The 56,788-nt window shown below is 62.5% G+C and carries 53 protein-coding genes and 2 pseudogenes (1 of these 55 cut by a window edge); 28 read left to right on the forward strand and 27 right to left on the reverse strand.

Features of this window, described 5'->3' with window-relative positions:
- A pseudogene (locus tag GJ668_RS21205) lies at positions 1 to 118 on the forward strand (IS701 family transposase); the annotation flags it as partial.
- Positions 119 to 150: 32 nt separating this feature from the next.
- Here GJ668_RS21205 and GJ668_RS06105 read toward each other — a convergent pair.
- Positions 151 to 1,566 (reverse strand): transposase, encoded by a 1,416-nt coding sequence (locus tag GJ668_RS06105; protein WP_155449265.1) that lies wholly within the window; start codon positions 1,564 to 1,566, stop codon positions 151 to 153.
- Positions 1,567 to 1,641: 75 nt separating this feature from the next.
- On the opposite strand from GJ668_RS06105, the pseudogene GJ668_RS06110 reads away from it, so the two are divergent.
- Positions 1,642 to 1,971: pseudogene (locus tag GJ668_RS06110) on the forward strand (transposase); the annotation flags it as partial.
- Positions 1,972 to 1,979: 8 nt separating this feature from the next.
- Positions 1,980 to 2,297: a BrnA antitoxin family protein gene (locus tag GJ668_RS06115; protein ID WP_155449266.1), complete on the forward strand. Its 318-nt coding sequence runs from the start codon at positions 1,980 to 1,982 to the stop codon at positions 2,295 to 2,297.
- A gap of 21 nt (positions 2,298 to 2,318) precedes the next feature.
- On the opposite strand, the gene GJ668_RS06120 is transcribed toward GJ668_RS06115, so the two are convergent.
- From GJ668_RS06120 to alr, 5 genes are read right to left on the reverse strand one after another with little or no spacing between them, the layout of a single operon-like run.
- A complete protein-coding gene (locus tag GJ668_RS06120) occupies positions 2,319 to 3,128 on the reverse strand; it encodes an ATP-binding cassette domain-containing protein (protein ID WP_186342918.1) in 810 nt (269 codons plus the stop codon).
- Positions 3,125 to 4,102, reverse strand: coding sequence for a FecCD family ABC transporter permease (locus GJ668_RS06125; RefSeq protein ID WP_155449267.1), 978 nt, complete (start codon positions 4,100 to 4,102; stop codon positions 3,125 to 3,127). Before GJ668_RS06125 ends, GJ668_RS06120 begins: the two co-directional genes overlap by 4 nt.
- Positions 4,103 to 4,106: 4 nt before the next feature.
- Positions 4,107 to 4,967: an ABC transporter substrate-binding protein gene (locus GJ668_RS06130; protein WP_155449268.1), complete on the reverse strand. Its 861-nt coding sequence runs from the start codon at positions 4,965 to 4,967 to the stop codon at positions 4,107 to 4,109.
- A gap of 15 nt (positions 4,968 to 4,982) precedes the next feature.
- Entirely contained in the window at positions 4,983 to 5,543 is a 561-nt protein-coding gene (gene cobU / locus GJ668_RS06135; RefSeq protein WP_155449269.1) for a bifunctional adenosylcobinamide kinase/adenosylcobinamide-phosphate guanylyltransferase, read from the reverse strand.
- A 6-nt stretch (positions 5,544 to 5,549) separates the two neighbouring features.
- Entirely contained in the window at positions 5,550 to 6,647 is a 1,098-nt protein-coding gene (gene alr / locus GJ668_RS06140) for an alanine racemase (RefSeq protein ID WP_155449270.1), read from the reverse strand.
- Between the two features lie 182 nt (positions 6,648 to 6,829).
- On the opposite strand from alr, the gene GJ668_RS06145 reads away from it, so the two are divergent.
- The gene (locus GJ668_RS06145) at positions 6,830 to 8,089 is read left to right on the forward strand and encodes a bifunctional alpha/beta hydrolase/OsmC family protein (RefSeq protein WP_155449271.1); all 1,260 of its coding nucleotides are present in this window, start codon (positions 6,830 to 6,832) and stop codon (positions 8,087 to 8,089) included.
- Positions 8,090 to 8,096: 7 nt separating this feature from the next.
- Here GJ668_RS06145 and GJ668_RS06150 read toward each other — a convergent pair whose 3' ends face one another.
- Complete coding sequence (locus GJ668_RS06150; protein WP_246194658.1) at positions 8,097 to 9,662, reverse strand: glycosyltransferase family 39 protein; 1,566 nt, start codon at positions 9,660 to 9,662, stop codon at positions 8,097 to 8,099.
- Between the two features lie 88 nt (positions 9,663 to 9,750).
- Between GJ668_RS06150 and GJ668_RS06155 the strand changes: the two genes are divergently transcribed.
- From GJ668_RS06155 to trxA, 15 genes are all read left to right on the forward strand, one after another.
- Entirely contained in the window at positions 9,751 to 10,887 is a 1,137-nt protein-coding gene (locus GJ668_RS06155; protein ID WP_155449273.1) for a glycosyltransferase family 2 protein, read from the forward strand.
- A 131-nt stretch (positions 10,888 to 11,018) separates the two neighbouring features.
- On the forward strand, positions 11,019 to 11,336 hold the full coding sequence (locus GJ668_RS06160; protein WP_155449274.1) for an ATPase: 318 nt from the start codon (positions 11,019 to 11,021) through the stop codon (positions 11,334 to 11,336).
- 29 nt (positions 11,337 to 11,365) lie between these two features.
- Entirely contained in the window at positions 11,366 to 12,412 is a 1,047-nt protein-coding gene (locus tag GJ668_RS06165) for a V0D/AC39 family V-type ATPase subunit (RefSeq protein ID WP_155449275.1), read from the forward strand.
- Between the two features lie 168 nt (positions 12,413 to 12,580).
- Complete coding sequence (locus tag GJ668_RS06170; RefSeq protein WP_155449365.1) at positions 12,581 to 14,479, forward strand: V-type ATP synthase subunit I; 1,899 nt, start codon at positions 12,581 to 12,583, stop codon at positions 14,477 to 14,479.
- A gap of 41 nt (positions 14,480 to 14,520) precedes the next feature.
- The gene (locus tag GJ668_RS06175; protein ID WP_155449276.1) at positions 14,521 to 14,967 is read left to right on the forward strand and encodes an ATP synthase subunit C; all 447 of its coding nucleotides are present in this window, start codon (positions 14,521 to 14,523) and stop codon (positions 14,965 to 14,967) included.
- An 8-nt stretch (positions 14,968 to 14,975) separates the two neighbouring features.
- Positions 14,976 to 15,350: a V-type ATP synthase subunit F gene (locus GJ668_RS06180; protein ID WP_155449277.1), complete on the forward strand. Its 375-nt coding sequence runs from the start codon at positions 14,976 to 14,978 to the stop codon at positions 15,348 to 15,350.
- On the forward strand, positions 15,347 to 15,994 hold the full coding sequence (locus tag GJ668_RS06185; RefSeq protein WP_186342919.1) for a V-type ATP synthase subunit E family protein: 648 nt from the start codon (positions 15,347 to 15,349) through the stop codon (positions 15,992 to 15,994). Before GJ668_RS06180 ends, GJ668_RS06185 begins: the two co-directional genes overlap by 4 nt.
- A 16-nt stretch (positions 15,995 to 16,010) precedes the next feature.
- Positions 16,011 to 17,807, forward strand: coding sequence for a V-type ATP synthase subunit A (locus tag GJ668_RS06190; protein WP_155449278.1), 1,797 nt, complete (start codon positions 16,011 to 16,013; stop codon positions 17,805 to 17,807).
- Between the two features lie 117 nt (positions 17,808 to 17,924).
- Positions 17,925 to 18,152: a winged helix-turn-helix domain-containing protein gene (locus tag GJ668_RS21210; protein WP_222930756.1), complete on the forward strand. Its 228-nt coding sequence runs from the start codon at positions 17,925 to 17,927 to the stop codon at positions 18,150 to 18,152.
- Positions 18,145 to 18,801 carry a restriction endonuclease gene (locus GJ668_RS06195; protein ID WP_222930757.1) on the forward strand — a complete coding sequence of 219 codons (657 nt, stop codon included), beginning with the start codon at positions 18,145 to 18,147 and terminating at the stop codon, positions 18,799 to 18,801. Before GJ668_RS21210 ends, GJ668_RS06195 begins: the two co-directional genes overlap by 8 nt.
- 15 nt (positions 18,802 to 18,816) lie before the next feature.
- On the forward strand, positions 18,817 to 19,293 hold the full coding sequence (locus GJ668_RS06200; RefSeq protein ID WP_155449279.1) for a Uma2 family endonuclease: 477 nt from the start codon (positions 18,817 to 18,819) through the stop codon (positions 19,291 to 19,293).
- Positions 19,294 to 19,348: 55 nt separating this feature from the next.
- Positions 19,349 to 19,648 carry a PBPRA1643 family SWIM/SEC-C metal-binding motif protein gene (locus GJ668_RS06205; protein ID WP_281350187.1) on the forward strand — a complete coding sequence of 100 codons (300 nt, stop codon included), beginning with the start codon at positions 19,349 to 19,351 and terminating at the stop codon, positions 19,646 to 19,648.
- A 65-nt stretch (positions 19,649 to 19,713) separates the two neighbouring features.
- Entirely contained in the window at positions 19,714 to 20,169 is a 456-nt protein-coding gene (locus tag GJ668_RS06210) for a DUF29 domain-containing protein (protein WP_155449281.1), read from the forward strand.
- Between the two features lie 34 nt (positions 20,170 to 20,203).
- Complete coding sequence (locus tag GJ668_RS06215) at positions 20,204 to 20,356, forward strand: hypothetical protein (protein WP_155449282.1); 153 nt, start codon at positions 20,204 to 20,206, stop codon at positions 20,354 to 20,356.
- A gap of 98 nt (positions 20,357 to 20,454) precedes the next feature.
- Positions 20,455 to 21,318 carry a thioredoxin gene (gene trxA, locus GJ668_RS06220; RefSeq protein ID WP_155449283.1) on the forward strand — a complete coding sequence of 288 codons (864 nt, stop codon included), beginning with the start codon at positions 20,455 to 20,457 and terminating at the stop codon, positions 21,316 to 21,318.
- A gap of 18 nt (positions 21,319 to 21,336) precedes the next feature.
- Here the strand turns inward: trxA and tilS are convergent, their stop codons facing one another.
- The 3 genes from tilS to GJ668_RS06235 form a co-directional block, all read right to left on the reverse strand.
- Entirely contained in the window at positions 21,337 to 22,818 is a 1,482-nt protein-coding gene (gene tilS, locus GJ668_RS06225) for a tRNA lysidine(34) synthetase TilS (RefSeq protein ID WP_186342920.1), read from the reverse strand.
- Between the two features lie 46 nt (positions 22,819 to 22,864).
- Entirely contained in the window at positions 22,865 to 23,824 is a 960-nt protein-coding gene (locus GJ668_RS06230; protein ID WP_155449285.1) for an acetyl-CoA carboxylase carboxyltransferase subunit alpha, read from the reverse strand.
- Positions 23,825 to 23,972: 148 nt separating this feature from the next.
- The gene (locus GJ668_RS06235; protein ID WP_155449286.1) at positions 23,973 to 24,752 is read right to left on the reverse strand and encodes a metal-dependent hydrolase; all 780 of its coding nucleotides are present in this window, start codon (positions 24,750 to 24,752) and stop codon (positions 23,973 to 23,975) included.
- 136 nt (positions 24,753 to 24,888) lie between these two features.
- Here GJ668_RS06235 and GJ668_RS06240 point away from each other — a divergent pair, with 136 nt between their 5' ends.
- The 4 genes from GJ668_RS06240 (at position 24,889) to GJ668_RS06255 (ending at position 28,480) form a co-directional block, all read left to right on the forward strand.
- Positions 24,889 to 25,779, forward strand: a complete 891-nt coding sequence (locus GJ668_RS06240) for a carbon-nitrogen hydrolase (protein WP_155449287.1) — start codon at positions 24,889 to 24,891, stop codon at positions 25,777 to 25,779.
- 90 nt (positions 25,780 to 25,869) lie between these two features.
- Positions 25,870 to 26,979, forward strand: a complete 1,110-nt coding sequence (locus GJ668_RS06245; RefSeq protein ID WP_155449288.1) for an anthranilate phosphoribosyltransferase — start codon at positions 25,870 to 25,872, stop codon at positions 26,977 to 26,979.
- Complete coding sequence (locus tag GJ668_RS06250; protein ID WP_155449289.1) at positions 26,979 to 27,296, forward strand: Rieske (2Fe-2S) protein; 318 nt, start codon at positions 26,979 to 26,981, stop codon at positions 27,294 to 27,296. The genes GJ668_RS06245 and GJ668_RS06250 overlap by 1 nt, the downstream gene beginning before the upstream one ends.
- A 116-nt stretch (positions 27,297 to 27,412) precedes the next feature.
- Positions 27,413 to 28,480: a YfiR/HmsC family protein gene (locus tag GJ668_RS06255; RefSeq protein WP_155449290.1), complete on the forward strand. Its 1,068-nt coding sequence runs from the start codon at positions 27,413 to 27,415 to the stop codon at positions 28,478 to 28,480.
- Here the strand turns inward: GJ668_RS06255 and GJ668_RS06260 are convergent.
- The 3 genes from GJ668_RS06260 to GJ668_RS06270 form a co-directional block, all read right to left on the reverse strand.
- Positions 28,477 to 30,441 carry a TonB-dependent receptor domain-containing protein gene (locus tag GJ668_RS06260; protein WP_186342921.1) on the reverse strand — a complete coding sequence of 655 codons (1,965 nt, stop codon included), beginning with the start codon at positions 30,439 to 30,441 and terminating at the stop codon, positions 28,477 to 28,479. The two genes, GJ668_RS06255 and GJ668_RS06260, sit on opposite strands and share 4 nt — an antisense overlap.
- A 181-nt stretch (positions 30,442 to 30,622) precedes the next feature.
- Positions 30,623 to 31,222 carry a DUF2726 domain-containing protein gene (locus GJ668_RS06265; protein ID WP_155449292.1) on the reverse strand — a complete coding sequence of 200 codons (600 nt, stop codon included), beginning with the start codon at positions 31,220 to 31,222 and terminating at the stop codon, positions 30,623 to 30,625.
- Between the two features lie 20 nt (positions 31,223 to 31,242).
- Positions 31,243 to 31,674, reverse strand: coding sequence for a hypothetical protein (locus GJ668_RS06270; protein ID WP_155449293.1), 432 nt, complete (start codon positions 31,672 to 31,674; stop codon positions 31,243 to 31,245).
- A 193-nt stretch (positions 31,675 to 31,867) separates the two neighbouring features.
- Between GJ668_RS06270 and GJ668_RS06275 the strand changes: the two genes are divergently transcribed.
- The gene (locus GJ668_RS06275; RefSeq protein WP_186342922.1) at positions 31,868 to 34,156 is read left to right on the forward strand and encodes a coiled-coil domain-containing protein; all 2,289 of its coding nucleotides are present in this window, start codon (positions 31,868 to 31,870) and stop codon (positions 34,154 to 34,156) included.
- 24 nt (positions 34,157 to 34,180) lie between these two features.
- Here GJ668_RS06275 and GJ668_RS06280 read toward each other — a convergent pair whose 3' ends face one another.
- The 3 genes from GJ668_RS06280 to GJ668_RS06290 all read right to left on the reverse strand — a co-directional run bounded on the left by GJ668_RS06280 (position 34,181) and on the right by GJ668_RS06290 (position 36,787).
- On the reverse strand, positions 34,181 to 35,065 hold the full coding sequence (locus GJ668_RS06280; protein WP_155449294.1) for an SPFH domain-containing protein: 885 nt from the start codon (positions 35,063 to 35,065) through the stop codon (positions 34,181 to 34,183).
- A 22-nt stretch (positions 35,066 to 35,087) separates the two neighbouring features.
- Positions 35,088 to 36,068 (reverse strand): SPFH domain-containing protein, encoded by a 981-nt coding sequence (locus tag GJ668_RS06285; protein WP_155449295.1) that lies wholly within the window; start codon positions 36,066 to 36,068, stop codon positions 35,088 to 35,090.
- 68 nt (positions 36,069 to 36,136) lie between these two features.
- The gene (locus GJ668_RS06290; protein WP_155449296.1) at positions 36,137 to 36,787 is read right to left on the reverse strand and encodes a CDGSH iron-sulfur domain-containing protein; all 651 of its coding nucleotides are present in this window, start codon (positions 36,785 to 36,787) and stop codon (positions 36,137 to 36,139) included.
- A 212-nt stretch (positions 36,788 to 36,999) separates the two neighbouring features.
- Here GJ668_RS06290 and GJ668_RS06295 point away from each other — a divergent pair, with 212 nt between their 5' ends.
- The 3 genes from GJ668_RS06295 to GJ668_RS06305 all read left to right on the forward strand — a co-directional run bounded on the left by GJ668_RS06295 (position 37,000) and on the right by GJ668_RS06305 (position 42,006).
- Positions 37,000 to 37,740 (forward strand): response regulator, encoded by a 741-nt coding sequence (locus tag GJ668_RS06295; protein WP_281350188.1) that lies wholly within the window; start codon positions 37,000 to 37,002, stop codon positions 37,738 to 37,740.
- Positions 37,737 to 39,080: an ATP-binding protein gene (locus GJ668_RS06300; protein WP_155449297.1), complete on the forward strand. Its 1,344-nt coding sequence runs from the start codon at positions 37,737 to 37,739 to the stop codon at positions 39,078 to 39,080. Before GJ668_RS06295 ends, GJ668_RS06300 begins: the two co-directional genes overlap by 4 nt.
- Positions 39,081 to 39,360: 280 nt before the next feature.
- On the forward strand, positions 39,361 to 42,006 hold the full coding sequence (locus GJ668_RS06305; protein WP_155449298.1) for a PKD domain-containing protein: 2,646 nt from the start codon (positions 39,361 to 39,363) through the stop codon (positions 42,004 to 42,006).
- Between the two features lie 226 nt (positions 42,007 to 42,232).
- Here the strand turns inward: GJ668_RS06305 and GJ668_RS06310 are convergent, their stop codons facing one another.
- From GJ668_RS06310 to GJ668_RS06320, 3 genes are all read right to left on the reverse strand, one after another.
- Positions 42,233 to 43,279: a cytochrome-c peroxidase gene (locus tag GJ668_RS06310; protein WP_155449299.1), complete on the reverse strand. Its 1,047-nt coding sequence runs from the start codon at positions 43,277 to 43,279 to the stop codon at positions 42,233 to 42,235.
- Between the two features lie 27 nt (positions 43,280 to 43,306).
- A complete protein-coding gene (locus tag GJ668_RS06315; RefSeq protein WP_155449300.1) occupies positions 43,307 to 44,026 on the reverse strand; it encodes a Crp/Fnr family transcriptional regulator in 720 nt (239 codons plus the stop codon).
- Positions 44,027 to 44,125: 99 nt separating this feature from the next.
- Positions 44,126 to 45,139 (reverse strand): class 1 fructose-bisphosphatase, encoded by a 1,014-nt coding sequence (locus GJ668_RS06320; protein ID WP_155449301.1) that lies wholly within the window; start codon positions 45,137 to 45,139, stop codon positions 44,126 to 44,128.
- A gap of 238 nt (positions 45,140 to 45,377) precedes the next feature.
- Here GJ668_RS06320 and GJ668_RS06325 point away from each other — a divergent pair, with 238 nt between their 5' ends.
- Positions 45,378 to 47,534, forward strand: coding sequence for a putative bifunctional diguanylate cyclase/phosphodiesterase (locus GJ668_RS06325; protein ID WP_246194659.1), 2,157 nt, complete (start codon positions 45,378 to 45,380; stop codon positions 47,532 to 47,534).
- A 43-nt stretch (positions 47,535 to 47,577) separates the two neighbouring features.
- Here GJ668_RS06325 and flgL read toward each other — a convergent pair whose 3' ends face one another.
- The 8 genes from flgL to flgE form a co-directional block, all read right to left on the reverse strand.
- Positions 47,578 to 48,855: a flagellar hook-associated protein FlgL gene (gene flgL / locus GJ668_RS06330; RefSeq protein WP_155449302.1), complete on the reverse strand. Its 1,278-nt coding sequence runs from the start codon at positions 48,853 to 48,855 to the stop codon at positions 47,578 to 47,580.
- A gap of 24 nt (positions 48,856 to 48,879) precedes the next feature.
- Positions 48,880 to 51,042 (reverse strand): flagellar hook-associated protein FlgK, encoded by a 2,163-nt coding sequence (flgK, locus tag GJ668_RS06335; protein ID WP_155449303.1) that lies wholly within the window; start codon positions 51,040 to 51,042, stop codon positions 48,880 to 48,882.
- A gap of 78 nt (positions 51,043 to 51,120) precedes the next feature.
- Positions 51,121 to 52,245, reverse strand: coding sequence for a flagellar assembly peptidoglycan hydrolase FlgJ (gene flgJ, locus GJ668_RS06340; RefSeq protein WP_155449304.1), 1,125 nt, complete (start codon positions 52,243 to 52,245; stop codon positions 51,121 to 51,123).
- Between the two features lie 7 nt (positions 52,246 to 52,252).
- Entirely contained in the window at positions 52,253 to 53,374 is a 1,122-nt protein-coding gene (locus tag GJ668_RS06345; RefSeq protein WP_425482476.1) for a flagellar basal body P-ring protein FlgI, read from the reverse strand.
- Between the two features lie 57 nt (positions 53,375 to 53,431).
- On the reverse strand, positions 53,432 to 54,127 hold the full coding sequence (gene flgH, locus GJ668_RS06350; protein WP_155449306.1) for a flagellar basal body L-ring protein FlgH: 696 nt from the start codon (positions 54,125 to 54,127) through the stop codon (positions 53,432 to 53,434).
- Between the two features lie 143 nt (positions 54,128 to 54,270).
- The gene (gene flgG / locus GJ668_RS06355; protein WP_155449307.1) at positions 54,271 to 55,062 is read right to left on the reverse strand and encodes a flagellar basal-body rod protein FlgG; all 792 of its coding nucleotides are present in this window, start codon (positions 55,060 to 55,062) and stop codon (positions 54,271 to 54,273) included.
- 27 nt (positions 55,063 to 55,089) lie between these two features.
- Positions 55,090 to 55,830 (reverse strand): flagellar basal-body rod protein FlgF, encoded by a 741-nt coding sequence (flgF, locus tag GJ668_RS06360; protein WP_155449308.1) that lies wholly within the window; start codon positions 55,828 to 55,830, stop codon positions 55,090 to 55,092.
- A 26-nt stretch (positions 55,831 to 55,856) separates the two neighbouring features.
- Positions 55,857 to 56,788, reverse strand: the 3' portion of a protein-coding gene (gene flgE, locus GJ668_RS06365) for a flagellar hook protein FlgE (protein ID WP_186342931.1). It continues 406 nt past the right edge of the window; the window shows 932 of its 1,338 coding nt (coding positions 407-1,338); its start codon lies off the right edge, out of view; it ends in the stop codon at positions 55,857 to 55,859.

Consider the following 56,788-nt stretch of genomic DNA (forward strand, 5'->3'; position numbering starts at 1 on the left):
CTTCGTGCGGGTGGATTCACTGCAGTTGGCGGACAAACAGGCCGTGCGCGGTTGGCTGAAGGGCTTCGAGCATGAAGTGCTTCTCGTTGGCCGAGTCTTTACAACTCGATCTTCGAGTTTTTTGTTCTTGACTTCTGCTGTTGAGAGGCGCTAAGCGCTCGCCATGGCCTCCAGCGCCCGGTAGCGCAAGGACGCAGTGGGTTCCTGTCGCCCCAAATCCCGGCCACTCATGTGTTTGCTCGATGGGGGCAGGGCGTAGAGGGCTTTGACGTGTTCAGCCCATTGAGCCACAGCCGCGACCGGATCCTCGGCACTCAACAGGTCACGGACCATCGTGACGATGGCCTCGGCGCGGCAGGCCTCGCGGAGGCGGCCCACGGTGCACGCGGGAGCCGACTGTTTCAGGCGGGCGGTCTGTTCGGGGTGAAGGAGGAGGGCGTGGTCAAGCAATAGACTCAGGATCAGGCTTCGGCTTGATCCCTCTTCATCGGGTTGCTTGGCCAACGTCCCCCAGCCTTCATAACGCTTCCAGTCCGCCAGAAACACTTCCACGAGCCAGCGCAGTGTGGCCACCTGGAGAATGTCCTGGGTGCGCCAACTCAGATCGCTGGCCACCAGATACCGGGGTTCGCTCTGGCCAGGATAGGTCAGGGCGATGACAAAGCGCTTGGTTTCATGCGCACACACATGCAGACGTGCGCTACTGACGCTGACGGCGATCTCCTCGCCGCCGCGTACGCGCAGGCGCTGCGTGACACCCGGATAGGCCTTGAAGTATTCGCTCAGCGCGCGCTCGCGCCCACGAAAGCGCACCGTCTGGTTGTGGCGTAGCTGACTGATCGTCTGCGCCCCCTCACACAGCGCACTGGCCTGATCGAGAAACGCCCGGGGGCCATAGAGCGCATCGGCCACGACCGCCTTGACGCGCACCCGCGCGTGAACCTGGCGAAAGGTCGCGATCAGCTTCAACGCCAATTCCACCTTGCTCGGGTAGGCCGGATTGGGGGCTGGTCGCTTCGGGCGCTGCGCCCGCACGACGCCCTGGGCCTTGAGCCGCGCCTCTTCGCGCCGCCACGCTGACTGGGCCGGATCCGGGGCATAGAAGGCCCAGCCAACCGGGAGCGTCACCTTTGACGTCACCAGCACCAGGAACACCAGCGACTGACCGTTGAAAGACCCACCGGTCTTCTTGTCGTGAAGACGATAGGCACGATGAATCCGTTTGGTCTGCTTGGCCCGTTGCTCATCGCTGTCATCGACCACCAGTACCCCATCCGTGATCCCATGAGCGACTAGCACCACCGTGATACTCGCCTGCCACAGCCGCTCCCAATCGATCTTGCTGTGGCGAAACATCCACGACAGCGCCGAGAATCGGTAGCCCCTCAACCCCGCCCGCTCGAACCCCTTCCAGCACACCGTATTGGTCATCAGCACGCCCATCAGGCAGAACTTCAACCACGCTCGCTGGAGACGACTCAGGCCTCGGCCACCGCCCTGGCTTCGCAGGGCGGCATCCAGATCCTCGACAAACTGATCGATCACCGGCAGCGGGGCTGAAAACATGGCCGTGTCTACTCCTCAGGCGCAAACTGTCAGTATCGTCGACTTGTCAAGCAGAAAAAACTCGAAGATCGAGTTACAAACAAAGATGGCAGCACGGGTCGGTTGAGCCTTGTCTGTAGTGATCTGACGTGCGATGGCGAGCGCGTCGCCGATCTCCACAAAAAACGGTGGAAGGTCGAGGAGTATCACAAATCGCTCAAGTCCAATGCGGCCTTGGCCAAATCACCGACACGCACTCTGCGCACGCAGTCCAATCATGTGTTCCTATCGATCTGCGCTGTCTTCAAGCTCGAATGCCTCAAGCGCGTCCATAAGCTCAACCACTTCGCGCTACGCGCGAAGCTCTATGTCGAGGCGCTTCAGCATGCCTTCGGCGAGCTCAGGCGACTGAAGGCGGCTGCGTAACATCAGTGATGAAGAAAGAGCGTGGTCACAGCGTTACCGTAAAGAGTGATAAGGGTAAAACGGATTGGGAAAAGCTGCGCGCCCAACCTGATTCGGAGGTTGTCTTTACAGAGGATGCTCCGGTTACTTCACCGGAAGATTGGGCCAACGCGATCGCTCACAAAGGCTTGCCGGTTCCGGCGCGTAAGACTCAGATTGCGCTCCGAGTCGATGATGATGTTTTGACGTGGTTCAAGGCTCAGGGTGCTGGGTACCAAACCCGGATGAACGCCGTATTAAGAGCTTTTCGTGACGCCCACAGTCGTAGCACCGAGACCCAACAATAGCCGCTCAGGCGGCCAACTCGGTCAACACCTCTCGGCCTTAGACACCAGCGATTCGCAGGACCAGGGGATAATATAACTCTGTCCCTGATGCTCTCCAATCACCGCGCCGATGCCATAAGCCAGGCGCAAATGGTCGGCGCTCAAGACCCTCTCAACCGTCCCCGAAGCCACCGTTCGCCCCTCGTGCAGCAACAGCAGACGGTCGCAGAAGCGGCTCGCCAGGGTCAGATCATGCAGCACCACGATCACGCTCGCGCCCTGATGCGCCTGAGTGCGCAGCAGCTCCATGACTTCGAGCTGATGGCGCGGGTCGAGTGCGGCCACCGGCTCGTCGGCGAGCAGCAGCGGCGCCTCGACCGCCAGCGCCCGCGCCAGCCGCACCCGCGCCCGCTCGCCGCCCGAGAGCGTATCTGAGGCGCGCGCACGCAGCGACCAGACATCAGTCGCGCGCATCGCCGACTCGATCGCATGCTGATCCTCGGTACTCGACCGCCCGGCCCCACGCCACCAACCGCCGCGATAGGGATGACGCCCGAGCGCGACCAGATCAGCGACCGAAATCGGCCACTGGACGCGATCATCCTGGCTCAGATAGGCCAGTTGTCGTGCCCGTTCGCGCGCCGGGATCTGGTCCAGTGGGTCACCGTGCAGCCGGATCGAACCTCGATAGGGCAACAGCTGCGCAATCGCCTTGATCAGCGTGCTCTTGCCAGCCCCATTGGGGCCAATCAGGCCAACCAGCTCGCCCGCGCCGACCTGGAGCGACAGCGCCTCGACCAGGAACCGCCCCCCCAGATGCACCGCGACTTCGACCAGTTCAAGCCGGCTCACAGCAGATCCCTCCGCGACCGCAACACCAGGGCCAGAAAGAAGGGCGCGCCGATCAGGGCCGTCACCACGCCCAGCATCGGCTCGCGCCCGGTCTCGGGCAGCCGCAGTGCGATATCGGCGGCGAGCACCAGCACCGCTCCACCCAGCGCGCTCGCCGGTAGCAGGGGTCCGGGCCGGAAGCCCACGAACCGGCGCAGCAGATGCGGCACTACCAACCCGACAAAACCGATGGCCCCAGTCACGGCCACGGTCGAGCCGACACTCAGGGCCGACCCCAGAATGATGAGCGTGCGCAGACGCCCCAGATCGATCCCCAGACTGCTCGCCTCGGCCTCGCCGAGCGCCAGCGCATCCAGCGAAGGCGCGCACCATAGCAACAGGGTCAGACCCAGCAGCACGAAGGGCAGACAGAGCCAGATATCATCGAAACTGCGATCACTGATCGAGCCAAGCAGCCAGAGCACAATGTCCTGTGCGTCGCTCGGATTGGGTGCGAGATTGAGCGCCAGCGAGGTCAGCGCGCCGGCCAGCGAGGACAGCGCCACGCCAGCCAGGATCAGGGTCAGATTGTTCGAGCCGGCGCGGGTCAGCGCCTGAAGCACCAGGGTCGCCAGCAGGGCACAGAACATGGCCGCCGCCGGCAGTATCCAGGGATTGACGAGCGCCAACCCGAAATAGAGCGTCAGCACCGCCCCCAGGCTGGCACTCGCCGAGATTCCAAGCAGCCCCGGTTCGGCGAGCGGATTGCGCAACAGCCCCTGGAGCGCCGCGCCCGAGGCGCCGAGTGAGAGGCCGACCAGCCAGGCCAACACCACGCGCGGCAGCCGGATCTCGCGCACGATCACCTGGTGGGTCTCGGGTCCGATGCCGAGCAGACCGGCGATCACCTCGCCGGCACTGAGCGGCGCCTCACCGAACCCGAGCGAGAGCAGACTGAGCAGCGCGAGCGTGAGCAATAGGAAGAGGTTCAGCATGTGGTCAGGGGGATGGCGTCCGGAATGGGTTGCGCTCGATGTCGGCGAGTTGCTCACTGATCTGCTCGGCGACGTCGAGCAGTTCCAGTCCGCCGCAGCCCCAGGCCTGGCCCGGAAGTTCGATCACTGGGGTACGCTCCAGGAGCGAACGGAGCAGCGGATGACGACCATAGGCCGAGCGCGCGGGTGACTGAGCCTGATCGAAATAGCCGAGCAGGAAGACATCGGGCGGTGTGTTCGCCAGACGTTCGAGCGGAAAACGGCCCCAGCCTTTGACGCCCTGTTCGGCGGCCAGATTGCGCAGACCGAGCTGCGCGATCAGATCGTCGACATAGGTGCCCTGCCCCGCTGTGCCGCCGCTCGGACGCAGATAGAGCAGGCTTGGCGCCCGTTCGTGCCCGGACCGGGCGAGCGCCTGCATCCGGCGCTCGAACTCCTCGGCCAGCGCCTCGCCGGTCTCGGCACGCCCGATGCGCGCGGCGATGGTGCGCGCGGTCTGGAGTGCGTCGGCCCAGTTTTTGGTATAAGGCAGCGCGATGACCTCGATCCCCTGCCCGGCCAGCCGCTCGGCGTGACGTCGCCCCATCCAGCCTTGATAGACGAGCGCGATGTCCGGCTTGAAGTACAGCAGATCTTCCACGCCGCCCCGGTTGGGCGGATAGGCGCGCGCCCTTTCAGCGACGGGTGAGATACGCGCGTCCTGACTCTGACGCGAGACCGAACGAATCTGTGCTGGATCGGCGATCCGCAGCAGCAGGAGATCGGCGCAGAGGTTGGTGCTCATCACGGTCGGGCGTTGCGGTTCGGCCAGCACCAGAGCCGGAGTGATCCACAGCGCGACACAAAGCCACAGAATAAGAACCATGACGTCTGAGGTGCCTCAGCGATCGATGGGGACGCCAAGCCGGCGCAGATCGAGCGCGTGTCCCCCGGCTACCAGATAGGTCGCCGCACAGCGCGGACCAAGTCGACGCACCAGTCCACCGAGCCGGTCACGGAACAGCCGCCCGATCGGATAGGCGGGTATGACGCCCCAGCCGGTTTCCTCGGCGACCAGGATGACTTGAGCGGCTGGGCGATCTTCGAGCGCGTCGAGCAGATGCGCACAGCGCGCGCGCCAATCCGCGTCACTCAATTCAATCAGGTTCGCCACCCAGGTGCCAAGCGAGTCGACGAGCAGGCAGACGTCACCCGTGCCTGCTGTCGCGATGGCTGTCTCCAGTTCAGTCGGCGCGCACCGAGTCGACCAGTGCGCGGGCCGGCGCTGGCGATGCGCGGCGATGCGTGCCATCCAGTCGGCGTCCTCGGGATCCTCGCGCGCGGTGGCGATATAGACGACGGATCGTCCCGACTCATGCGCCAGACGCTCGGCCCATTCGCTCTTGCCACTGCGCGCTGGTCCCGTGACCAGAATGGTGGCCCTTTCGTTCTCTTTAGCCATCGCTCGTCAATGCTCCTCGTGGATCAAGGGTACGCGCCGACCGATTCCGGTGAAGAGCTGATAGGCGATGGTGTCACTCGACTCAGCGACCGTGCTGGCTGGGACGGTCTGGCCCCACAGTTCGACCGGATCGCCGGGCCGAGCCTCGTAGAGTCCGGTGAGATCGAGCGTAATCATGTCCATCGACACCCGCCCGATGATGCGCGTGAGCCGCCCGCCGACGGCGATCGGCGTCCCATCGCGCGCATGACGCGGATAGCCGTCGGCATAGCCGATGGCGGCCACACCGACCCGGGTCGGCCGCTCGCAGATGAAGCGCCCGCCATAGCCGATCGGCTCGCCCGCCGCCAGGTCGCGGATAGCGATCAGGGCTGATTCGAGCGTCATCGCCGGGCGCAAGCCGCTCGCGCTCGCCTCCGCCGCCGCTCCAGCGAAGGGCGAGACGCCATAGAGCATGATCCCCGGCCGCGTCCAGTCGCCATGGGCCTGGGGCCAGGCGAGTACGGCCGCCGAGTTGGCGAGACTGCGCCCGATCCGAACGCCGCTCAGTGCCTGCTCGAAGGTGACGATCTGCGTCGAGGTATAGCGATGCGCGGTTTCGTCGGCACGGGCGAAATGGGTCATGGCCACGCGCTCGCCGACATGCGGACAGGCCGCCAGACGCGCATTGACCTCGGCGAACTCAGACGGCTCGAAGCCAACCCGGTGCATTCCGGTATCGAGCTTGATCCAGCAGTCCAGGCGCCGGTTGGGACGCGCCCTCAGCAGCCAGTCGAGTTGTTCACGACAATGCACCACTATGGCGAGTCCGGCGCGATCGACGAGTGCGAGCTCATCCGGGCTGAAGACGCCCTCCAGCAACAGCATCGGCCCCTGGAGACCGGAGTCGCGCAGTTCCAGTGCCTCCTCGACACAGGCCACCGCGAACCCATCGGCCTCACCGGCCAGGGCACGCGCCACGGCGATCGCGCCATGCCCATAGGCATTGGCCTTGACCACCGCGAGCGCGCGCGAACGCGGCGCCAGCGACCTGGCGCGACGATAGTTGTGGCGAATCGCGTCCAGATGGATACGGGCGCGCAGTGGACGGGCGGAGCGGGTCATGAGTGCAATCGCAAGCGGGTAAAAACGAGGATGTTCAGTGTCGCATAAGCCGGGCGCGAATGCGCAGCGCACATCATGGCGAATTCAATTATATGATTATATTGATATTTTAGATTCGATCTGTTGTGCTGACAGGCGGCGCTTGGGTATATTGCAGCGCACAATATAATAGGGTGGCTCGCATGGCTCGGATCAAGCTCGAATTTCCCAACGCGAACGGACAAACCTTGGTGGGTCTCCTGGAGACGCCGCCCGAACGGGTGCCGGTGGTCCGTTACGCCCTCTTCGCCCACTGTTTTACCTGTAGCAAGGACGTGGCCGCGACCAGTCGTATCAGCCGGGCGCTCGCCGAACGCGGCATCGCGGTGCTGCGCTTCGACTTCACCGGCCTGGGCAACAGCGACGGCGATTTCGCCAACACCAACTTCTCGTCCAATGTCCATGATCTACTGGCGGCGGCGCGCAAACTGGAACAGGATTTCGAGGCTCCAGCCCTGCTCGTCGGGCACAGTCTCGGCGGCGCGGCGGTGCTCGCAGCCGCGCCGCAACTGCCCTCGGTGCAAGCCGTGGCGACCATCGCCTCACCGGCCACGGCGGCGCATGTCAAGCATCTGCTGACCGGCGCCCGCGATCAGCTCGCCGAGCGCGGCGAGGCTGAGGTCCAGATCGGCTACCGGCGCTTCCGCATTCGCCAGCAACTGCTCGATGACCTGGATCGCTATGCGGCGCCCGACCACATCCGCCAGCTCGGACGGCCGCTCTTGGTCTTCCATTCGCCGCTCGACACCATTGTCGATATCAGTGAGGCGGCCAAAATCTATCAGTCGGCGCTGCATCCCAAGAGCTTCATCTCGCTCGACAAGGCCGACCACATGCTCACCAATCGCGAGGATGCCGAGTATGTCGCCGAGACCCTGGTCGCCTGGGCCAGCCGTTATCTCGGGATCAAGCGGCATGGCTTCGAGACGAGTACCGGCACCGCGCCCAAGGTCGCCTCCGGCGAGGTCGTCGTGACCGAGATCGAGACCGATACCCCGTTTCTGCGCGGTCTCTATACCCAGCGTCATCAGTGGCAGGCCGATGAACCCAAGCCGGCCGGCGGCTCGGATCTGGGGCCGACGCCCTATGAGTTGCTCTTGATGGCACTCGGCGCCTGCACCTCGATGACCCTGCGCCAGTACGCCAAGCGTCAGGGCCTGAGTGTCGACGATATCGAGGTGATCCTGAGCCACACACGCGACCATGCCGAGGATTGCGCGGCGAGCGCCGAGCGGCCGGTCAAGATCGACCGCATCGTCCAGCGGATCGACATCCACGGTCATCTCAGCGCCCTGGAGCGCGAGCGCCTGCTGGAGGTCGCTGAACGCTGCCCGGTGCATCGCACGCTCGACGCCAATCCGCGCATCGAGACACGCTATGTCGAGGACGATCCCAAGGCGTGAGCGTGTTTCAGCGCGCGCCGTCACGCTTGTAGCGGTAGAGCGACCAGCGATGCAGCGGACGCCGACAGGGCGATTCACGCCCTTCACTCAGCGGCTGACCCGGACAGTCGAACAGACGTCGCTCGGTCGTGAGGCTGAAGCCGGGGATCTGGGGAGGTGCGCCAAAGCGGGTCAGCAACCAAAAGGGCGTCGTGACCGTCTGCAGATCGATCCGGGGTGCGATCCGGCCGCGCAGATACTCCGAAGGCCGCGAGAGTCCCGGCCATTGGCTGGTGGCGGCCAGATCAGGTCGATAGAAGCGCAGCATGGCCGTGAGCTGATAGCGATCCGCATAGACCGGCGCATCGAGTCCGGCGGCAATCTCGGCCAGTTCCGCGAAACCATGGGTCTCGCGCAGGATACGGTTGTGACTGTCGGGAAGCGGCAGCGCGACGGTTACGGCATGGATGACATAGAACGTGGCCAGCGCCAGGTTGGCCAGGGCCGCCATCCAGGCCCAGCGGCGCACCCGACGTAACCAGAGCGCCGCCAGCGGCGCGGCGCCGAGCAGATACATGGCCGGCCAGTTGGCCTCGACATCGCTGATCAGGGCCACCAGCGCAAAGAAGCCCAATGGAAACAGGCTCGCGGCGAGCAGCAACGTCCGTCCAGGCAGCGTCAGCCGCGAGTCGGACATCGAACATGGCGTCGCCGCGCCCGTCTCACGGCGACCGAGCCAGGGTGCCAGCAGGATCGGCAGCGCGATCAGGCCCCACAGAGCGATCTGGACCCCAACATACTCCAACAGACTCGCGGCACGCTCCCCAGACGTCTCGGGACCGGACTGCTCGATCGTCGCCGCCTCGGGTGCGACCGCTCCACCGATCTCGGTGGCGAAGCCGTGTCCGAACTGAAAGCCCAGCGTCAGCCAGTCGTTCTGCGCGTTCCAAATCAGATTCGGCGCAAAGACCAGCAGTGCCACGCCCGCTCCCAGATAGGGCCAGCGCGTCAGCAACGACCGCCAGTTCGCGCCCAGGATCGCCAACAGCAGCACCGGGCCGATCAGGAACATGGTGTACTTGCCCAGCAAGCCCAGACCGATGGCGATCCCGGCCGTGATCCAGCGACGCGGATCGACGGCGAGCGCGCGCTCGGCCTCGTGCAGGGCCAGCGCCCAGGTAAGCGCCAGCACGCTGTCGGGCGTGGTGATGACGCCACTGGCGATCCCGGCCAGGGTCGCACCGGCCAGCATCAGCGCCAGCGTCCGATCACGGATGTCGGTCAGGCCACAGTGGCGATAGAAGCGTTCGAGCACCACTAACGTTGCCAGCCCCGCCAGCAGGCCGCCGAGCCGCGCCATGAACACCGATCCAGGCTCCAGCCGCACGCCCAATCCAAGCAGCGCCACGCCCGGCGGATGGTCGAAATAGCCCCAGGCCAGCGCGCGCGCCCAATCGAAGTAATAGGCTTCGTCCTGGGTCACGGGCATCAGGGCGGCGATGGCCAGGCGCCAGATCGCCAGGCCGCCGAGCACCAGAAGCAGCAGCCACCGGCCATCCAGGCGTGAAAGGGAATCATCGGGGAAGTGCATCATGAAAACGTCGTCGGTTATAGAATGGCGGACCAAGCACGCCGCACTGTCAGCGCCCATTGTCTACCAGACCCACCCAAGGTTGCACCCGATGTCCGATCGCCCTACCCCGCCCACTGGCCACCGTCCACCCGAACTAGCCGTGATCGTACCGACCTACAAGGAAGTCGACTCGGTTGACGAGGTCGCACGCCGGGTCGCGGCTGTGCTCGACGGGGTCGATTGGGAGCTGATCTTCGTCGACGACGACTCGCCCGATGGCACCGCCGACCGAGCACGCCAACTGGCCAGCCAAGACGCGCGCATCCGGGTGATACAGCGCATCGGCCGGCGCGGACTGTCCTCGGCCTGCATCGAGGGCATGCTCTCGACCTCAGCGCCCTATCTGGCCGTGATGGATGGCGACCTCCAGCACGACGAGATCCTGCTGCCCCGGATGCTCCAGACCCTCCGCGATGAGGGGTTGGACATCGTGGTCGGCAGCCGCTATGTCGAGGGCGGCGACGTCGGCGACTGGAGCGCGCGGCGCCAGGGCATGAGTCGACTGGCGACCCGCTTGGGCCAGATCCTGATCCGCGCCGAACTCAGTGATCCCATGAGCGGCTTCTTCATGGTGCGCGAGCGTGTCATCCATGACTGTGTCCGACGTCTGACCGGAGTCGGCTTCAAGATCCTGCTCGACATCTTCTCAGCCGCCGAGACGCCCCTGCGCTTTCGCGAGCTGCCCTTCAGCTTCCGTCAGCGTCAGGCCGGACAGAGCAAGCTCGACAACGCGGTGCTCTGGGAATACCTGCTGATGCTGACCCAGAAACTGATCGGTCCCCTGATCCCGCTGCGCTTCATCGCCTTCTCGCTGATCGGCGCCTTCGGTGTACTGGTACACATGAGCGTGCTCTGGCCGATCCTGCACTTCTTCGGTGAAAGCGCCTTCCTGGCCGGACAGGCCGCCGCGACTCTGGTCGCTATGACCAGCAACTTTTTTCTCAACAACATCCTGACCTATCGCGACATGCGTCTGCGCGGCCGTCAGCTCATCTGGGGCTGGTTCAGCTTCGTGCTGGCCTGTAGCCTGGGGGCGCTGGCCAATGTCGGCATCGCGGATTATCTGTTCCAGAGCGGACGCTCGGGCTGGGTGCTGTCAGCGCTTGCCGGCATCCTGGTCGGGGCCGTGTGGAACTATGCCGTCACCGCTGTCTATACCTGGAAGCGCCCGGCCAATCCGATCTGAACCCACGTCGAACGCGCGGCTGGCGCTAGCGACCAAGACCCGGATGGGTTTAAGCTTGGTTGCATTGGCTGGTTCATGACCGCTTGGGTCGTGGACGCTCGAATACGCTTGCAACACTCCGGGTGACAGCGATGGATGACACACTCAAACGTTTGCTCGACGCCGAAATGCGCGCCGAACGGCTCGCCCAACAGGCCGAAGCCGAACAGGACAGCCTGATCCAGCAGGCCGTGGCCGACTCCAAGGCCGAAAACGAGCGCTTGACCGCGCGGATCCCGGAGCTGCAACGCGCCTTCATCGCCAAGGCCGAGGAACGCGCCGAGCAGAACATCGCCGAACTGCGCCGCCGCTACGACGAGCGTCACGTTCAGTTGCGCGACCAGGCCGAGCAGCGCGAACCCGAGGCGCTGGAAGCCGCCTTTCAGCTTCTCATCGGTCTGGAACACTAGGCCCAGCCTGGATAGCGCGGAGCCACTCCATGAGCCAGGTCGCTGATCAAGCGTATCTCAACACCCGCGTCTCGGTGATGGCCACGCGGCTCTTTGACCCGAGCCTGATCGAGCGTCTAGCCCATCTGCCGCTCGCGGCGCTCGCCGACGAATTCGACCTCGCCGCCCTGCTCGATGAGCACATCACGCCGGCGGTACGCCGCCGCGCCGCCGAGCAGAGCCTCATCCAACTGCTGCTCTCGGAGCTGCTGATTCTCACCCGCCCCATGAATGTCAACGAGCGCGCCCTAGTGCTCGACTGGGGTCGCAAATACGCGCTCTACAACCTCAAGACACTGATCCGCGGCAAACTCCGCGAACTCGACCGCCACGAAATCAACGACAACCTCTTCGAGCTACCGGAGCACATCCGGCTGCCCGACAAGGAGCTCTTTGGGGCCGAAAACGTGCTCGAACTGCTGCGGCGGCTGGAGGTCGGGCCGCAACGCCAGATCGCCCGTCAGGCGCGCGAAGTCTACGAACAGCAACGCGAACCCTTTGCACTCGAGGCCGCGATCGATCAGCGTTATTTCATCGGTCTGGTGCACCGCGTCCAGGTCTTCGGCGCACCGCATCAGGAATGGCTACGGCGGCTGATCTCAGCAGAACTCGACAGCATCGGACTCATCTGGCTGTTACGCTTCCGCTTCACCTATCGGCTCTCACCGTCCGAGACCTATTATTGGCTGGTGCCCTCAATGCGGGTGCTCACGCGCGAGCGTCTACTGCGCCTGGTTGATCTCGATAGCTTCGAGCAGGTACTTGATGCGCTGCCGGAGCCATTGCGCACCCGCTGTGCCGATTGTGGCTCGATCGCCGAGGCCCAGCCGCGTCTGGCGCGTCATGCCATCGACGAAATCCGTCTGGTGCTGGCGCGCAGTCCATCGGGCGTGGCGCGCGCCCTAGCCTATCTGATGCTGCGCGAGACCGACCTGCTAGGGTTGTTTGCCGCGATCCAGGGACGTTTGCTCGGATTCGACGACCGGATCATCCAACACGCGCTCACGCAGATCGAGCCGGGTGTGACGGGGAGCTGACTTATGTGGATGCCGATGTCGATGTTGAAACACAGACTGATGAAGCACATCCATTCGTGGATGGCGCTGTTGCAGTGGCAGCCCGAGCGAATGATGCCGCGCATCCGCTCGTGGTTAGCACTGTTGCAGCCCGTGCTGATGATGCAGCGCATCCGCTCGTGGGTGTCGATGCTGAAACCCACGCCGATGAAGTACATCCGTCTGCTGGTTCTGACCGACGACCTGCCGTGTGCCTCGCTGGCGCTCGCCGAGACCCAGTGCGTCCATCCCGATCAGCGCGCACCCGAGTCCGAGCAGCTGGACACCCTACCCGGTCGCCCCTTCCACGACATCCACATCCAGGCCCAGTCGCGGCTCGACAAGATCGCGCGACTCATTCACTTTGCGCCACCGGCAACCATCGAGCCGACGCGCGTGATCGAGCCGGATGAACTCGCGCAGCTCAACGATTGGCTCGGTCGGATCTGGGACGAAACCTCGAGTTATGAAGAAAATTTCAGACAGCTCGCCGATCAGGAACGTCTGATCGACGAGCAGCAGGCCGCGCTGGAGAACTTCAGTCATCTCAACATCGACCTCGGGATGCTGCGCACCAAGACGCGCTTTCTCGACATCCATGTCGGTCTGGTGCCACGCGAGAACCTGCGCCAGCTCGAAGGCGCGGTGACGCTCGCCGGACACATCCTGCATGTCTACATGGAACGCGGCGACAACACCCACGTCGTCATCGTCGGCGCGACCGATGCCAAGGAGGCGAGTCTCGACTCGGTGCTCACCGCCGCCGCCTTTCAGGCAATTCCCATCCCCGAGGAACTCAATAGCGAACCGGCGGAGCTTCAGCGCGAATTTGCCAGCCGACTCGACGCCATCGTCGAGGAACGCACCACGCTCACTGAGACCTTGCGCCACTGGTCGGAGCCATATCACGCGCGTCTGCGCGAAGCACAACGTACACTGATGCTGGCCGAGCCACTGGTGACGCTCGACAACGCGCTGCGGAGCACCGGACATCTGGCGCATCTGGCCGGCTGGGTGCCAGCGCGGGCGATCGACTCCGTGCGCCAGCGGCTCGACGCGGCGCTGGCTGGACGCTACGACCTGACTGTGCGCGATCCCTTGCCCGAGGAGCGGCCACTGGTACCCACCGTGCCCGCCAAGAGTCGCTGGCTCACCCCCTTCTCGCTGCTCGTCAACCAATACGGCATCCCGGCCTACGGCGAGGTGGACCCAACGCCCTGGTTTGCGGTCACCTTCCTGCTGATGTTCGGGATGATGTTCGGTGACCTGGGACACGGTGCCGTGATTGTACTGGCGGCTGTGCTGGCGCGCCGCAAGCTGCCGAAGTTCTATCTGTTCGGTGTCTTTGCCGGGATCTCGTCGATGGGCTTCGGGCTGCTTTTCGGCAGTGTCTTCGGTTACGAAGATATTCTACCCGCGCTGTGGATGTCGCCCCTCAATGACCCGATTCTCATGCTCAAAATTGCGCTCGGCTGGGGCATTGTCTTCATCCTGGTCGCCTGTTTGCTCGGCATCTACAACCGACTCATGATTGGTGATCGTGCGGGCGCGCTGTTCGAGCGTCACGGGCTGGTCAATCTACTGTTCTATCTGGCCTTTCTCTGGGGCGGCTATGGTCTGGCGACGGGCGCGGGGTTCGGTATCCTGCCGTCTCTGTTGGCGATTGGTTCACTGCTGGCACTCGCGGCCTTCCAGTGGCGTCATCTGCACGCTCCGACGGGCGAGAAAGCACTGGTGGTCGTTATCGAGACGCTCGACACCGTCATCGTTTATCTCTCCAATACCCTATCCTTCCTGCGTGTCGCGGCCTTCAGCCTGAACCATGTCGCCCTGGCGCTGGCCGTCTTCACGCTGGCTGACATGATGGGCCAGTTCGGTCATGTTGTGACCATCCTGCTCGGCAATGTCTTCATCCTGGTGTTGGAGGGCGGAATCGTCATGATCCAGGTGATGCGACTGCAATACTACGAAGGCTTTTCGCGCTACTTCTCCGGCACTGGACACCAATTCCTTCCCTTGCGCCTGCGGCGTAGAACGGCCGCGTCGTAGAGTTCAGGCCAACGGCATCTCACTCTCTCAAGGAGCATTTCATGTACTGGCTCGTTGCACTCATGTCCCTGGCCATCTTCGGCCTGATCGTCTCGGGTCTCCTGCTGGAGATCCGTCCCGCACTCGTGACGCATATCCGTCCCTGGCACAAACCCGCGCTGGGCACGCAACTGATCGTTTTCGTTGGCGCTCAGTTCGGACTGCTCCTGATGGGCCTCTCGGATGTCATGGCCTCAGAGCCGGCGACCGGCGGCCTGATCGAGATGACGACCGGCATGGGTCTGGCCATCCTCGGCGTCGGCATCCCGACCGGACTCTCGACCATCGGTGCCGGCATTGCCGTGGGTCCGATTGGTGCAGCCTCGCTCGCTGCCGTCATGGAACGCCCTGAAGCACTGGGCCGCACACTCATCTTTCTGGGATTGGCGGAAGGTATCGCCATCTACGGTCTGGTGATGAGTATCCTGCTGCTCAATCGACTCGGCTGAGCGCCGGGATGGACAGCGCGATCGAACAGGATCGTCATCCGACCCGATTGCTGTTTCTCGGCGAGGAAAATCTCGCCGACGGCTTTCGGCTGATCGGATTCGAGACCTATCCAAATCCGACCCCGGAGGATGCTGACCGACTGCTGCGCGATCTGCGCCGCGATCAGGCCAAGGCCCTGGTCATCGTCGACGACGCGCTCATGGCTCAGAACATCCCGAACCTGCAACGGGTGCGGCAGGAAGGCGGACGCATCGTGGTGATCGCCGTCCCTGCGCTCGGCGCCCACCCCCGGCTGACCAGCGAGGTCGCCCAGCGGCTGGCCACGCTTTTTGGAGCCGCGACACTGGAGACCGCCCCGAGCGGCGAGCGAGACTCATCGTGAATCAGGTCGAAGAACTCGAACGCGCCATCCTGGCACGCGCCGAACGGCTGGCGGGTGAATATCGTGAACGCGCCGCGCGCAGCCGTGACAGTATTTTGCGAGAGGCGGCCGAGCGTCTGCGCTTGCGCGAAGCGCGTGAGGACGGCCTTGCCAAAACACGCGCTGAGCGTAGCTTCCGTCAGCAAGTGCAGGCGAGCGAACTCAAGATGCAGACCCATCTCGACCGCATGCGCTGGAATCTGGTGCTCGATGTCGAGCAGCGTCTGGCTGATCGGATGCGCGTCTTCATGGAGGACGAGCCGACCTATGACGCCTGGCTGGTGAGTCTGATCGTCGAGGCCGCCGGAGTCATCGAGTCGCCCGAGATTCAGATTACGGCCAACGCCCACGATCAGCGCCGGCTGTTCATGAACTGGGATACGGTTGTCGCCGCCCTGCCCCACGGCAGACTGGCCGCGCTTGCCCCGGCGCCCGAGGCGATCGATACGCTCGGCGGTGTGCTGGTGACGAGCGTCGATGGACGTATCCGCGTCGACCACACCTTCGAGGGCCGACTCGAACGCCTGCGCCCGCGTATCCAGCAAACCATCCTGGAGCGCCTGCTGCCCGGCGGCTTCGACACTGGCAGCCTTTTCATCGGATGAGCGAGACAGCGAGACCATGAGCGAAACCAACAAGATCGGCGTCATCCGCGACATCAATGGCCCCATCGTCACGATCGAGCTGCCGGGTGCGCGCAGTGGCGAGCAGGTCAAGATCGGCGAACTCGGACTCTATGGCGAGATCCTCTCGCTCAATGGCGAGCGCGCGGTGGTCCAGACCTATGAGTCGACCGATGGGGTGCGGCCTGGAGAGCCGGTGGTGGGGTTGGGCTGGCCGCTCTCAGTCGAGCTGGGTCCGGGACTCATGGGTGGCATCTTCGATGGCGTGCAGCGTCCGCTGTTGAAGCTCGCGCTCCAGTCGGGTGACTACATCCGGCGTGGTCTGAGCATTCCGGCGCTCGATCGCGACACGCTCTGGGCGTTTGTGCCTAACAGTGAGTTGGAGCCAGGGGCGAAGGTTGGTCCCGGAACCGTGTTGGGTACGGTCCAGGAGACTCTGACCATCGAGCATCGCATTCTGGTGCCGCCGGGCATCGCGGGTGAGTTGGAAGAGATTGCGCCGGCAGGTGAGTACAACATCGAATCGAACATCGCGCGGGTGCGCGATCATAAAAGCGTGAGTCATCGGCTCAGCCTTTATCAGCGCTGGCCGGTGCGCAAGCCGCGTCCGTATCTGAAGCGCGATGATGGTATTTCGCCGCTGATTACCGGGCAGCGGGTGATCGATACGTTCTTTCCGCAGCTCAAGGGGGGCAAGGGCGCGGTGCCTGGTCCGTTTGGGGCGGGCAAGACGGTGGTTCAGCAGCAGATTGCGCGCTGGTCGAATGCGGACATCGTGATTTATGTCGGCTGCGGCGAGCGCGGTAATGAGCTGGTCGATGTGCTGGAGACCTTTCCTCAGCTCGATGATCCCTACTCGGGGCGCAAGCTGATGGAGCGAACGCTGTTGGTGGCGAATACGTCGAATATGCCGGTCGTGGCGCGTGAAGCCTCGGTCTATGTCGGGATCACGATGGCGGAGTATTACCGCGACATGGGCTATGACGTGGTGATGCTGGCAGACTCGACCAGTCGTTGGGCCGAGGCGTTACGCGAGGTTTCGGGACGGTTGGGGCAGATGCCGGTTGAGGAAGGCTATCCGGCGTATCTGGCTTCGCGGTTAGCGGCGGTGTATGAGCGGGCTGGGCGGGTCGAGACCTTTGGGGCGGGGTCTGGTTCGGTGACGCTGATTGGGGCGGTGTCGCCGCCGGGCGGGGATTTCTCGGAGCCGGTCACCAGTCATACCAAGGATATTATTGAGACCTTTTGGGCGTTGTCGAAGGAATTGGCAGATGCGCGGCATTATCCCTCGATTGATTGGGTGACGAGCTTTTCCGGGCATGTCAAGACAGCGGCGGAATGGTGGCACAAGGAGGTTGATCCGGATTGGGAGAAGCGGCGCGGGGCGGCGTTGGCGTTGCTGGCGCGGGATGCGGAGTTGTCGCGGATCGTGAATCTGGTTGGGCCTGAGGCGTTATCGGATGCGCAGCGGTGGGAGTTGGAGGGGGCGTCGCTGATTAAGGAAGGAGTGTTGCAACAGAGTGCGCTGGATGAGATCGATACCTTTTGCTCGCCGGCGAAGCAGTATGCGTTGCTGGATCTCGCGATTACGATCTATAAGCGTGGTGAGGCGTTGATCAAGCTCGGGGTGCCGGTGACTGAATTGCAGCGTCTGCCGTTGCTGGCCAAGATGCGACGGATCAAATCGATGTATTCGAGTGAGCAGTTGGAGCAGATTCAGGCGTTTAGGAATGAGGTCGATCAGGCGATGGAGTCGATACGGATTGAGTATGCGAAGCAGGGAGAGGCTGTGTAGCCTCGTTTGCTTGGCTGCATTCTCGCGGTCTAGCTCGTGCACTAGGCGGCGTTCAGTCTAGAAAATTAGCGCTCTAGTGCGGCCTAGATTCAGTGTTAGCCGTTAGAAAGGAATGCTATGTCCCGCAAGTCAAAAGCTGAGTTCGTGCAGTGGTTTGGGCCACTTCTTGATGCTCTTCGTGACCTTGGTGATTCAGGTAGGCCACATGAAGTGTCTAGTCGAATCGCCAAAAACCTTAATCTTTCAGATAGTGTATTAGATGAAACTCTCAAGTCAGGGGGCAGTAGGTTCCACAACCAAGTTGCCTGGGCTCGGCAATATTTAAGTTTGGGAAGGCATGCTTGATTCATCAAAGCACGGCACTTGGACCCTAACGGATAAAGGTCGGAACGCACACATTACCGAAGCTGAGGCAGCAAGTATATTCAAGAAGTGGGTTGCTGTTCACGCTGAGAACAGAAAGCAAAAGACCGTCAATGAGCCTGATACGATAGATGACGAAGTTCCAGCTCCAGACAGCCCGTCTGCTGATGAAAAACTCAATCTGATAAGTGTGCTAAGGGCCTTGAGCCCGGTTGGCTTCGAAAAAGTATGCCGGGAGCTGCTACGTGAATCCGGTTTCGAGAATGTAGAGATCACAGGTGGATCTGCTGACGGAGGCATTGATGGTTTCGGCACCCTTGAGATCAACCCCTTCGTGAGCTTCAAGGTTCTGTTTCAGTGCAAACGCTATGCCGAAGGCAATTTGGTCGGACGCTCTCAAGTTGGTGATTTCAGAAATGCCATGATTGGACGGGCCGAAAAAGGAATAATCATCACAACCTCGTCTTTCACCAATGCGGCCATCTTGGAGGCAAATCGCGAGGGTGCGCCAAAAGTTGAGCTTGTGGATGGAATCAAATTAGTCGAAATGTTTCAGCGTGTCGAACTTGGTGTAAAAAAGCGCATAGTCTATGACTTAGATCCAGCCTATTTTGAAAAATTTAAGGCATGACATGAGGAGGATTACATGGAATGGAACCAGGTTTTGGAGGATCCTGTACTCAAAGAGCTTCCATATAAAATCGAACTCAACGAGGATGGCCATATCGTCATGAGTCCGGCGTCTAACCTCCATGGATATTTGCAATCGCGACTAGTCATGGAACTTGCGAAAAAAATCGATGGCAGCGGCATCCTGGTCGAGACGAGCATCCAGACATCCAAGAACGTCAAAGTAGCGGACGTATGCTGGGCGTCATCTCAGTTCATCGAAAAATTTGGATTCGAGACGCCTTACCCGAAAGCCCCTGAACTGTGCATCGAAGTTCGATTACCCAGCAACACCGAAAGAGAGATGAGTGAAAAAATCGAACTCTATCTTGCCAAGGGCGCTCTGGAAGTGTGGATTTGCGATAGCGAAGGGCTAATGAGATTTTTCTGTCATGAAGGCGAAATTGCGGAATCTAGGCTTGTCCCTGTATTTCCAACACATGTTCGCGTCTGATCAGAAGAAAATAGGGATCAGCTTTCTTTTTTTCTAATTTTTTACGCAATTTCAATTGAAAAACATTGAAGAGATTCCAATGGCAAAACTGGGCTCGCAGAAAAGACCGATCATCGTCCGCACCAACTCTGAAGAAACGGCCAGATATGTCGCTGAAACATGTGCCGAGCATGGCTGGCATTACATCATCGGGCTTGAGCCGGATAAGCCGGAAGACATCTCCGATTTGGAGCGGATGCTGAATCCGCCCAAACCCATGCTATCGGATAAAGTAGGCCGCAACGATCCCTGCCCCTGTGGCAGCGGCAAAAAATACAAAAAATGCTGCGGCGCCTCCGATGCCTTCTTCGCCTGATCAAGTCTTCGATAACACAATCCAGCCGGGCAAATAGTTCGTCAACGACTGAACCGGATCCAGACATGGTCATATCCGCTCATCCGCCAAACACATCACTCCATGAACAGGATTTTTACGCCTGGACGCAACAACAGTCCGAACTACTCCGCGCCGGCAAACTGAGCGAAGCCGACATCCTGAGCATCGCCGAGAAAATCGAGGACATGGGACGGCATCAAAAGCGCGAACTCGAGAGCCGATTGAAGGTACTCTTCATGCATCTGCTGAAATGGCACTACCAACCCGGCTATCGCGGCAATAGCTGGAGATACGGCATCGAAGAACAACGCGCGGAACTGCGCGACCATTTGAGCGACAATCCAAGCCTCAAAAACAAGCTTCCAGAGGCCATCGAACGCGGTTACAAGTATGCCATCATGGGCGCGGCCAAAGAGACCGGCTTTCCCAAGAGCACCTTTCCCGAATCCTGCCCCTGGTCGTTCGAGCAGGCCATAGACGATGAGTTTTTCCCCGATTGACTTTGATTGCTCTATATAAAGTGAGGAGGATGACATGGAATGGAGCCAGGTTTTGGAAGACTCCGTACTCAAGGATCTTCCATACAAAATCGAACTCAACGAGGATGGCCATATCGTCATGAGTTCGTCGCTCGAATCATCAAGGGCGACACTTGAATCACGTCCAGTCGATGGCTATTTTGAATAGCCACAGGCGCGTTTCCATACCAAGGACCGCGAGCGAGCGCGGCACGGACGCCCTCTCACACGATTTCCACTACTGCTTTCCAAGTTCCAGATATTGCTATGAGCCATTCCCCGCACGTCGTCACCGTCACTGCCGCTAACTTTCAGGCCGTCGTCATCGAGGGTTCCTACGAGCGCCCCGTACTGGTCGATTTCTGGGCCGACTGGTGCGCGCCCTGCCGGATGCTGATGCCGATGCTGGCCAAGCTGGCCGAGCAATATGATGGACGCTTTCTGCTAGCCAAGGTCGACACTGAGGCCGAGCAGGCACTAGCGGCCCAGTTCGGCATCCGCAGCCTGCCGACAGTGCAGCTCTTCCGCAACGGTCAGGCCGTCGATCAGTTCATGGGCGCCCTGCCCGAGCCGCAGGTGCGTGAATTTCTCGACCGTCATCTCCCGCGCGCGTCCGATGGAATGCTCCAGCGGGCTGAGGCGGCGCTGGCGAGCGGCGACCTGGCGGGGGCGCGCGCACTCATCGAGCAGACGCGCGCCGAGGATCCCGACAATAAGCGTCTACCGCTGATCGAGGTGCAGTGGCTGGCTGGCTCAGGCGAGGTCGCCAAGGCCCTGGAGGCGATCGACAGTCTGCCGCTCGAATTCGTCAACGATCCCGAGGTTGCGGCATTGCGCGGCCAGCTGAGCTTTGCCAGCGCCATTGAGGATGCACCGGGCGAGGCCGAACTGAGCGCACGGCTCGATACGGATCCGCGCGACAGCGAGGCGCGCTATCAGCTTGCGGCTCATCGGGTCTTGCGCGGTGATTATGAGACCGCGCTCGAACACCTGTTCGAACTGATGAAACATGATCGTGCCTATGGCGAGGATGCCGGTCGCAAGGGGATGCTGGCGGTGTTCGATCTGCTCGGCGGCGGTAACGATCTGGTCGCACGCTATCGGGCCAGGATGATGAATGCGCTCTATTGATGCAACGGATGAACAGCGTCAGGCTGCACCAGCTCCAATGTCGTCAATCACCCGGACGTCCAGTGGGCGACTGAGTCCTGGCCAATCCGGCTCCCAGGTAAATCCAGACCACAGAAGCTCGAAGCTTAGCCCGATCCCGTCAGCCTGACCATGGCAAGCCCCAACTCCAGCGATGGCGATGAGCCGTTCACCCTGGAAGATCATGGGCAGATGACGCCGGAGCCAGACCGGCACACCAGCGGCTTGGAAGCACTTTTTCAAATTTTGGCGTGGGCGGTTCGCCCCACTCCGGCAGCTGTGACCGAACTGACCGAAGCGGATCTGAAGCTCGATCGTCGTCATCGCACCGATCGATGCTGGACGCATATTGCGCTCTGGCGCCGGGATGGTCCCAACGCGCGACATTTCCTCAGGGCGCAGGCGCCATTCCAGTTGCCCGAATCCAGTCGGCAGCTCCAGGACGCCCTGTTCCGCCGTGATCGGCCAGACGATGCATGTCTCGCTCGGTAGCAGCGGCGGCAGCGGACGAAAGGCCAGCAGCTCGCCACGATAGCGCCGTACCTCACACCCCTCCCAGACGACGCCCGGATTGGCATCGTCTCGGGCGGCAGGCAGTTCATCGAGCAGACGATCGAGACGCCGTGCCTCCGGCGCTCTGAATCCGCGTTCCACCAGCCAGCGCCGGACTACAGCCTTGCGCAGCGGACGCTCAAGACACCCGAGCGCGGCCAGCGAGAGCGCGCCCGGCTGGCGACCGCGCACATCGGCAAGCGCCTGCTCCGCGTATTGATCGACCAGCCCAGCGGCCTCAGCGCAATGGCGCGCACTGCGCGACAGGGTCGTCGCGACCGACGGCCAGCGCGCGCGCAGTAGCGGCAGCACGCGATGGCGCAGATAGTTGCGGTCGAAGGCGGTGTGGTCGTTGCTGGGATCCTCGATCCAGTCGAGACCCTCGCGGTGCGCATAGTCGGCGAGCGACTGGCGGCTGAAATCGAGCAGAGGTCTGACGAGCCGTCCGGCGCCGAGTGGGGCGACGACCGGCATCGCGGCCAGACCGTGCGGGCCGCTGCCGCGCAGTAGCGCCAGCAGGAGCGTCTCGGCCTGATCGTCACGATGCTGAGCGGTGAGCAGGCATTCGCCCGGTGCCAGCAGACGACGGAAGATAGCGTAGCGGGCCGCGCGCGCCCAGGCTTCCAGGCTCTCGCCGGGGCGGGGTGTCGAGGTCGGGCGTTCGACGTGCAGCGGGACGGCGAGCGCCGCACAGCGGGCGGCGCAGTGCCTGGCCCAGCCGGCTGAGTCCGCGTGCAGACCGTGATCGACATGCACAGCACTGAATCGGTCGAGCGCCGGTTCGCCCGGCAGCCGCTCGCGGATTGCGACAAGCGCATCGAGCAGGACAGTGGAATCCAGCCCCCCGCTATAGGCGATCCAGTAATGCGGGATCGCCCCACAGGGGGCGAGCCATTCCAGCAGTGCTTCAGGCGAAAACTCGGTGGTCACGTCGTCGCTGTCTACGGACGCCGCCAGCCGGCCCCAACCGCCCGGATCAGGCTTCCTTGAAGCGCCCGAAGCCCATCAGACGCTGATAGCGCGCGGCGATGAGTGCCTCCATGTCGATTTTTTCCAGCACGTCCAGACGCGCAAGCAGCGCGTCTTTCAGGCTCTTGGACATGGCATCCGGGTTGCGATGTGCGCCGCCGAGTGGCTCAGGGATGACCTCGTCGACCAGCCCCTGCTCCATCAAGCGCTCGGAGGTAATAGCCATGGCCTCGGCCGCCAGTTGCGCCTTGTCGGCGCTCTTCCACAGGATCGAGGCGCAGCCCTCAGGCGAGATCACCGAATAGGTGCTGAACTGCAACATGCCGAGCCAGTCGCCGACACCGATCGCCAGCGCGCCACCTGAACCGCCCTCCCCCACTACAGTGCAGAGAATGGGCGTGCGCAGACGCGACATTTCGCGCAGATTGCGCGCGATGGCTTCGCTCTGGCCGCGCTCCTCGGCACCGACGCCCGGATAGGCGCCGGGCGTGTCGATGAAGGTCAGGATCGGCAGCCGGAAGCGCTCAGCCATTTCCATCAGACGCAGCGCCTTGCGATAGCCCTCGGGACGCGGCATACCGAAGTTGCGCAGGATTTTCTCCTTAGTGTCGCGCCCCTTCTGATGACCGATGACCATGACCGAACGCCCGTCGAGCCGCGCCAGTCCGCCGACGATGGCGTGATCGTCAGCGAAGGCGCGATCACCATGCAGCTCGTGGAATTCATCGAAGACCCGCCGCACATAATCGAGCAGATAGGGGCGCTGCGGATGGCGCGACAACTGCGAGATCTGCCAGGGCGTGAGTGAGGAGAAGATCGACTCGGTCAGTGTCCGGCACTTGGCCTGCAAGCGCTCGATCTCCTCCTGGATGTTGAGTTCGTTGTCGTGACCCACCAGCCGAAGCTCTTCGATCTTCGCCTCAAGTTCAGCGATGGGTTGTTCAAAATCGAGAAAATTAAGATCCATAGCCCCGAGATCGTCTGTCTGAATCGCGCCTGCTGGAGGCTGGTAATGCCGTGGTCAGCCCGCGACCGCGTGCCGCGAGGCAAAGGGTCGATAATCTAGCGCACACCGGCCCCTGAGTACAGCACCGCGCGCCATCGAACGTCCGCCATCAGCCGCGCGACGCCTGCATTGCGAGCGGCTGGCTCAACCGCTCCCACCACTCGCTCAAATGACCGACCGCCCAGCGCGTCCCCTCGCGCAGCCAGGTTTCCAGTTCGACCAGCGTGGCCTGCGGATCGAGGTCAAGCTGCTCCAGCACCCCCTCGACAGGCGGCGCGACCGAAATCAGCGCCGCGAGCACGCCAGCCATGGCGATCGTACTCCAGGGATATTTCAGACTGATCGGCTTGAGCGCGGTGCCGAAGGAGCGCTTGATCTTGGCGTTGAACAGATCGACGCTTGAAAATTCGTCGAGCACCAGATGGGTCAGATAGCCGATGCCGACCATCAGGCCGGCGATCCAGGCGCGCTCGGCCGAGTGCTCCCACCCCCAGTAGGCAAGATTGGTCGTGGCCAGCGACACGGCGGCGATGGCCAGCCAGGAATGCCAGACCCCGCGATGGATGGTGAAGCTCGAAAAGACCTTCAGGACGCCATAACGCACCGCCAGAAAAACGATGGCCCAGATCGCTGCCAGAACCAGCGGCTGAAAACGCGCCGTCAGCGGCAGCGTGACGGCGAAGGCCAGCACCGCGCCCAGCACGTTAAACAGCAAGCTGGTCGGCTTGGAGCGCTCCAGGTCGATGTCCGGCAGCAGACTGCCGGCCACACCCAGCACGAACAGCACCGGCATCGGCGACTGCTCGACCACACCGGCCACATGCAGCGAGAGCGTGGCGGCGGCACTGACGAGGATGCCGACATTGAGGTGAGTTTGAAAATTGGCCATGTCTCTCGCGCCCTATGAAAAACGTCGCGTCCCGGCCAATCCCAGCCTTGCGCCCGCGCTGTAGATCACCGAATGTTCGGCGCAATGTTATAAACAAGGCTGCGCTCCGAATCAAAACATTCCGAGGTTCGACACCATGCCCCGCTCGTCCCTGACACTCGCGCTCGTCCAGCAGTCCGATCAAGGCAGCACCGCCGCTAATCTGGAAGACGGCGAAGCGGCCATCCGCGCGGCCTCGATCCGTGGCTGCGATCTGGTGCTGCTCCAGGAGCTGCACAACGGTCCCTACTTCTGCCAGACCGAGAATCCGGATCTATTCGATCTGGCTGAGTCCATCCCCGGCCCGACTACGGAGCGTCTGAGCGCGCTGGCGCGCGAGCTGGAGCTGGTGATCGTGGGTTCGCTGTTCGAGCAGCGTGCGCCCGGTCTCTATCACAATACCGGCGTGGTTCTGGATGCCGACGGCGCGCTGGCCGGGATCTATCGCAAAATGCACATCCCGGACGTTCCCGGCTGTTACGAGAAATTCTATTTCACGCCGGGTGATCTGGGCTTCAATCCGATCGACACCGCCGTGGGACGTCTGGGCGTGCTGATGGGCTGGGATCAGTGGTTTCCGGAAGCGGCGCGCGCCATGGCGCTCGGCGGCGCTCAGATTTTGCTCGCGCCGAGTACCATCGGCAGCAATCCCAACGACACGCCGGAGGAGCAGCAACGCCAGATCCAGTCCTGGGTCACCATCCAGCGCGGGCACGCCATCGCCAACAGTCTGAGTCTGGCCGCCTGCAACCGCGTCGGCTATGAGTCCGATCCGAACGGCCTCACGCCGGGGACGCGCTTCTGGGGCAGTTCCTTCGTCTGCGGACCCCAGGGCGAGATCCTCGCGCAGGCCGACGATCAGGCACCCAAGCTACTGGTTGCCGAGGTTGATCTGGCACGCACCGAGCCGGTCCGGCGACTCTGGCCCTTTTTGCGCGACCGGCGCATCGATGCCTATGATGATCTGGCGCGACGCTTCCGCGATTGAGAATTGAGAATTGAGAATGCCGCTTGGATTCACAATATGGTTTGCTTCGAGTGAACTCACGATGACAATTGACCTCCTGGAGGACAGATCATGACCCAGACTGATGACCCCAAGACCCAGATGCGCTCGATCATCCAACGCATCGCCACCGGCCCCGAACTGTCCAAGGACATCTCGGTGGAAGAGGCGCGCGCCGGAATGCGCGCCATCCTCGACAACGCGGTCGATCCGGTTCAGGCCGGAATTTTTCTGATCGCGCTGCGCATGAAGCGCGAGACCGACGACGAGATGAAGGGCGTACTGGATGCGATCCGCGAAGCGACCGGCCATGTGGTCGCCGGGGTCGACGAGGTGGTCGACATCGCCGATCCCTACGACGGCTACAACCGCTGTCTGCCGGCCGCACCCTTCCTGATGCCCGTGCTGGCCGAGTGCGGCGTGGCGAGCATCAGCCATGGTGCGCACGCGGTCGGACCCAAGTTCGGTGTCACCCATCGGCATGTGCTGGAGGCCGCTGGCGTGCCGGTCGATCTGACCCCGGTCGAGGCCGCCGAGCGGCTCGCCGAGCCCGAACTCGGCTGGAGCTATGTGGATCAGCGCGCCTTCTGCGCCCCGCTGCACAATCTGGTCGACCTGCGCTCGACCATCGTCAAGCGTCAGGTCATCACCACCACCGAGGTGCTGGCGCGTCCCATCCACGGGCGCAAGCATACGCATCTGGTCACTGGCTATGTCCACAAGCCCTATCCGCGCATCTATGCCATGCTCGCGCGCCATGCCGGCTTCGACTCAGCACTCCTGATCCGGGGCGTCGAGGGTGGCGTCATCCCTTCGCTGCGGCAGAAGGGCGTCTGTTTCAGCTATCAGCATTTGGCCGAGGAGCAGTCCTTCGAGATCGATCCGACCACGCTCGGCATCGAGCAGACCGTGCGCGCGGTGCCGCTGCCCGATGATCTGCCGCAGACGCTGCGTCCGGGCGATGAAATCGCGGTGGCGGTCGATGTCGAGGCCACCGCCCAAGCCGCGGCCGAAGCAGGGCTTGCCGCACTCACCGGCGTCAAAGGAGCAACCTACGACAGCCTGGTGTGCACCGGCGCGCTCATCCTCTGGCATCTGGGACGCGAGCGTTCACTGGAGGTCGCTGCGGATCGCGTCCGCGACGTGCTCGACTCGGGTCGCGCCGCGCGGAGGATGCGCTGATGTCGGAGCATTTCGTTGCTGTCGCGGCCTGCGATACCATTCCCGAAGGTAAATTCATCAAGGTTAGCATCAAGGGGCACGATATCATTCTCGCGCACGTCGAAGGGCGTTATCATGCCGTCGAAGATAATTGCAGCCATGAAGACTATCCACTGTCATTCGGCTGTCTCGACGGCCACCGGATCAAGTGCTCGCTGCACGGCAGCCGCTTCAGTCTGGAAACCGGCGAGCCACTCGATGAGCCGGCTGATTGCCCGATCCGGGTCTTTCCGGTGAAGGTCATGGATGGCCAGGTGTGGATCGACCCGAGCGTCTGAGGCGCTCGCCCTGGATGCGCTGTGCTTCGACGAGCGGCTCGAACGCCTGGATTCGGACGCTTGAGATGACCCCCTTGAGCATCGCGTATCCAGACCGCGCCCGACCGAATCGGGGCTTGGCAAAGACTGGATGCGCGGCACTGCTCGGTTTCCTCCTCTGTGTTCAGATGCTGCTCCTGCCCGAGGACGCTCAAGGCCAGGGCCGTGGTCAGACCCTGTGGCACGAGGACGAGCAGCGGATGCAACTGGGTCTGAAACTCTTCCCGGTCAGTATCGGCGCGTTGGAATCGCTCGAAACAGCACTCGGCCCGGACGGACGGTTGCTGGTGCTGGTGGTCTACGATGGCCCCAGTAACTCCGCGCTTCAGGCGGCCGATTATTTCAAGTCTGCGGCGAAGGTCCGGGGACATCGGCTCCAGGTCGAAGTGCTCACAGCGGCGGATCTCGATGCCTATACCGGCCCGCATCCAGGCGGCATCTTCATCGCCAGCGTCGGTCTGAACCCCGGCCGCCTGCGCGCCTGGTCCGAGCGTCAACGCACGCTGGTCTTTTCGCCCTTCGATGGCGCCGTCGAGGATGGCGCCGTGGTTGGCCTCCATGTGGCCGAGCGCATCCTGCCCATCGTCAACCTGACCCAGGCCGAGCGCGCCGGCGTCCAGTTCAAGCCTTATTTTCTTGAAGAGGCGCGCTACTATGAGTCCTTCCAAGACATCGACCGACGCGCGAATTTTCTACTCAACTTCGCGTTCTTCATGCAGTGGCCCGCCTCGGCGTTCGACTCGGCGTCCGCGCCGCTGCGCTATTGCGTGCTCGGCAGTCCGGAGCTGTCCTCCAGTCTGAAACGAACCCTGGCCGGCGAGCAGGTCGCGGGCCGGCCATTGCAGCTTGCCAACGACCAAGAACAGATACCGTGGCGCCGCTGCCACATCCTCTATCTCGATCATCGCGCGGCTGAATCCGCATCTCGGGTGCTTGCTGAGGTCGATGGCGCGCCCGTGCTCACGGTCGGCGATACGGAAGGCATGGTGCGGGCCGGCGGGATCCTGTCCATGGTGCGCGAGAACGGGCGGCTGCATCCCATGATCAATAGCGAGGCCGCCGCGCGCGCCGGCATCCAGATCAGCTCCAAGCTGTTGCGTCTTGCAACCCTGGTCCAGGCGTCAGGCACCGGGAAGACGCGCTAGCGCCATTGGTAGGAGAGCTGTATCCACCAAGTGCGCTCCTCCAGCTGCGTATAATCGTCCATGTACGTATAGGCAGCAGCGGGCGACTTGATCTGCTGTCCCAGGAGGTTGTCGACACCCGCGCGCAGTGTCAGACCGGGCGTGCCGACGTCGAACCAATTCAGGGTCAGTGACACATTCTGATAACCTGGGAGCCGGTCGCGTCTTGGATCGTCCACCGCGCGATGACGGTCGCCGACAAAGCGCCAATGGCCGCTCAGCAGGATGTCGGCGCGCGGACGATAGAACAGATCGAGGTTGCCCAGCCAGTCGGCCGCGCCGGTCAGCGAAGCGCCGGTCTCCTCGTCCAGGGTGTCGCTGTAACTGAGGTTGGCCGTCAGTTTCCAGGCCGAGTTCAGCCGCTGTTCCCATTCCGCCTCGACGCCCTGGAGCCGCACCTGGCCGCGGTTGGCATAGAGGTTGCCGTTGCTGTTGTTCTCGAAGACGATCAGATCCCTGACCCTGGAGTGATAGAGCGTGGCGCGCCCGACGTGGCTACCACGCCGGAAGATGTAACCGAGCTCGGTGGTGGACACGGTCTCGGGGTCGAGCGAGAAGGTGCCGCGCACGCCGGTTCTGGCGTTGCCGTAGACCTGATACAGGGTCGGCGGAAAGAAAGCCTCGGCATACTGCGCCTTGAGGAGGTGTTCGTCGCTGAGGGTCCAGACGGCCGCCAGGCGCGGTGAGAGATTGTCGCCGGTGTCGCTGTAGTTGTCATAGCGCAGACCGGCCGTCAGGGCCAAGCGCTCCAGGAGTTGGAACTGATCCTGCGCGGCGATGCTGTAGATCGAACGCCGCGCCCCCTCGTCGATGAAGTTCTGGTCGCCGCTGTAGCGATGCACGGTTGGGAGCGGCTCCAGAGTCTCGGCATCGCCGTTGAAGGCCCACCAGGCGTCATCAATGCGTGCCTCGGCGGCCGAGAGGCTCAGTTGCCAGCGATGCCCGCTCCAGCCGAGCCAGTCGAAATCGAGCTCGGCCTCCTGGCGAACGATGCGCACATAGTCCTCCAGGAAGACGCCGTCGGGATAGACGTTCTGCGATCCCAGCGGGAAGGACGTGCCTGCGGGCAGCGCCTCCAACCCCCAGTTGCCGATGAACTCCGACCAGGTGAGCTTGAACTCGGCGCCGAGCGTCGGCGTCGGATCGAAGCCCTGGCGAATCTGGACCAGAGTCTGTTCGGTCAGAGAGGCGTTCGCGCCCGTGTTCGGCTCGGGCAGCACGTTGAATGTCCCAAAAAACGTGCCGCCCTGGCTGCGGCTGTACTGAGCGAGCACGGAGAGCGTCTTGTAATCCAGGGCAAAGACGGCCAGCCGGTAGTTTTCGGCATTGTTGATCCGGCCCGGCGCCTGGGAGAGCTCGCCCTGGCCCAGGAGGTAGAGCCGGTCGGGTCCGGCCGTGATCGCAGTGCCCTGCCGGTCCCAGCCCGAGGCGTTCAGGTTGAGACGCCAGTCCCCGTCAGGCGATCGCGCCGATAGCACGGCGCCCGTTCCATAGGTTTCACCGCTTCCAGCCTGCACGTAGACGCGATTCTCATTCTGGCGGGTGATGACGTTGATGACGCCGGCGAAGGCGAACTCACCATGCACCGCCGAGCCGGGACCGCGGATCACCTCGATGCGCTCCACCTGCTCGATCGGGATGTAGAGGATGTTGGAATAGCCGGCGTAGGCATTGTTCATCGCCACCGAATTGAGCAGCAGCTTGACGTTGCCGTTGCTGTGCTGGAAACCGCGGATCGCCACGCGCAGCCCGCCATTGTTATTGCGGTCGATCTGCACGCTGGGGACCAGCTCCAGAGCCTGCCAGACGGTCCGTACCCCCAGCGCGATGAGTTCATCGCCGTTCAGGACGCTCAGAATCCCCGGAACATAGTCGGCGTTCAGGCGTGTCTTGGTCGCCAGGGTCGACATATCATCGAGCACGGACAACAAATCCGCCTGCGCGTTTTGGTCGCTCTCGAGGCGACCCCGATCAGCACCGGCCCATGTACTCAGCGGCGCACTGAAGATCGCAATGACCAGAACGGATCCGATTCGCAGGCACGGTGCCGTTGCCATGAATGTCGTCTCTCCACGCTAAAAGCCCAGCCCACACTGGAACGTATCACGGGTCGTCGAGGTCCAGGTCGATTCTGAAACGCGGCTCGTCATCGAACACGGGCGGCTTCGTGAGTTCGGGTTCCAGCCGTAGCGAGGATTCGGACGGCTGGGCCGAACCGGACAGGGCCTCACGCAGTCGCGCCTCGACCTCGGCGATCGCGTAATGCGGCTGCTCGATCAAGCGCACCAGCGGCAGATCGACGGCTTTACAGATTCGATCCAGGCCATCCGTGCCTGGCGTCTTGCGCCAGAGCCGGCGCGGTGCCAGATTAACGGCACAGCGCAGGCTCAGGGTCTCGCGCTCGCAGATCAGGAAATCGAAGCGATAGCGTTCCAGCCGCTCGGCAGCCCGCTCACGCTCGCGGCGCCTGAGACGCGGCGCCAGATCCAGCACATCGGCCGCGCGCACCCGGACCAGAAGGCGGTAGTCCGCGCCCAGGACATGCTCCAGCACCGACAGCAGGGCGCGCTCGGGCACAGTGAGCAGCGGCTCGGGCAAGACATAGGGGCGCGGCCGGCGCCAGCCAAGCGTGCGCGCCAGTTCGATCAGCATGGCCAGCAGGATCAACCCGCCGAGGCCGAGTAACACCTGGAAGTGAACCATTCACTTCACCCCGTGTCGTTTTACTTCGGCAGCGGGACGCGGTTCTTGTGATACCAGGCCCGGTCCAGTGCCCAGACCACCGAATCGACGTCCGGCAGACTGATCATGACCTTGATCGCCTGCATCTCGATGGCGCGGAACCGGCGCTCGGCCTCGACCACCTCGGGCGCGTCAGCAGGCTTGTCGGCCAGCGACGGATCGATGCGGTTCAGAAAAGGCCGCAGCGGCACATCCGACGACCCCTGGGGACTGGTCAGGGTGGCGACGCCATTGAGAAAGAGCAGCACCTTGAAGTCATAGGGATAGTCCGCGAGTATCGGATCCTGCTCCAGGATCTCGTTGAGCTGCCAGACACGCGGACGCAGCTCGTCGTTGTGCCAGGTCAGGGTCACGATCAGGAAGACCAGGAAGGCGGCAGAAGCGATGATGGCACTCAGTGTCAAGCGATCCATGGTTAAATGCTGGCCTCTAGATACATTGCAAAGCCCGACATGATGCTTGCGGGCACTATGGGACGCAAGCCGCGTGATCGAGCGATTGAACCAAGATACTGACTATCGACCCAAAGCCGCTGTGAACGATTCCAGCCAAACTGCTCTCGACACGACGGGAAACCAAGCCAGCCCGCCCGTCCCCGCGCGCCGCGTGTGGGATCATCTGCGTCTGAAACCCTATGGCGACAGCCTGCTGACACCCGCCGTGCAGGTTTGGCTGGGCTTTGCCTGGACCATCATCCTGCTGATGGCGACCCTGGAGGGTCTGGTCTGGGGACTGGTCGGGGCGAGTATCGTGCCCCAGGACAGCGCCTGGCTGCGGCCCTTCGCCGGGCTGCTGCTGTTCGTGCTGATCTTCTCGGTCGTCTGGATCATCGATGCCTCGCTGGTAATGTCCGAGCGTCCCATGGCGCGCGCGCGGCGCTGGAATCCGGGCGCCAATCAGGGCTTCTTCGCCCTGGTGCGCTGGATGTTCGGCTTTCTCGCCCGGCTGGCCATCGTCGCGCTCTCGCTCTATGTCACCGCGCCCTTTCTCGGCAAGCTCATCCGTGCCGACGACATCGCCACCCACCATCAGCAGCGGGTCGAACAGTATTACGCCGAGCGCGACGCCCAGCTCAAGGCCCGGATCGCCGAACGCACGACCCAGATCGAGCAGAATTATCGTGCGCGCGTCGAACCGCTGGCGCGCGAGATCGAGCGTCTGACCGAATCGATCAGCCGCGAGCGTCAACGCCGCACTGAGATCGAGAGCGAGTTCGCGCCGGAACTGGAGCTGCTGCGCCGCGATCTGCTCGCCGCCCAGCAGCGCGTCGGCGACGAGATCCTCGGCCGTGACGGACGTCCTGAAGGGCGTGGACGCGAGGCGCGCAAATGGGAGGCCAACGCCCAGTTACTGGCGGGCCAACTGGAGGCCAAACAGTCCGAACTCGACAGGCGTGTAGGCGAACTCGACCGACGTCTCAACGACTGGGAGCAAACACGGCGCGAACGCACCGAGACCCTGCAACGGCTCGGCGAGGAGCACCAGGCGCGCATCGACGCGATTACCACTGAGCTGGCCGCCCAGCAGCTCGAACCCAATCCGCCGCGCCTGACCTTCGCCGCCCGCTCCAAGGCGCTCCAGGCGCTCCAGGACAGTCCGGATGAACAGGGCGTACCACACTTCGAGACGGTCGAGGGCTTCGCCCAGGCCACGCTCGGCGTGCTCTTTCTGTCGCTGATCGCGCTCAAGCTGTTCGAGCCGGGGTCGGTACGCGCCTATTTCAGCGAAACCCTCCAGATGCAGTACCGCAAATATCTGGACGGTGGACTCGACGACATCCCCGGATTCGCACCGGCGGAGGCCGGGCACAGGCTCAACTCGGTCGAGTTCACCCGACTGTGGCTGGCGTATGAAAAAGACCCCACCGCCTTTTTCGCCGAGCGTCAGGCCATCGTCGAGGTCCGCGAGCCGCTGTTGCACTATCTGGCCGAGCGCGAGCTGGAGCGCGACCGCTTCGCCCATCGACGCGAGAACCTGGAAGACGAGCTGCTGTTTGCGCGGCGGCGGCGTGAACGCGAACTGGCGGCCTTTGAGCGCGAGCTGGAGGTGCGGACCAATCAGCTCCAGGCGCAACTGGCCACCGAGACCAAGGCACTCAAGGATCAGCGCCGCATCCAGCTGGCTGTCGAACTCCAGAAGGCGCGTCAGGACTGGAATCTGCGCCGTCTGCACGAAGAAGATGAGCTGCGCCGCGAGCGTGAAAAGCTGGATCATGAACACCAGCAGGCGCTCGAAGCCATCCGTCTGCGCGAGCAGGAAATCGAGCATGTGCGCGAACGCAGTCAGGCGCGCGTCCGTCAGGCCGAGGTCGCCGAGCAGCTGGCCCATCAGCGCCAGCTCGCCGAGCTCGAACAGCGCCGCCAGCGCGAGAACCGCAAGGCGCTGATGAGTGCCGCACGCGACGAACTCGCGCGTCTACGCGGCATCGAGACCAAGCAACGCACCGAACGCCAGAGTCTGCGCGAGACTGGACGCAAGCTGGAGGACGAGATCGCCGCGACGCGCTCGGGTCTTGCAGTCTGCGAAGTCGAGCTAGCCGAGCGCCGTCATCGGGCCACGACTCTGCGCGAACAGTTGGCGTGGCGCCAAGCCGAAACCAAGGCGCACGAGACGCGCAAGCGCCGCTTCTGGCCGCGCTCGGAACATCGCACCGATGGTCCGCTCCTGCGCGAGATCGAGCGCGAACTCAAGGCCGTGGACAAGTCCGAGCGCGCCGAGGCGGAGCAACTGGCCAAGCTCAAGGACACACTGGGCTTACTCGAACGGCGACTGGAAGCCAACGCCGGTGAACGGCGCGAAGCCGAGATGCGCCTGTCCGCGACCGAGGCCCGCATTCAGTTCCATGAGGACAGCCTGACCACGCTGCTGGCGCCCGCCCCGATCACAGAGACCTGACAGTCAGGAGACGCACGACATCGCCTACAACTGGACCAGGATCTCCGAGTCAACCGGCAGCACATCGACCTCGGCGCCTGAGGCGATGAGCTGCTCGGTCTCCATGACCTCCATCACCGCGTTCAGCACCTCGGAATCCTGCTGGGCGATGGTGTTGAGTGCCTCGCCGACGATCGCCGGACGCGCGGCGGCGGCCTCGGCCATCTTCTGCGACACCTTGTAGGCCGTTTCGCTCTTGATGAGTCCAACGCGGTTGTCGCCGTCCTGCTTCATGGCGCTCGTGACCTGCACCAGGCGCTTGACCACTTTTTCGGTGATGTTGTCGACCATCTGGCGGTCGGTGAATGCCACCTTGCGGATATAGACCGAGCCGAGCGCATAGCCCCAGTGTTCCGAGAGCGGCGAGACGGCGGCACGCACCCGGCGGCTGAGCTGATGGCGGTCCTCCAGCATCTTGTCCATCTCCAGATTGCTGAGCGTCGAGATGGTCGAGCTGGCGACATTGGCCTGGAGCGAGCCTTCGGGGTTGGCGTTGCTGAACAGATAGCTGACCGGATCGCTGACCTGCATCTCGTACCAGATGCCCACGCCCATGGGCGTGCCCTCTTCCGAGTTGACCATCTGGTCACGCAGATAGTGCTGGCGCAGACAGGTCGGAACCTTATAGAGCTTGCCGAAGAAGGGCACCAGCAGTGCCTTGGCGCCAAAATAGCCGAGCGGAAAGCGGAGTCCCGGCTCGTCGAGCGTGCCGAGCACCTTGCCAAACAGCGTGAACACCAGTGCCTCGCGCTCGCGCACGATGGCATAGAGTCCGAGCGCACGCGCGATGGCGAGCAGGATCGGGATATAGAGCACGCCGATCACGAAGGCGAAAATTGGACCGAACGAAAAATCAAGATCGAAGAACATGACGAGGGCCTCCGGGGTCGCGTTACTTGGGCGCGGCGGTCTGCACGATGCGCGTGGCGCGACCGAGCAGCGGTACGCGCAGATTGCGGATATAGGTCCGCAGTGCGCCCGGCCCGCCGGTGGTCTTGATCTGGACGAGCGTATTGGCCAGTTCCTTCAAGGGTGCGACCTCGGCCTGAGCGTTGTTGCGGGCGATCTCCACGGCGCGCTTGCTCATGGTGATCTGCTGCTCGGCATCGGCGCGGGCCGTCGAGATGTCAGCGGCGACCTGGTTGCGCGTGGTGTTGATGGCTGAGAGCGCGCGGTCGACCTCGGATGGCGGGTCGATCTGGGTGATGAGCGCGGCGTCGAGTTCGATGCCATAGCGGGCGCCGGTCGAGCGGCACTGCTGTTCCATGTAGTCGTTGAGGAGCGGCAGGTTCTTACGCAGGTCGTTGATGGAGACGCCTTCCGAGAGTTCGGCCACCGCGCCGCCCGTGCTCAGCTCAGTGTCGCCGACCAGGCTCTCGCCCTTGGGATCGACGAAGTTGGCGATGCGCTCGCGCAGCACCGAGATGAAATAGCCCATGACATGCTCCAGCGGTTTGTCGACGCCGAAGAAATAGGCATAGAGGTTGTTTTCGGAGACGCGGAAGCGGATCTGACCGCCGACGCCGGTGGTGAGGTTGTCCTTGGTCACGGCCTCGATGGTGTGCTGGGACTTGGTCGGATCCCAGGTCAGGTCGATGGCTTCGGTCACGACCCGGACCTTGTGGACCTCCTGCCAGGGCCATTTGAAATAGGGACCGCCGGGGCCGATGACCTGGAGACGCGGGAAGCGGTAGCGTTGCTTCTCCTCGTCGTTGAGCGAGTCGTCCTCGACCATGAGACGCCCGATCCGCTGGGCGCGTCCGAAGGAGGTGAGGATGGCCCGTTCATCGGGCTTGACGGTGTAGAAGGCGCGGATCAGGACCGTGTAGACGACGAAGACGAGCATGCCGAGCAGAAAGGCGGTGACTTGCATCGCTGACTCCCGTTGGGTGGTTGGCGAGAGTCAGCATAGGCCATTCGTGCGCGTTGTGTCTTGGCGCGTCAGTCCGACTTGAACCCGGCCGCGCGATGGCTGGCATCGCAGAACGGCTTGTTCTTGGATGCGCCACAGCGGCAGAGCGCCGTCTGCGTCCCCTCCCAGGCCTCGCGCCCGGAGCCGGCGAGGATGGTCAGATTGCCTTCGAGCTTGAGCGGACCATCGGGCATCGCCCGCACCTTTAGCGGACCGCCGTGCTCGCTCAGTCCAGGTCCGCGTACACCGACCGCGCCGCTGTCCTCGAAACGCGCCTCGACATGGCTGTTGTCGCAGAACGGCTTGTTCTTGGACGCCCCGCAGCGACAGAGTGCAACGCGCCGATGCACGCCTGGCATGTCTTCCGAGGCGCCCTCGATCTCCAGATCGCCGCTGAGATAGAGCGGACCATTGTTGGCGACCATGACGCGATTCTCGCTCGGCGCCGGCTCAGACTCGCCGGTCTTGTCGCGATAGCTGAGCGCACCGGTCGGGCAGCGCTCGACCACCTCACGCACCTCGGCGCGCGACACGGCGTCAGGTTGGCACCAGGGGTCGCGTCCGCCCACGAACAGATCCCCCTCGGCCTTACCGCACTCGCCGTGATGGATACAGAGTCGTTCATCCCAACTGACGTCGATCTCCTGACCCTCAAACACGGTGATTGGCTCGTTGCTCATGGCGTATTCCCTCAGAGTTGTGGACGCGGTGTCGCGGCGGTCTCGACCGGCAGTTCCGGATACAGGATCTGGGGTTGAGACCCCAGACTGAATCGAAGTGGAAATAATGTGCGGTCAGAGCGACATTGCGCAAGGGTGCGGCTCAAAAACAGCGATGGACACCTATTGAGTTGGCTCTCACCCATTGGCCGTTCCTTCTCCGATCATTCATCTTGGTCGATCACGACATCGGTAACAAACCGAAGCAACGTGCAGCAATTAAATGGGCTATCCTGATCAAGATCATGCGCATCCTGATTGTTGAAGACGATCCTTTGCTCGGCCCGGGACTCAAGACCGGACTTGCCCAAGACGGCTACGCCGCCGATTGGGTCCAGACGGCCGCTCTTGCGGAGCATGCCCTGCGGGTTGAGCATTTCGATGTCGCCGTGCTCGACCTGGGGCTTCCCGGTCGAGACGGCCTGTCCCTACTGCGCGATTTGCGCGCCGGCGGCCTGATGATTCCCGTTCTGATCCTGACGGCGCGTGACACCTTGGCGGATAAGGTAATCGGACTCGATACGGGGGCGGACGACTACCTGGCCAAACCCTTCGATCTGGACGAACTGACCGCCCGCATCCGTGCCTTGACGCGCCGAAGCTGCGGCCATGCGGCCCCAATCCTGCGCGCGGGCACCTTGGAGCTCGACACCCAAGACCGTTGCGTGAGCCTGGACGGTGAGGGCGTGCCGCTTTCGCCGAAGGAGTACGCCTTGGTCGAGACGCTGATCGCACGGGCTGATCATGTCGTTCCGCGGGCGCGACTCCTGGCCGCCGGTTATGGCTGGGAGGATCAACTCGAGAGTAACGCCCTTGAAGTGCACATCCATCATCTGCGCGCCAAGCTCGGTAAACAGCGTATCCTGACCGTGCGGAGCGTCGGCTACACCCTCGTCTCTCACCCGTCATCATGAATTCCATCAGACATCGACTCCTGCTCTCGCTGCTCGTCGTCTGGGTGACAATTTGGATCGCCGTCGCGTTCGTGTCCGTGGATCGCTCCAATCACGAGGTGGGGGAGCTGATGGACGCCCAGCTCGCCCAAACCGCGCATGTGTTGGGACAGATCATGCAGGCCGGCAATCTGCCCGATGTCGTCAGTGCCTCCCAAGCACTCTTGCCGATCGGCCACGCCTATGAGTCGATGATCAGTTTTCAGTTCTGGCGTAACGATAGACTCATCAGTCGTTTTGGCGCGGCACCGGACGAGCCGCTTGGCCATGCGCCGGGCTTTTCCAATCACATGATCGCCGATGCGCTGTGGCGCGTCTTCGGACTGCCGACAGACAATCCTGGCGAGATGCTTTACGTTGGCCAGAGCTACGCCATTCGTTCGGAGCTGATCGAATACCTGACGCTCCATGCGCTGCGCCCGATTCTCTGGTCGATGCCGCTGGCCGTGCTTCTGATCTGGCTGGCGGTGACCGAAGGGCTGCGTCCGCTGCGGCGTCTCAGAAGTCAGATCACCCATCGCTCGGCCGACCAGCTCGATCCCATTGAAATGCGCTACATCCCCGCTGAGATCCGCCCGCTGACCGCCGCGCTGAACGGACTCATGAAACGGCTGGATCGGGCGCTGAGTGCTGAGCGGCATTTTGCTGCCGACGCCTCTCACGAGCTGCGCACCCCTTTCGCCGCCATTCGCACCCATGCGCAGATCGCCCAGCGCAGCAAGGATGCGCAAGAGCGAAATGAGGCCCTGGCGCAGCTCATCTGCGGTATCGACCGGGCGAGTCACTTGATCTCGCAGTTGCTCATTCTCTCGCGTCTGCACCGTCGGGGCAGCGATGATGAGACAACGCGCTGCTCGCTTGTCGCCATAGCCACTCAGGTCGTCGAGGACATGTTGCCGGTTGCGCGAACCGCGAAGATTGCATTGACGCTTAAAACACCGCTGGACGAAGACGCGCTTGTAGACATTCCGCCGTCGCTGCTCGCGATCCTGATCGGCAACCTTTTGGACAACGCCATCAAGTTCACCCAGGCAGGTGGGCAGGTCCGGGTGATCGTCATAGGGAGACGCGACCATCTCCTGCTCCATGTCCTCGACTCCGGGCCCGGCATACCGGCCGCGGACCGCACGCGCGTCTTCGACCGCTTCTATCGACCAGTCGGCCAGAGCGAGCCCGGCGCCGGGCTGGGTCTCTCGATCGTGCGCCGGATCTGCGATCTCTTCGACGTGGACATCGAGCTGCTCGATACCGATTCCGGCTCGGGGCTACTCGTCGAGGTCCGATTTCGCCGATCGGCTTGAACCACAGCCGCTCGCCAAAAAGGTGTCTGGAGCTGCGAGCGCCTGCACGCCACCTCAAATTAATGTCCGCCTCTCCGACATTACGCCCTTCGTCTTAAGGTTTTCTTAAGGCGTTGCTGGTTAGTGTTACAGCTTGGAGAAGACTCTGAAATGGCACTCCAGCTGCAGCACCGACTCACTGACGCCGGCCCAGTCGCCGGTCTCGCAGGCCACGGACGCCGCCATCTGCGATGGGTGTGCATAGAGCCGCTGCGGCGTTAACGATCAAGAGGGTGGCGTGATGAAGACAGTCAAAGACCAACAAGTTCCGGGCGCGCGGCCCTGGCACCAGAAGCGATGGTTCGTGCAGGCACGGCTCATACTGGCGGCGCTTGCCACGGCGGCGTTTCTATCGCCGGCCATGGTCTATGCCGATGACGACGACCGCAACAATGGTGATTCCAGAGGTCAGATCACCATCGAGCGAGCCTCCTGGGACCGCGAAGAGCGACGCCTGAATGCCTCCGGCACGGCCACCTCCCGATCACGCGTCACCTTGGTCAATGCCTATGATCCCGAACAGCAGCTCGGCCGGGACGAGGCCGAGGGCCGCGATGGTTCCTGGTCGATTCGCGAGGAGCGCCCCAGGCCCGTGCCATGCCGGGTGCGTGCCATCCAGTCCGACGGCCAGACGGCCGAACGCGACGTCTATCGCGCCCCCTCTGATTGCGCGCCCAAGGGTTCCGGCGGCGGAGGCAATCAAGCCCCAACGGCGAATGCCAACGGCCCCTACAACGGCTTGCCCGGCACGGCGATCAACTTCAGCCATGCCGGCTCGCGCGATCCGGACGGCAGCATCGCCAGCTACGCCTGGACCTTCGGCGACGGCGGCACCAGCACCGACGCCAATCCAAGCCATGCCTATGGGACAACCGGTAGCTACCAGGTGACCCTGGTCGTCACCGACAACGACGGTGCGACCTCGAGTCCGTCGACCACGACGGCAACCGTCTCCGACACGCCTGTCGCCGGCTGCACCTCCCCCATTTCCGAGCACTGCAACATCACCGCCTACTCAGGCCCCGAGGTCTGCGTCGCCTGCCATAAGGACGAGGCGCGCGATATGCACGGCTCGGTGCACTACCAGCAAGGCGGCGCCTTCGACTTCGTCACCAACATCCCAGGCGACTTCACGGCGGCCGGTGAGCGCCCGGCGAAGGCTGCTGGCGAGTTGGTTGCCACCGGCATCAACACCTACTGCGGCACGCACGAGAATTCGCCCCGCTTTACCTGCGCTGGCTGTCATGTCGGCAACGGCCGTTTCCCGATGGCGCAGTCCCAGTTTGAACGGCTCCCCCCAGACTCCACCGAGGCCCATGCCCAGCTGGCTAACATCGACTGCCTCACCTGCCACCAGGAGGTGTACAAACGCTTCCCGGACTGGACCGCGAGCGGCCTGGGCTTCTCGGCTTTCTCGCTGCTGAACATGGTTGAGGACAGCGATGGGCATCTGGCCCGATCCGATTATGACTCCGTCCTGCGCACTGGCTTCTCCGGCATTCCCAATGTCGACCCCGTCACCGGCGACTTCCAGTTCCTGCCGGCCGGCATCGACACCCTTCCGGGCGATGTGCCAATGACACCCATGCCCATCACCACGCTGCAAGCGGCCCAAAACGTTCACGCCACCACACGGATGTCCTGCCTCAACTGCCATGCAGGTGCCGGCGGCGGCGACGGGACTAAGCGCGGCGACATGTCCAAAGAGAACGCGAACCCCAGCGTCACGCTCGACATGCACATGAGTCCACAGGGTGCGGATCTGACCTGTTCGGATTGCCACAACGCCGTCGGCACCAACGGCGAAGGTCATCGGATGCGCGGCCGCGGACTCGATCTCAGGCCCAATGACGTGGCGGACCGCTTTACCTGCGAGACAGGTGGCTGCCACGACGCTCGCCCCCACGGCGACTTCAGCAGCACCGATGGCGCCAGTCGCGACAAGCACGCCATGAAGGTCGCCTGCCAGACCTGTCACATCCCGTCTTACGCCAAGGCCAGCGTCGGCACCGAAGTTGCGCGTGACTGGCAGGATCCGCATCCGTCTGCAGCGGCCTGCAACGGGCGCGGCGGTTGGCTGCCGCGTGAGGACAAGGGCGGACTCGGCGCCGAGTCGCTGATCCCGACCTATGCCTGGTTCGATGGGACGAGCGAGGTGCTCTATCTGGAAGAGTCCCTGGATGGCGTGCCAACGGTGCCGCTGGATGCGACCATTGCCGCAGGTTTCGCTGGCAACTTCAACGCCGGCGACCCCGCTTACGTCCTTGGTCAGCCCAACGGTGATGTTTTTAGCTCGACAGCCAAGCTCTATCCGATGAAGCCGCACTGGAGCAAGTTGGCCCGCAATGACTTGGAGAACAAGCTGGTCGGTCACTCAACCTTTGAGTTCTTCCGCACCGGGAGTTTCTGTCGAGCCGTAGCGGTGGGTCTTGGCCTGGACGCCCCCAACGCCGTTGCCAGCAGCGTCTGCAATGGCCTGCCGGGAGACCTGGAAATGCCACTGAATACCTCGATCGTGCCAGTGTTCACCTACCAGACCATTAACCACGGGGTCGAACCCGAGGACAATGCCCTCGGCGGCGACGCACATGGCTGCGGATCCTGTCACAGTGCGCTCCGCGGTGGTCCACGTCAGCTCGATCTGGCCGGTCTGGGCTACGAGCTCAGAACCCTGCCAAGCGTGGTCATCGGTACGCGCACCACCAGCCTGAACGGTAATCCGGACGCCATTTGTAGCCAATGTCACGAGAACGAGCGAGAAGACCGTGACTTCAGCGGAGTTCATGAGCGCCATGTGGACAAAGAAGGCAAGGACTGCGCCGCCTGCCACAACTTCTCGCGCCCGGAACGAAGCCTGGCCCTGAGTCGAGGAGAACAGGGCGACTAAGCCGCGACTCGGACCCCAGTGTCGGGATAGTCGACGTCTGTCCCGGCGATCCTGACACTGGGGGCGGTCATTGTTAGCGGGTCATGACGCGATTCTCGCTCGGCACTGGCACCAGGGATCGCGTCCGCCGACGAACAGATCCCCTTCGGTCTTGCTGCACTCGCTCAGATGGATACAGCGTCGTCCATCCCAACGGGGATGGACTCGTTGCTTATGGCGTATCGCCTCAGAGTTGCGGACGCGGTGTGGCGGCGGTCTCAACCGGCAGTTCCGGATACAGGATCTGGGGTGCCACGCCGGTAAGCGACGTGAGGAAGGCGACGATCCGGCCTGCCTCCTCGTCGCTGAGTTCGGTGCCGAGCTGCGCCGTGCCCATCACGCCCACCGCCTGCTTGAGATCCCAGACCTGACCGGAGTGGAAATAAGGTGCGGTCAGCGCGACGTTGCGCAAGGGTGCGGCGCGGAAGACGTATTCATCCGAAGCCGAGTGCGTGACCTCGAAGCGACCCTTGTCCGCCGGCGGCAGGATGTCGGCCCCAGGGCGCTTGATGAGTCCAAAGGGGAAATAGTTCTGTCCACCGACGTTGACGCCGTTGTGACAGGCCGTGCAGCCACGATCGACGAACAGTGCCAGTCCGTCTTTCTGCTCAGCGGTCATCGCGGTGTCAGCCCCCGTCATGAAGCGGTCGAAGGGCGCACCAGGCGTGACCAGCTTGACCTCGAAGGCTTCGATCGCTTTGACGACGTTCTCGAAATTGACGGGATCCTCCTCGCCGGGGAAAACGTCGCTGAACCAGGCCACATACTCCGGCAGGCTCTTGAGCGTGGCTACGACCTGCTCGGGCTTGTTGGCCATCTCGACCCCGGCCTGGATCGGTCCCTTGGCTTGTTCCTTGAGGTCGGCCGCGCGTCCATCCCAGAACTGTGCCCGGTTGAAAACCGCGTTGTAGACGGTCGGCGCATTACGCGGTCCCTTCTGCCAGCCGTGACCGACCGAGGTCGGCAGATTGTCGTCACCGCCCATCCCGAGGTTGTGGCAGGTGTTGCAACTGATAAGCCCGCTGGCCGACAGACGCGGCTCGAAGAACAGCTTCTTGCCGAGCTGGACCTTCTCGGGGGTGACCGGATTGCCGGCCGGATCGGGTGCCGTCGCCGGCAGCGGGGCCAGTCCGGCCCGCGCGGCCTTCTCGCGCAGTGCCTGGTCGTCGGCCAGAGCGCTGCCCGACAGCAGCAGTGCCAGTGAAATGACGGTTGTCAGGGGCGAGCGTTTCATGCAGGAACTCCTTTGCTTGTGCTGAATTCAGGGCCGCTGCGACCCCAGGGTACCGATCGAAACGGGTCCGGGTTCGAGCGCGTCGGTCAACTCGGCGATCTCCGAAAGTGCACGCGGGTCGAGCACGTTCACCAGGCTGCCGTCCATGCGGATGATACCCTGCTCGCTGAGCGATTTGATGACACGCGAGAAGGTCTCGGGCTGTACCGACAGACGCGAGGCCAGCACTCCCTTGCGCACATCGAGTTCGAGTGACGGCGCCCCCGACGGCAGACGCGAGGCGAGATAGCGGGCGACACGACTGGTCGCGGTGTGCAGGGTCAGGTCATCGATCTCGCCAATGAGACCGCGCAAACGCTGGCTCAACGCGCCGAGTAGCACGAAGCAGGTTTCGACCGATTCGCGCAGCATGGCGGCGAAATCCGACGCATCGATGGCGATCAGCTCGGAATCGGCCAGCGCCGCCGAGCAGACCGGATAGCGGGGGGCATTGAGAAACATCAGCGCCTCGGCAAAGGTCTGGCCGGGGCTGACGATCTCGATCACCTTTTCAGCACCCTCGGGCGAGAGGCGGAACAGCCGCATCTGGCCCGAGAGCAGTAAATAGAAGCGGGTAGCCGGGTCGCCCTGATTGAAGAGCAGTTGCTCGGCGTTCAGTTTGACGCGGCTCGCGTGCCGAGCGACCCGTTGGAGCTGGGCCGCTTCGAGACGCGAGAGCAACGGCGCACGACGCAGTTCATCGATCATGCAAGCGGTTTCCCATCACTGGTGTGTCTGGATGACGCTGATCGGACAACCAAACCGCCCATGACGATCGACACCGGACGCCGCTCGCAGACCCTCGTCTCAATCCTGCTGATGATAACTCAGGATGCGCTCGACCTCGTTCTTGGAGCCGAGGATGACGGGCACGCGCTGATGCAGGGATTCGGGCTGGAGTTCGAGAATGCGCTCGGTGCCGGTGATCGAGCCGCCGCCGGCCTGCTCGACGATGAACGACATCGGATTGGCCTCATAGAGCAGACGCAGCTTGCCGCCTTGTCCCTTGGCCTGCATCTTCGAGTCCATGGGATACATGAAGACGCCGCCACGGGTCAGGATGCGGTGCACCTCAGCGACCATGGAGGCGATCCAGCGCATGTTGAAGTCCTCGCCGCGCGACCCCTCCTTGCCGTCCAGGCACTCCTGCACATAGCGCTTGACCGGCGGTTCCCAGAACCGCATGTTGGAGGCGTTGATCGCAAACTCACGGGTGTCGGCCGGGATCTGCATCCTGGGGTGAGTGAGGATGAACTCGCCGATGTTTTGATCGAGCGTGAAGCCGTTGACGCCATTGCCGGTGGTCAGGACCATCATGGTCGAGGGGCCGTAGAGGGCATAGCCGGCCGCGACCTGCTGGGTGCCGGCCTGGAGAAAATCGCGCTCGGTGGCCTCCTCGCCGCCACCCGGACAGCGCAGGATCGAGAAGATGGTGCCGACCGAGACATTGACGTCGATGTTGGAGGAGCCATCGAGTGGGTCGAAGGTCAGCAGATACTTGCCGCGCGGATACTTGGTGGGGATGGGATAGATCTCGTCCATCTCCTCGGAGGCCATGGCCGCCAGATGTCCGGCCCATTCGTTGGACTTGATGAAGACCTCATTGGAAAGCACATCGAGCTTCTTCTGAGTCTCGCCCTGGACATTCTCGGTTTCAGCGCTGCCCAGGACGCCGACCAGGGCGCCGTGGTTGACCATGTGGCTGATGACCTTACAGGCCGTGACCACATCGTTGAGCAGCGAGGTGAAATCACCGGTAGCGCCGGCGATGTGGCGCTGCTCCTCGATGATGAATTGGGTCAGGGTGGTGCCGTTGTGCATACTGCTCCTCGTCTCGAAATTCAATCTGAAGTATTGTTTTGTCGGCTGTGCAGTATAAGGCCCTTAGCGGCCAGACAGAAACCCAAGCGTGCGTCTCAAGGAACAGCGAGCGTATGGCAGATGCATGTGTGTACTTTCCGATGCGATCCATAGGGATATACTTGAGCTCTCGTCCTGAGTGAACGCAACAGCGGCACAATCGCTCCATCTCTTGCCATCGGTACCTCGACTCGAATCCATGCCAGTGTATGCCGCGATGCCCGATCATGACGAAACCCGCTCACCAGACGATTCGCTTGGTCTCGACGTTCAACCCACGGACGCGCGAGGTTTGGCGCATTACGCCAATATCGTTGCGGCCCTGCCCGATCGCATCGCCCTGGTCGATCGCAGCGGTCGACTGCTGACTGCCAACGTCGCCTTTCTCCAGTCCATTGGTCGCCAGCTGGATGACGCCATCGGCCAGCCCTTCATGAGTCTGTGTGGCGAGAGTCCGCTCACGACCCTGCTCTACCACCATCTCAGCGCCTGTCTCGATCAGGCGCAAACCATCGTCGAGGACTGGCTCGAAACCCGTGAGCACGATGAGCCGCGCCAGCATGAAGTCCGACTGCTCCCCTGTCGTGACGCCCAGGGAGAACTCGTCACCGGCATCGTCATCGAGGTGCGTGACGTAAGCGCCATTCGCGATGTCGAGCGCCGTCTGCTGCAATCGGCCGCCGTCTATGCGGCAACCTCCGAGGGCGTCCTGATTACCGACCCGGCGGGGATCGTGGTCGCCGTCAACACCGCCTTCACTCAGATCACCGGGTATGCCGAATCCGAGATCCTGGGACAGAAACCAAGCCTGCTCAACGCCCAATGGCATAGCCAAGGCTTCTTTATCAGCCTGTGGCGGCGCCTGCTCAGACAGGGAGCCTGGCAGGGCGAGATCTGGAACCGGCGCAAAAATGGCGAGATTTACCGCCAGCGCCTGACCATCCGGCGCGTGCTCGATCAGCGTGGTCGCCTGGTCAATTTCGTCGGTCTGTTCGCCGAACGCACGGCCTCCCCGGAGACACCGCGCTTGGCCGAGCATCTGATTCATTACGATGCCCTGACCAAGTTGCCCAACCACCTGCTGTTCGAGTCACGTCTGGAGCATGCCATCGAACTCGGTCGGCGTAAGGAATCGCTCCTGGCGCTCTTTATCGTCGATCTGGACCATTTTTCGCACATCAATTCCAGTCTCGGCTATCAGATCGGTGATGATCTGTTGCGTACCATCGGACTCAAGCTGCGCGAGACGATCCGCCCTTCAGATACCCTGGCACGCTTGCGCGCCGATCAATTCGCGCTGCTGTTCGAGGATATCGAGGACAGCGACGAGGTGCCCCAGATCGCCAACCGGCTCAAAACGCTGATGAGCAAGCCGATCTGGATTCGTGGCCATCAATTGCATGTCAGTTTCAGCGCCGGCATTGCCCTGAGCACCGAACTGCTGGAGGATCGCCGGGCACTCCTGACCAATGCCGAATCGGCCTTGAGGCAGGTCAAGCGCCGGGGTGGCAATGGGTTCCAGATCCTGTCGAGCGCACCGGAGCAGGTCGCGCGCGAGCACCTGCAACTGTTGGCGCGACTGCGTGCGGCGCTCGGTACATCTGAAATCCAGCTCCAGTACCGTCCGAGCATGGACATGAGCACGGATGGCCTCGATGCGGTTGCGGTGTCAATGCATTGGGAGCTGCCTGAACTGGGCCTGATCACACAGGAGCGGCTGCTGGCGCTGGCCGAGGAGAGTGGTTTGATCCTGGAACTGGGCGACTGGGTGCTCACCCAGGCCTGCCGGCAGGTCCAGGACTGGATCGACCGTGGGCTGACGATCAAACGGCTGGCCATTGAGATCAGCGAGGCGCAACTCACGCGCGGTGATCTGGCGCGCACCCTGGCCCAACGTCTGGAGGATTATCCAGCCGTTGCCACGCGCCTGGATCTGGAGTTCAGCGAGCGACTCCTCGTCAAGCACCGCGAACAGATCGCCGAGGTCTTTCAGGGGTTGAACGAACTGGGCATCGGCATCTGTCTGAGCGAGGTCGGTATCGGATGGACCGCGCCGGCCTTACTGCAACGACTGCCGATCCGTGGGCTTAAAATCCATTCGAGTTTCATCGAGGCGCTGCCCAATGCCCATCACGAGCTAGCCGTGGTCGAGGCGCTGATCGCCATGGCGCAAGCCCTGGGGTTAGAGATCAGCGCCGATGGCGTGCGCACCAAGGATCAGCAATATCAGCTGCTCAGCATCGGCTGTCTGAAGGCACAAGGGGATCTGTTCGGCGAGCCGCTGAGCGCGGCCCAGTTCGAGTCCTGGCTCAATCCACCGCCGGCACTGAAACAGCCCGCGCCGCTCAGTAATTGAGCCGGCTGGACGGGCCGATGTCCAGCCATCAGGCCCACTGGTTTTAGAGGAAATCGAACAGCGAGAGCCGGCTGGTCTGGGTGTAGGTCTGCTGGGCGGCCTGGAGCACGGTTTGCTGGAGCTGAAAACGGCTGATCGCCTCGGCGTAGTCGAGATCCTGAATATCGGACAGGGTGCTGTTGAGATCCACCAGTCGCTCGTCGTTGAGTTCGGTCTGGGTGTCGACCGTATCGAGCCGCAGACCGACCGAGGTCCGAACCTCGTTGATACGGTCCAGACCTGAGTCGAGGTTGCGCAGGGCCATGCTGGTGGCCTGCGACAGGCTCTCGCGGGTCGTATCGTCGGTGGCGGGCGTCTCGAAAGCGGTGGCGATGTCATCGAGCGTCTTGAAGATACTGACCTGGGTGATAGGGCGCGAGTAGATCTCGTCGCCATCAGCCGGCTCGGTCGGCGGCGTGGTGTTCGGAACCGTCAGGGTGACACGCCGGCCCGCAAAATCGATCGGCTGGTTGGCGACATAGGGACCACCGATGAGTGCGCCATTCTGGTCCTTGACCGAATTGCCATCGAGGTCGAGCACCTTGTACATCAGGGTTCCGCCGTCGTCTTCGAAGCGGATACGGAACGTCTGGCCGGCGCTGTTCAGGGACCGTTGTAGATCAGCGACCTCGGTTTTGAGTTCGACCCCAGGCGTGCCATTGAGACTGTTGCCGGGCGCCAACACTGACTCGGTCAGCAGACCGCTGCGCTCCGGGATGTTCATGAAGACATGAGCGCCAGTGTCCCCGGTGGCGATACGGCGGTTGCTGGTGATGTCGACCTCGCGGACAGACCCCGGCCCCTCGGCGCCGACATAGGTGATCTGCCCCTCATCGCCGACGACAAACGGTTGGCGCTGCGAGCGCGTACCGGCGAAAAGATACTCGCCATTGGCATCCTCGCTGTTGCCCAGATCGAGGATGTCCTCGCGTAGCTGGCGAATCTCGCTGGCAATGATCTTGCGGTTCTCGGGGTTATAGGTGTCGTTATTGCCCGCGACCACCAGTTCGCGCACGCGCTGCATGGCATTACCCAGGGCGACGAGTTGCGACTCTTCATATTCGAGCTTGGGCTTGGCGTAGTCGGTGTTGCGCTGATACTGCTCGGTGGTCTTGATAGCGGCCTTGAACTGCACCGATTGCGTGGCTCCGCCCGGATCATCGGCGGGCGTCAGGATGCGTCGGCCCGTGGCCAGCTGCAGGCCGGTCTTGTTGAGCTTCGACTGCGCGCCCTGCATGGCCGAAAGACCCGACTGAAAGATCTGGCTGGTTGAGATTCTCATCGGCTCACATCCTCCAAGTGCGCCTTAGCGACGCACTGCATTGAGCAGGGTATCGAACATGGTACTGGAGGTCGCGATCACCTGAGCGGCGGCCTGATAGGCTTGCTGGAAGCGCATCATGTTCGCCGCCTCCTCGTCGAGATTAACTCCCGAGAGTGCCTCGCGTTGCTGCTGCGCCGATTCCAGCAAAGCCTCGCTCGAATCACGGCTGATCTGAGCACGACGCGTCTGGGTTCCGACGTCGGCGAGCAAGGTGTTGTAGCCGCCCTGGAGAGTGGTTTTCCCTTCGATGAGACGCTCACCCTGGATACCGGCCATCTCCAGCATATTACGGTTGTCGCCCGGACGATCCTTGCTGAGTTCGACCGTAAACAGATCACCCGCTGCCGGCGTGCCTTGAAGATCCATCTCCCATCCTGGACCTGTGATGGTGGTAACCGGCGGTTGAGTCGTCGCAACCGGGAAGTTGTCGACCTGGATATCGATCACCGTACCCGTGCCATTACTGGGCGTGCCCTGGACCTTCAGCTCCCAGCCATTGGCCTGGATGGTGGTGGTTCCTGTCGGGTCGAGCGCGAAGCGCTCCTCACCGACCACGAACTGACTCTTGGCCGTGTCGAAGGTCACGGACACGGGCGTCGACAGATCGGCGTTCTCGGCGTCGAGTACGCGGAAAGACTCAACCTTGGCCGATCCGGCATCCGTGCCATAGCTCGGCGTCAGCAGATCGAAGCCGTCTCCCGTCGCGTTGCCCACCACGGCGGCGGGCAGATAGGTCTCCGGCGTGGCGGGATTGGCTGGATCACTGCTCATGCGCAGGTCGACGGGTCGAGCATCGCCCGTGTTGCTCGTCTCGGCCAAGGCACCCGAGATCGCGGCGATCTTGGCCGGATCGGTCATGGCCATCTTCAGGTTCGTGGCAGCGAAACGAGTCGGCTGGATCAACCAGGCATCACCACTGGTCGCGCCGGCGAGATCTGTAGTATCGATGCTCAAGCCATCGGCAAGCAGGATGTTCGAGTCGGTCGCATCCGTGTCATAGGGGACAGACGTATTTTCGGGCAGGCGTAGCAATTGAAATCCGCTGTCGGTTTGACGCAGCCGATAGTCGCTGGGGGGGAGCTGGCCGACATCCTCAATCGTTACGTCCGGCATAGCGTTGACGCTATTGCCGATGGCTGACCTGACCATGACGTTCGGCAACTCGAAGATGTCAGTGCCCAGTTCCCCGTTCAGATCCAGGCCAAGCCGGTTCTGTTCGTTGAATCGGGTTGCCAGGTTCAGCGCGGTGAGACCCAACTCGTTCTGCGCCTTGTCGAGCAGATTGGTCCGGGTCTCCAGTAGACCACCGACCTCACCGCCAGTCACGAAACGGGTGATATTGATCGGCTGGCTGTTGCTTGCCGTCGTTGTCCTCAGACCGATATCCCAATTGACGGGATCGCCGGACAGATTCGAGAAGGTCAGTTCGCTGGCATTACCACCGAGCACCAGCGCCTGCCCATTGCCAATGAAGACACTGACGGAGCCATCGTCCTGCGTGCTGAGCGAGACGTCGACCTTTTCGGCCAGATTTCTCAGAACGGTGTCACGCCGATCGAGCAGGTCGTTGGGCGGAGATCCGGCCGTGGATCGAGTAGCGATCTGTTTGTTGAGATCGGCGACGGATTTGGCGTATTGATTGATCTCCTCAATGGAGGTTCCAATCTGCCCATTGACCAGACTGCGCTGTTCGGAAAGCCGTTCATTGATCGACTCGAAACGCCCCTCCAGTGTCTCAGACTCGTTGAGCATCACCATGCGCGCCGGAAGCGCCGTTGGGTCGCTGGCGACGTCCTGCACGGAGGCAAAGAAGTTCTCGAGCGTCGGTGCCAGCCCGGTGCTTTGATCCGCCAGCAGGTTATCGATGCGCTCGGCGAAGTCCGCACGCGTCGTGGCATTGGCATTGGTGCTCAGACTGGTGCGCAGTTGCGCATCAATCCACTCGTCCTGGAGCCGCCGAATGCCGGAGATCTGGACTCCCTGTCCCACATAACCCGGACCCAGCCGCTGTGGATTGTTGGTCGTCAGTTCGACCCGCTGACGGCTGTAACCCTCGGTGGCTGCATTGGCGATGTTGTGGCTGGTCGTCGCCAGGGCGCGCTGGAAGGCCAGCAGACCGGTGACGCCGGTTCCCAAGACGCTCATGGCTTCACCCCGTTCGTCGTTGATTCATGATGGCTCTGCCGTGGTTCCGATACGCCAAGATCGGCTGGAGCGCCTGGCTCAGCCCTTTGCTGGGGTATCGGCTTGGGCGGCGGAAACTTGAGTCTCGCTCTTGGTCTGTGGTGTGGCCGGTGACTCGATAGCGGCACCGATCGCCAGCACCCGGTCGCGAATACCCAGGATCTTGTTAGCATAGCGCGGATCCGTGGCATAGCCGGCCTTTTGCAGACCACGAATGAACTCCTCGCCGGTGCGGCTATTGAGTGCCTCGCCATAGCGCGGATTGCGCTTGAGGAAGGCGACATAGTCGACAAAGGAGTCAGCCGGGGTCTCATAGGCGCGAAATTTGGCTTGCTCGCGCTGCGCCACACCGTTGCGGTATTCCAGCGTGCCCACGCCGACGCTGTCGCCCTTCCAGCTCCGATCGGCCTTGATGCCAAAGAGATTGAAGCTGCTATTCCCATTGGCACGGCGCGGGATGTGTTTGCCCCAGCCGGTTTCCAGTGCGCTCTGCGCCAAGAGCACGCTGGTATCCATGCCCAGGATCTCGGCGGCCTGCTCGGCATAGGGTTTGAGATAGGCGACGAACTCCTCGGCATTGCGCGGCGGCCAGCGTCCTCCGCCGCTGACCAGGGTCGAGCGGCCGACACGGGCTCCCGTGGTCGTCGTCGCACTCGTCGTCGCGGCGCCGGCGGATGTCTCGGACGGATTCGCCACCGCGTCCACGGGCTTGGAGTCGGTCTTCTCGACCGCCGCCTCGATCTGGCGCCGCTTGAAGCTCTTGAGCAACGGGTTGCGCTCTGGAACCGTCAGCGTGGCCGGATCGCGCTCGGCGCGTCCCTCGTTGCTCAATTCGGGCGCCAGCTGACGCAACAGCGCCTTGCGGATACCCAGTCCATCGCCCTCGCTCAGGACGGTGGCGATCTGCTGATCGTAGAGATCCTGATAGAGCTGGGTTTGGGCCGAGTCGAAGAGTCCTCCGCCGAGAGTGGTCGAACGCATCTGTTTGAGCATCTGCCCGACCAGGAGCGATTCGAAGGCACGCGCGGCCGCTTCCAGCCCCTCGGCACCACCGTCACGCGCGACTCGCGAGAGTCCCTGATAGGCGTTCGGGTCCGCAACCAGTCCAGCCGTCGACGGCTGACTCGAACCCAAACCCAGTGATGAGGCGCTGCTGGAGAGCATGTCCGGCTCAGATCACGACCAGTTCGGCACGCAGGGCACCGGCCTCACGCAGGGCCTCCAGGATGGCGACCAGATCGCCGGGCGCGGCGCCGACCTCGTTGACCGCCTCGACGATGTCGCCGAGCGCGGTTCCGGGCTCGAAGAGAAACATGCGATTTTGATCCTGTGCAACCTCGACATTGCTCTGAGGGCCGACAAGCGCACCCGGTGTGGCGACGGCTGGATTCTCGCTGATGGTGACCGTGAGATTACCGTGCGAGATGGCTGCTGGACGCACGGTCACGCCCGCGCCCATGACCACGGTGCCCGTGCGCGCGTTGATGACGACCCGCGCCGGCGGCTCAGCGGCTTCGAGCGTGAGGTTTTCGAGCATGGAAACGAAGGTCACGCGCTGATTCGGGTCACGAGGGGCACGCACCTGGATCGAGGAACCGTCAAGTGCCCGGGCGAGTTCATCGCCGAAGCTGGCATTGATGACATCGGCCATGCGGTAAGCGGTGGTGAAATCGGGACGGCGCAGATTGAGCGTCAGATGATCGCCCTGCGTGAAGCTGGTTGGCACCTCGCGCTCGACCGTAGCGCCGTTGGGGATACGCCCAACACTGGGTATGTTGACCGTGATGCGGCTGCCGTCGGCGCCGCCGCCCCCAAAGCCACCGACGGTGAGATTGCCCTGGGCGATAGCATAGAGCTGACCATCGGCCCCCTTGAGCGGCGTCATCAGCAGGGTGCCGCCGCGCAGACTCTTGGCGTTGCCGAGCGATGAGACGGTGATGTCCATGCGCTGACCCGGCTTGGCGAAGGGTGGCAGGTCGGCCGTGATCATGACGGCCGCCATGTTCTTGGTCTGGGGGTTGACGCCCTCGGGCAGGGTCACGCCCAATTGGTTGAGCATGTTTTTGAGACTCTGGGTGCTGAAGGGTGCCTGGGTCGTCTGATCGCCCGTGCCATCCAGCCCCACCACCAGACCATAGCCGAGCAATTGGTTATCACGCACGCCGGCGATGGTCGCGAGATCCTTGATTCGCTCCACGCCACCCGCGTTCCAGTTGCCGAAACGATTGAGATCGGATGTCTCGGCTTCGTTTCCGGCCAGGGTCACGTTCATGGTGAGCAGGGAGCCAGCCATCAAGAGAACTAGGCTCGTGCGTGTCAGTCGGCTGTTCATCGAAATCCCCTGTATTCGTCAAATGGGCCAAATCGGGGTGTTGAAGAAGCGCGTCAACCAGCCCGGTGTATTGCTGTCCCGCAGGACGCCCGTGCCGCCGTAATAGAGCTGAGCATTGGCGATCTGGGTCGAATTGACCTTGTTGTCTCGCGTGATGTCGACCGGACGCACGATGCCGCGCAGACGCACATACTCGTTGCCCTGATTGATGCCGAGCCATTTCTCGCCCTGGATGATTAAATTGCCGTTCGGCAGTACTTCGGCGACCGTGACCGTGATCTCGCCGCTGAACTGGTTACTCTGGCTGGAGTCGCCCGAACCGTCGAAGGTGCGTCCGGCTTCGCCGGTGAGACCGACTAATTTGGTCTCACCGTCGAGCAGACTCTGACCGGCGATCGTAATGTTGCCGAAGTCCATATCGGCGCTCGAATCCTTGGAGGTCGAGGTGGCCGACGATTTCTTGGCGTTGGTCTTCTCGTTGAGGACCACGGTCACCAGATCCCCGACACGATGGGCTTTGTTATCCTCGAACAGCGCCGAGCCCAGGGTGGGCTGAAAGATGGCTCCATTGTTCAACGCCGCCGGACGCGGCTCAAGCGGCGCGGCCGGCTGGTACTCGGGCGAGTCGCCCGGCTTGGGCGGGTTGAGCGTGGCACAGCCGGACAGCGTGAAAGCGGCCAACAAGGCGCTCAGGACTTTCGATCCAGGGTTCATGATGACTGACGACTCCTAACCTTGGGACTCGCTCCACTCGGCACCTAGCCTGAGTGCTCGTCGAAGGCGCGCCGCGTTGGCGATCCGAATGCTTCGCGCATAGGTGATTTTATAAAAGCATGAATCAGGCCAAAAAATACTGATCAACGCGCCAGATTATTGTTGACGAACTGGAGCATCGCATCGGCGGCGGCGATGGCCTTGGAGTTGACCTCATAGGCCCGCTGGGTCTCGATCATGTTGACCAGTTCCTCGGCCATATTGACGTTACTGGTCTCCAGCGAGCACTGCACCAGCCCCCCGAAGCCGTTCTCGCCTGGATTGGACTGCTGAGGCGCTCCAGAGGCCGTCGTTTCGCGAAAGAGATTCTCGCCGACCGGTTGCAGGCCGGCCGGATTGACGAAGTTGGCGAGCTGGATCTGGCCCAGTTCAACCGCGTCGACCTGATCCGGCAGCTTGACCGTGACGGTGCCATCCTTACCGATCGTGATTTTTTCGGCGTTTTCCGGCACGACGAGGCCGGGCTGCAGGGCATCGCCATTGGACATCACCACCTCGCCATTGGCATTGAGCTGAAAGCTCCCATCACGGGTGTAACCGATCTCGCCACCCGGCATCAGGATCTGAAAAAAGCCTTGACCCTGGATAGCGATGTCGAGCGAATTGCCTGTCTCGACGAAGTTACCCTGCGCGAACAGCTTTTGCGTCGCCACGGTGCGTACACCCGTGCCGATCGTCAAGCCCGAGGGGAGCTGTGTCTCTTGGGTGGCCTGGGCGCCATGCTGGCGGCAACTGTGATAGATCAGATCCTCGAAGACGGCGCGTCCCCTCTTGAAGCCCGTGGTATTGACGTTGGCCAGGTTGTTGGACACCACGGACATTCGGGTCTGCTGGGCGTCGAGTCCGGTCTTAGCGATCCAAAGCGCTTGGTTCATGATCTGCTCCCAAATACTCCGCCAGGTTTAACTGACCGCCAGTAGGCGGTTGTGGTTTTTTTCGTTGCTGCTGGCGGTCTCCATCATCTTGATCTGAGTCTCGAAGGTGCGCGACAGCTCGATCATGCGCGTCAGAGACGCCACGGTATTGACGTTGCTGGTCTCCAACATGCCGCTGACGACCCGCACACTGGCATCAGGCACCGCCGCCTCTCCATCTTGAGCACGGATCAGGCCATCTTCGCCACGGAGCAGATTCTGGGTATCCGGTTTGACCAAGCGCAGCCGATCGACGGCCGCCAGTGCGTTGGGCGCGGCGCCTGCCGGGCGGATGGTGATGGTGCCATCCGTGCCGATGCTCAGGCTCTCGTACTCCGGGATCGTGATCGGGCCACCGTCGCCGAGCACCGCGAGTCCGCGCGCATCGCGCAGCACGCCCGTAGCGTCGACCTGTAGATTACCGGCCCGGGTGTAGGCTTCGCCGCCATCCTCGGTCTGGACCACCAGAAACCCTTCGTCCTGGATGGCGACGTCGAGATCCCGCCCCGTGGCCTGGAGTGTGCCGGGGCAGAAGTCGATGACCTGATTGCCGACCTGCACATAGTCGCGCGAGTCGTAGACTGGACCACGCACCGGTGCGGTGTAGGCGTAGGCCAGGGCCTGGCGAAAGCCGGTCGTGTTGGCGTTGGCCAGGTTGTGGTTGTTGATCGACTGCGCATAGGCCGTCTCCTTGGCGCCGGACATCGAGAGATAGAGAAAGCGGTCCATGGTTCAGCCTCCGCGCGATCGAGACCTCAACGGATGTTGAGGATGGTCTGAGTCATCTGATCAGCTGTCGAGATGGTCTTGGCGTTCGCTTCATACGCGCGCTGTGCCGTGATCATGTTGACCAACTCTTCGGTCAGGTCGACGTTCGAGCTTTCGAGCGCGCAGCACTGGACGCTTCCCAGTCGACCATCTCCAGCTCCGCCGTAGACGGGATCTCCAGCACCATAGCTTAACGCCCAGTTGTTATCACCAATTTGCTGCAAGCCTTGAGGATTTTTGAAGTTGGCCATGGCGACTTGGCCAAGGATGAACGACTGACCGTTCGAATAACGAGAAAACACGATGCCTTCGGCATCTACATCAAAACCACTCAACGTCCCGGATGAGTAACCATTTTGCGTCAAATCAATGACAGAGTTCTTAGATGATGAATACTGAGTTGCATTGTCCAATGTAATCGAAGAAACCAATGCATCAGCGCCATTGTCAGTGAATGCCGGCATATTTATTGGTATCACTGCCGCTGGATCAGGAACCGTAGCGCCATTAACCGTATCGATCGTACCATCAGCTTTGAAAACCACTTCAATAGGCCCGCCAGTTCCTGTTGCATCAATCATCAATGGTGGATCCGGGGGCGTCACATTATTTGCATCATACATTCCAACATTGACATCCCAGGTCAGAGCTCCTGTTTTCACGAAATACATGGTGACATCACGTGGCGAACCAAGCGAATCATAGACTTGATACGTTGTAGACCAGTTGTAAGAATTCGGATCTGGAGTTGTCTCAGGAAGTGCAGCAGGCCATGCAAACGCAGGCCCGCCGACAGCGGTAATCACATCTTCATCCGCATTCAAATTAAAATTGATGTCGACTTCGGTCGTGGATTTGGCGCCCATATTATCCAAAGGCAGCTGCAAATCAGTGAGATTGCCTGAGTCAAAATCAGCGA

This window comes from Allochromatium palmeri (assembly GCF_009720725.1).
GTDB classification, from domain to species: Bacteria; Pseudomonadota; Gammaproteobacteria; order Chromatiales; family Chromatiaceae; genus Thermochromatium; species Thermochromatium palmeri.

Coding starts and splice junctions, on each gene's coding strand:
- GJ668_RS06130 (WP_155449268.1), bottom strand. CDS start 4,967: ATGGTTCTTATTCTGTGGCTTTGTGTCGCGCTGTGGATCACTCCGGCT.
- GJ668_RS06300 (WP_155449297.1), top strand. CDS start 37,737: ATGAATTCCATCAGACATCGACTCCTGCTCTCGCTGCTCGTCGTCTGG.
- GJ668_RS06165 (WP_155449275.1), top strand. CDS start 11,366: ATGAGCCAGGTCGCTGATCAAGCGTATCTCAACACCCGCGTCTCGGTG.
- flgH (WP_155449306.1), bottom strand. CDS start 54,127: ATGAACCCTGGATCGAAAGTCCTGAGCGCCTTGTTGGCCGCTTTCACG.
- GJ668_RS06155 (WP_155449273.1), top strand. CDS start 9,751: ATGTCCGATCGCCCTACCCCGCCCACTGGCCACCGTCCACCCGAACTA.
- GJ668_RS06150 (WP_246194658.1), bottom strand. CDS start 9,662: ATGATGCACTTCCCCGATGATTCCCTTTCACGCCTGGATGGCCGGTGG.
- GJ668_RS06195 (WP_222930757.1), top strand. CDS start 18,145: ATGCTTGATTCATCAAAGCACGGCACTTGGACCCTAACGGATAAAGGT.
- GJ668_RS06310 (WP_155449299.1), bottom strand. CDS start 43,279: ATGAAACGCTCGCCCCTGACAACCGTCATTTCACTGGCACTGCTGCTG.
- GJ668_RS06250 (WP_155449289.1), top strand. CDS start 26,979: ATGTCGGAGCATTTCGTTGCTGTCGCGGCCTGCGATACCATTCCCGAA.
- flgL (WP_155449302.1), bottom strand. CDS start 48,855: ATGAGAATCTCAACCAGCCAGATCTTTCAGTCGGGTCTTTCGGCCATG.
- GJ668_RS06230 (WP_155449285.1), bottom strand. CDS start 23,824: ATGGATCTTAATTTTCTCGATTTTGAACAACCCATCGCTGAACTTGAG.
- GJ668_RS06270 (WP_155449293.1), bottom strand. CDS start 31,674: ATGGATCGCTTGACACTGAGTGCCATCATCGCTTCTGCCGCCTTCCTG.
- GJ668_RS06305 (WP_155449298.1), top strand. CDS start 39,361: ATGAAGACAGTCAAAGACCAACAAGTTCCGGGCGCGCGGCCCTGGCAC.
- alr (WP_155449270.1), bottom strand. CDS start 6,647: ATGACCCGCTCCGCCCGTCCACTGCGCGCCCGTATCCATCTGGACGCG.
- GJ668_RS06315 (WP_155449300.1), bottom strand. CDS start 44,026: ATGATCGATGAACTGCGTCGTGCGCCGTTGCTCTCGCGTCTCGAAGCG.
- GJ668_RS06160 (WP_155449274.1), top strand. CDS start 11,019: ATGGATGACACACTCAAACGTTTGCTCGACGCCGAAATGCGCGCCGAA.
- GJ668_RS06235 (WP_155449286.1), bottom strand. CDS start 24,752: ATGGCCAATTTTCAAACTCACCTCAATGTCGGCATCCTCGTCAGTGCC.
- GJ668_RS06245 (WP_155449288.1), top strand. CDS start 25,870: ATGACCCAGACTGATGACCCCAAGACCCAGATGCGCTCGATCATCCAA.
- GJ668_RS06125 (WP_155449267.1), bottom strand. CDS start 4,102: ATGCTGAACCTCTTCCTATTGCTCACGCTCGCGCTGCTCAGTCTGCTC.
- GJ668_RS06285 (WP_155449295.1), bottom strand. CDS start 36,068: ATGCAAGTCACCGCCTTTCTGCTCGGCATGCTCGTCTTCGTCGTCTAC.
- GJ668_RS06290 (WP_155449296.1), bottom strand. CDS start 36,787: ATGAGCAACGAGCCAATCACCGTGTTTGAGGGTCAGGAGATCGACGTC.
- flgK (WP_155449303.1), bottom strand. CDS start 51,042: ATGAGCGTCTTGGGAACCGGCGTCACCGGTCTGCTGGCCTTCCAGCGC.
- GJ668_RS21210 (WP_222930756.1), top strand. CDS start 17,925: ATGTCCCGCAAGTCAAAAGCTGAGTTCGTGCAGTGGTTTGGGCCACTT.
- cobU (WP_155449269.1), bottom strand. CDS start 5,543: ATGGCTAAAGAGAACGAAAGGGCCACCATTCTGGTCACGGGACCAGCG.
- GJ668_RS06190 (WP_155449278.1), top strand. CDS start 16,011: ATGAGCGAAACCAACAAGATCGGCGTCATCCGCGACATCAATGGCCCC.
- GJ668_RS06345 (WP_425482476.1), bottom strand. CDS start 53,374: ATGGCTGGCTCCCTGCTCACCATGAACGTGACCCTGGCCGGAAACGAA.
- trxA (WP_155449283.1), top strand. CDS start 20,455: ATGAGCCATTCCCCGCACGTCGTCACCGTCACTGCCGCTAACTTTCAG.
- flgJ (WP_155449304.1), bottom strand. CDS start 52,245: ATGCTCTCCAGCAGCGCCTCATCACTGGGTTTGGGTTCGAGTCAGCCG.
- GJ668_RS06280 (WP_155449294.1), bottom strand. CDS start 35,065: ATGTTCTTCGATCTTGATTTTTCGTTCGGTCCAATTTTCGCCTTCGTG.
- GJ668_RS06115 (WP_155449266.1), top strand. CDS start 1,980: ATGAAGAAAGAGCGTGGTCACAGCGTTACCGTAAAGAGTGATAAGGGT.
- GJ668_RS06240 (WP_155449287.1), top strand. CDS start 24,889: ATGCCCCGCTCGTCCCTGACACTCGCGCTCGTCCAGCAGTCCGATCAA.
- GJ668_RS06105 (WP_155449265.1), bottom strand. CDS start 1,566: ATGTTTTCAGCCCCGCTGCCGGTGATCGATCAGTTTGTCGAGGATCTG.
- GJ668_RS06180 (WP_155449277.1), top strand. CDS start 14,976: ATGGACAGCGCGATCGAACAGGATCGTCATCCGACCCGATTGCTGTTT.
- GJ668_RS06215 (WP_155449282.1), top strand. CDS start 20,204: ATGGAATGGAGCCAGGTTTTGGAAGACTCCGTACTCAAGGATCTTCCA.
- GJ668_RS06325 (WP_246194659.1), top strand. CDS start 45,378: ATGCCAGTGTATGCCGCGATGCCCGATCATGACGAAACCCGCTCACCA.
- GJ668_RS06210 (WP_155449281.1), top strand. CDS start 19,714: ATGGTCATATCCGCTCATCCGCCAAACACATCACTCCATGAACAGGAT.
- GJ668_RS06200 (WP_155449279.1), top strand. CDS start 18,817: ATGGAATGGAACCAGGTTTTGGAGGATCCTGTACTCAAAGAGCTTCCA.
- GJ668_RS06170 (WP_155449365.1), top strand. CDS start 12,581: ATGCTGAAACCCACGCCGATGAAGTACATCCGTCTGCTGGTTCTGACC.
- GJ668_RS06145 (WP_155449271.1), top strand. CDS start 6,830: ATGGCTCGGATCAAGCTCGAATTTCCCAACGCGAACGGACAAACCTTG.
- flgF (WP_155449308.1), bottom strand. CDS start 55,830: ATGGACCGCTTTCTCTATCTCTCGATGTCCGGCGCCAAGGAGACGGCC.
- flgG (WP_155449307.1), bottom strand. CDS start 55,062: ATGAACCAAGCGCTTTGGATCGCTAAGACCGGACTCGACGCCCAGCAG.
- GJ668_RS06175 (WP_155449276.1), top strand. CDS start 14,521: ATGTACTGGCTCGTTGCACTCATGTCCCTGGCCATCTTCGGCCTGATC.
- GJ668_RS06265 (WP_155449292.1), bottom strand. CDS start 31,222: ATGGTTCACTTCCAGGTGTTACTCGGCCTCGGCGGGTTGATCCTGCTG.
- GJ668_RS06320 (WP_155449301.1), bottom strand. CDS start 45,139: ATGCACAACGGCACCACCCTGACCCAATTCATCATCGAGGAGCAGCGC.